General features: G+C 55.8%; 46 protein-coding genes (2 of these 46 cut by a window edge). 31 read left to right on the plus strand and 15 right to left on the minus strand.

Translation table 11 applies throughout. From position 1 onward, the window contains the following. The 4 genes from D9N13_RS05590 to phoR all read left to right on the plus strand — a co-directional run. A protein-coding gene (locus D9N13_RS05590) for a chorismate--pyruvate lyase family protein (protein WP_290587031.1) crosses the window boundary here: on the plus strand, nt 1–370 show its 3' portion. 215 nt of this gene lie to the left of the window's left edge; 370 of the gene's 585 nt are visible here — the last part of the coding sequence; its start codon lies off the left edge, out of view; it ends in the stop codon at nt 368–370. Between the two features lie 18 nt (nt 371–388). Beyond that, the gene (gene ubiA / locus D9N13_RS05595; protein ID WP_290587146.1) at nt 389–1,273 is read left to right on the plus strand and encodes a 4-hydroxybenzoate octaprenyltransferase; all 885 of its coding nucleotides are present in this window, start codon (nt 389–391) and stop codon (nt 1,271–1,273) included. A 76-nt stretch (nt 1,274–1,349) separates the two neighbouring features. Continuing rightward, nucleotides 1,350–2,039: a phosphate regulon transcriptional regulator PhoB gene (phoB, locus tag D9N13_RS05600; protein WP_290587033.1), complete on the plus strand. Its 690-nt coding sequence runs from the start codon at nt 1,350–1,352 to the stop codon at nt 2,037–2,039. Nucleotides 2,040–2,150: 111 nt separating this feature from the next. Next, the gene (phoR, locus tag D9N13_RS05605) at nt 2,151–3,464 is read left to right on the plus strand and encodes a phosphate regulon sensor histidine kinase PhoR (RefSeq protein ID WP_290587035.1); all 1,314 of its coding nucleotides are present in this window, start codon (nt 2,151–2,153) and stop codon (nt 3,462–3,464) included. A 9-nt stretch (nt 3,465–3,473) separates the two neighbouring features. On the opposite strand, the gene D9N13_RS05610 is transcribed toward phoR, so the two are convergent. Further along, nucleotides 3,474–3,956 (minus strand): YajQ family cyclic di-GMP-binding protein, encoded by a 483-nt coding sequence (locus D9N13_RS05610; protein ID WP_290587037.1) that lies wholly within the window; start codon nt 3,954–3,956, stop codon nt 3,474–3,476. Nucleotides 3,957–4,073: 117 nt separating this feature from the next. Between D9N13_RS05610 and D9N13_RS05615 the strand changes: the two genes are divergently transcribed. Further along, nucleotides 4,074–4,700, plus strand: a complete 627-nt coding sequence (locus tag D9N13_RS05615) for a hypothetical protein (protein ID WP_290587039.1) — start codon at nt 4,074–4,076, stop codon at nt 4,698–4,700. Nucleotides 4,701–4,790: 90 nt separating this feature from the next. Beyond that, nucleotides 4,791–6,137: a conjugal transfer protein TraF gene (gene traF, locus D9N13_RS05620; RefSeq protein ID WP_290587041.1), complete on the plus strand. Its 1,347-nt coding sequence runs from the start codon at nt 4,791–4,793 to the stop codon at nt 6,135–6,137. A gap of 81 nt (nt 6,138–6,218) precedes the next feature. Here traF and phoU read toward each other — a convergent pair whose 3' ends face one another. From phoU to D9N13_RS05645, 5 genes are all read right to left on the minus strand, one after another. Continuing rightward, nucleotides 6,219–6,950: a phosphate signaling complex protein PhoU gene (gene phoU / locus D9N13_RS05625; RefSeq protein ID WP_290587043.1), complete on the minus strand. Its 732-nt coding sequence runs from the start codon at nt 6,948–6,950 to the stop codon at nt 6,219–6,221. A 22-nt stretch (nt 6,951–6,972) separates the two neighbouring features. Continuing rightward, nucleotides 6,973–7,758, minus strand: a complete 786-nt coding sequence (pstB, locus tag D9N13_RS05630; protein ID WP_290587148.1) for a phosphate ABC transporter ATP-binding protein PstB — start codon at nt 7,756–7,758, stop codon at nt 6,973–6,975. A 94-nt stretch (nt 7,759–7,852) separates the two neighbouring features. Beyond that, a complete protein-coding gene (gene pstA / locus D9N13_RS05635) occupies nt 7,853–9,514 on the minus strand; it encodes a phosphate ABC transporter permease PstA (protein ID WP_290587045.1) in 1,662 nt (553 codons plus the stop codon). Between the two features lie 15 nt (nt 9,515–9,529). Next, entirely contained in the window at nt 9,530–11,797 is a 2,268-nt protein-coding gene (locus tag D9N13_RS05640) for an ABC transporter permease subunit (protein WP_290587047.1), read from the minus strand. A gap of 84 nt (nt 11,798–11,881) precedes the next feature. Further along, entirely contained in the window at nt 11,882–12,880 is a 999-nt protein-coding gene (locus D9N13_RS05645; RefSeq protein ID WP_290587049.1) for a PstS family phosphate ABC transporter substrate-binding protein, read from the minus strand. A 218-nt stretch (nt 12,881–13,098) separates the two neighbouring features. On the opposite strand from D9N13_RS05645, the gene D9N13_RS05650 reads away from it, so the two are divergent. From D9N13_RS05650 to D9N13_RS05660, 3 genes are read left to right on the plus strand one after another with little or no spacing between them, the layout of a single operon-like run. Beyond that, nucleotides 13,099–13,659 (plus strand): TRAP transporter small permease subunit, encoded by a 561-nt coding sequence (locus tag D9N13_RS05650; protein ID WP_290587050.1) that lies wholly within the window; start codon nt 13,099–13,101, stop codon nt 13,657–13,659. Next, entirely contained in the window at nt 13,656–15,026 is a 1,371-nt protein-coding gene (locus tag D9N13_RS05655; RefSeq protein ID WP_290587052.1) for a TRAP transporter large permease subunit, read from the plus strand. Before D9N13_RS05650 ends, D9N13_RS05655 begins: the two co-directional genes overlap by 4 nt. A 41-nt stretch (nt 15,027–15,067) precedes the next feature. Next, on the plus strand, nt 15,068–15,481 hold the full coding sequence (locus D9N13_RS05660) for an acyl-CoA thioesterase (protein WP_290587149.1): 414 nt from the start codon (nt 15,068–15,070) through the stop codon (nt 15,479–15,481). Between the two features lie 97 nt (nt 15,482–15,578). Here the strand turns inward: D9N13_RS05660 and D9N13_RS05665 are convergent, their stop codons facing one another. Together D9N13_RS05665 and uvrD are read right to left on the minus strand one after the other, a co-directional pair. Continuing rightward, nucleotides 15,579–16,682, minus strand: a complete 1,104-nt coding sequence (locus D9N13_RS05665; protein ID WP_290587054.1) for a TRAP transporter substrate-binding protein — start codon at nt 16,680–16,682, stop codon at nt 15,579–15,581. A 96-nt stretch (nt 16,683–16,778) separates the two neighbouring features. Beyond that, nucleotides 16,779–18,935, minus strand: a complete 2,157-nt coding sequence (gene uvrD / locus D9N13_RS05670) for a DNA helicase II (protein ID WP_290587056.1) — start codon at nt 18,933–18,935, stop codon at nt 16,779–16,781. 340 nt (nt 18,936–19,275) lie between these two features. Between uvrD and D9N13_RS05675 the strand changes: the two genes are divergently transcribed. From D9N13_RS05675 to D9N13_RS05690, 4 genes are all read left to right on the plus strand, one after another. Next, entirely contained in the window at nt 19,276–21,267 is a 1,992-nt protein-coding gene (locus D9N13_RS05675; protein ID WP_290587059.1) for a DUF1302 domain-containing protein, read from the plus strand. 21 nt (nt 21,268–21,288) lie between these two features. Beyond that, complete coding sequence (locus D9N13_RS05680; RefSeq protein WP_317622465.1) at nt 21,289–22,668, plus strand: DUF1329 domain-containing protein; 1,380 nt, start codon at nt 21,289–21,291, stop codon at nt 22,666–22,668. Nucleotides 22,669–23,066: 398 nt separating this feature from the next. Continuing rightward, nucleotides 23,067–24,548: a hypothetical protein gene (locus D9N13_RS05685; RefSeq protein ID WP_290587063.1), complete on the plus strand. Its 1,482-nt coding sequence runs from the start codon at nt 23,067–23,069 to the stop codon at nt 24,546–24,548. A gap of 17 nt (nt 24,549–24,565) precedes the next feature. Next, nucleotides 24,566–25,072, plus strand: coding sequence for a hypothetical protein (locus D9N13_RS05690; RefSeq protein ID WP_290587065.1), 507 nt, complete (start codon nt 24,566–24,568; stop codon nt 25,070–25,072). Between the two features lie 26 nt (nt 25,073–25,098). On the opposite strand, the gene D9N13_RS05695 is transcribed toward D9N13_RS05690, so the two are convergent. Further along, entirely contained in the window at nt 25,099–25,620 is a 522-nt protein-coding gene (locus tag D9N13_RS05695; protein WP_290587067.1) for a hypothetical protein, read from the minus strand. Between the two features lie 44 nt (nt 25,621–25,664). Further along, entirely contained in the window at nt 25,665–26,945 is a 1,281-nt protein-coding gene (locus tag D9N13_RS05700; protein ID WP_290587069.1) for a hypothetical protein, read from the minus strand. Nucleotides 26,946–27,098: 153 nt separating this feature from the next. On the opposite strand from D9N13_RS05700, the gene D9N13_RS05705 reads away from it, so the two are divergent. From D9N13_RS05705 to D9N13_RS05750, 10 genes are all read left to right on the plus strand, one after another. Further along, nucleotides 27,099–28,895 (plus strand): diguanylate cyclase, encoded by a 1,797-nt coding sequence (locus D9N13_RS05705; RefSeq protein WP_290587071.1) that lies wholly within the window; start codon nt 27,099–27,101, stop codon nt 28,893–28,895. A gap of 117 nt (nt 28,896–29,012) precedes the next feature. Then, on the plus strand, nt 29,013–30,629 hold the full coding sequence (locus D9N13_RS05710; protein WP_290587074.1) for a methyl-accepting chemotaxis protein: 1,617 nt from the start codon (nt 29,013–29,015) through the stop codon (nt 30,627–30,629). A 17-nt stretch (nt 30,630–30,646) separates the two neighbouring features. After that, nucleotides 30,647–31,699: a cytochrome-c peroxidase gene (locus D9N13_RS05715; RefSeq protein ID WP_290587076.1), complete on the plus strand. Its 1,053-nt coding sequence runs from the start codon at nt 30,647–30,649 to the stop codon at nt 31,697–31,699. Nucleotides 31,700–31,735: 36 nt separating this feature from the next. After that, on the plus strand, nt 31,736–32,053 hold the full coding sequence (locus D9N13_RS05720; protein WP_290587078.1) for a methylamine utilization protein: 318 nt from the start codon (nt 31,736–31,738) through the stop codon (nt 32,051–32,053). Nucleotides 32,054–32,057: 4 nt separating this feature from the next. After that, nucleotides 32,058–32,756 (plus strand): cytochrome c, encoded by a 699-nt coding sequence (locus D9N13_RS05725; protein ID WP_290587080.1) that lies wholly within the window; start codon nt 32,058–32,060, stop codon nt 32,754–32,756. A 2-nt stretch (nt 32,757–32,758) separates the two neighbouring features. Beyond that, nucleotides 32,759–33,697 carry a protein-methionine-sulfoxide reductase catalytic subunit MsrP gene (gene msrP / locus D9N13_RS05730; protein ID WP_290587082.1) on the plus strand — a complete coding sequence of 313 codons (939 nt, stop codon included), beginning with the start codon at nt 32,759–32,761 and terminating at the stop codon, nt 33,695–33,697. After that, nucleotides 33,697–34,386, plus strand: a complete 690-nt coding sequence (locus D9N13_RS05735) for a sulfite oxidase heme-binding subunit YedZ (protein ID WP_290587084.1) — start codon at nt 33,697–33,699, stop codon at nt 34,384–34,386. Before msrP ends, D9N13_RS05735 begins: the two co-directional genes overlap by 1 nt. Nucleotides 34,387–34,488: 102 nt before the next feature. Beyond that, nucleotides 34,489–35,652 (plus strand): iron-containing alcohol dehydrogenase, encoded by a 1,164-nt coding sequence (locus D9N13_RS05740; RefSeq protein WP_290587087.1) that lies wholly within the window; start codon nt 34,489–34,491, stop codon nt 35,650–35,652. A gap of 31 nt (nt 35,653–35,683) precedes the next feature. After that, a complete protein-coding gene (locus tag D9N13_RS05745; RefSeq protein ID WP_290587090.1) occupies nt 35,684–36,121 on the plus strand; it encodes an acyl-CoA thioesterase in 438 nt (145 codons plus the stop codon). A 22-nt stretch (nt 36,122–36,143) separates the two neighbouring features. After that, nucleotides 36,144–37,574: an aldehyde dehydrogenase family protein gene (locus D9N13_RS05750; protein WP_290587092.1), complete on the plus strand. Its 1,431-nt coding sequence runs from the start codon at nt 36,144–36,146 to the stop codon at nt 37,572–37,574. Between the two features lie 19 nt (nt 37,575–37,593). Here the strand turns inward: D9N13_RS05750 and D9N13_RS05755 are convergent, their stop codons facing one another. Further along, nucleotides 37,594–39,768: an ATP-binding protein gene (locus D9N13_RS05755; RefSeq protein WP_290587094.1), complete on the minus strand. Its 2,175-nt coding sequence runs from the start codon at nt 39,766–39,768 to the stop codon at nt 37,594–37,596. 80 nt (nt 39,769–39,848) lie between these two features. Between D9N13_RS05755 and D9N13_RS05760 the strand changes: the two genes are divergently transcribed. Then, nucleotides 39,849–42,521 carry a cation-translocating P-type ATPase gene (locus D9N13_RS05760; protein WP_290587096.1) on the plus strand — a complete coding sequence of 891 codons (2,673 nt, stop codon included), beginning with the start codon at nt 39,849–39,851 and terminating at the stop codon, nt 42,519–42,521. On the opposite strand, the gene D9N13_RS05765 is transcribed toward D9N13_RS05760, so the two are convergent. Beyond that, the gene (locus D9N13_RS05765; RefSeq protein ID WP_290587099.1) at nt 42,499–43,131 is read right to left on the minus strand and encodes a TetR family transcriptional regulator; all 633 of its coding nucleotides are present in this window, start codon (nt 43,129–43,131) and stop codon (nt 42,499–42,501) included. The genes D9N13_RS05760 and D9N13_RS05765 overlap by 23 nt on opposite strands. A gap of 138 nt (nt 43,132–43,269) precedes the next feature. Between D9N13_RS05765 and D9N13_RS05770 the strand changes: the two genes are divergently transcribed. From D9N13_RS05770 to D9N13_RS05790, 5 genes are all read left to right on the plus strand, one after another. Beyond that, nucleotides 43,270–44,418 (plus strand): efflux RND transporter periplasmic adaptor subunit, encoded by a 1,149-nt coding sequence (locus D9N13_RS05770; protein ID WP_290587101.1) that lies wholly within the window; start codon nt 43,270–43,272, stop codon nt 44,416–44,418. A gap of 2 nt (nt 44,419–44,420) precedes the next feature. Next, nucleotides 44,421–47,537, plus strand: coding sequence for an efflux RND transporter permease subunit (locus D9N13_RS05775; RefSeq protein ID WP_290587103.1), 3,117 nt, complete (start codon nt 44,421–44,423; stop codon nt 47,535–47,537). A gap of 89 nt (nt 47,538–47,626) precedes the next feature. Next, nucleotides 47,627–48,394, plus strand: a complete 768-nt coding sequence (locus D9N13_RS05780) for a dienelactone hydrolase family protein (RefSeq protein WP_290587105.1) — start codon at nt 47,627–47,629, stop codon at nt 48,392–48,394. Next, the gene (locus D9N13_RS05785) at nt 48,391–49,383 is read left to right on the plus strand and encodes a prenyltransferase (protein ID WP_290587107.1); all 993 of its coding nucleotides are present in this window, start codon (nt 48,391–48,393) and stop codon (nt 49,381–49,383) included. Before D9N13_RS05780 ends, D9N13_RS05785 begins: the two co-directional genes overlap by 4 nt. A 346-nt stretch (nt 49,384–49,729) precedes the next feature. Further along, nucleotides 49,730–50,668, plus strand: a complete 939-nt coding sequence (locus tag D9N13_RS05790; protein ID WP_290587151.1) for a helix-turn-helix domain-containing protein — start codon at nt 49,730–49,732, stop codon at nt 50,666–50,668. On the opposite strand, the gene D9N13_RS05795 is transcribed toward D9N13_RS05790, so the two are convergent. Continuing rightward, nucleotides 50,665–53,865, minus strand: coding sequence for an Ig-like domain-containing protein (locus D9N13_RS05795; protein ID WP_290587109.1), 3,201 nt, complete (start codon nt 53,863–53,865; stop codon nt 50,665–50,667). The two genes, D9N13_RS05790 and D9N13_RS05795, sit on opposite strands and share 4 nt — an antisense overlap. Before the next feature lie 267 nt (nt 53,866–54,132). Between D9N13_RS05795 and D9N13_RS05800 the strand changes: the two genes are divergently transcribed. Further along, on the plus strand, nt 54,133–54,678 hold the full coding sequence (locus D9N13_RS05800) for a nuclear transport factor 2 family protein (protein WP_290587112.1): 546 nt from the start codon (nt 54,133–54,135) through the stop codon (nt 54,676–54,678). Between the two features lie 11 nt (nt 54,679–54,689). Here D9N13_RS05800 and D9N13_RS05805 read toward each other — a convergent pair whose 3' ends face one another. Both D9N13_RS05805 and D9N13_RS05810 read right to left on the minus strand, forming a co-directional pair. Beyond that, nucleotides 54,690–55,829 (minus strand): CaiB/BaiF CoA transferase family protein, encoded by a 1,140-nt coding sequence (locus D9N13_RS05805; protein ID WP_290587114.1) that lies wholly within the window; start codon nt 55,827–55,829, stop codon nt 54,690–54,692. A 38-nt stretch (nt 55,830–55,867) separates the two neighbouring features. Continuing rightward, on the minus strand, nt 55,868–56,914 hold the full coding sequence (locus D9N13_RS05810; protein ID WP_290587116.1) for a helix-turn-helix transcriptional regulator: 1,047 nt from the start codon (nt 56,912–56,914) through the stop codon (nt 55,868–55,870). Between the two features lie 123 nt (nt 56,915–57,037). On the opposite strand from D9N13_RS05810, the gene D9N13_RS05815 reads away from it, so the two are divergent. After that, on the plus strand, nt 57,038–57,671 hold the 5' portion of the coding sequence (locus D9N13_RS05815; protein ID WP_290587118.1) for a metal-dependent hydrolase. The gene runs 251 nt beyond the window's last position; the window shows 634 of its 885 coding nt (coding positions 1–634); the start codon lies at nt 57,038–57,040; its stop codon lies off the right edge, out of view.

Genomic DNA, 57,671 nt, shown 5'->3' on the forward strand with positions numbered 1-57,671 from the left:
GGAGGCCCTGCAGCTGGAACAACGCAGCTGGCCGTTCCTGCGGGAAGTGGCCCTGCTGTGCCAGCGGCAACCCTGGGTGTTTGCCCGTACCGTGATTCCAACGGAAACCCTGCAGGGGCCGGCCCGCGCCCTGACCCGGCTTGGCAGCAAGCCCCTGGGTGCGGTACTGTTCAACCACCCCCACGTGCGGCGCGGCCCCATCGCGGTGTATCGTCTGAATGCGGCCCGTGTCAGCCGGGAGTTTGCCGGCCAGGGTATTATCTGGGGACGGCAATCGGTCTTCTATCTGTATGACAAACCATTGCTGGTGAGCGAGTACTTCCTGCACGCCTGCCCGATGTATTCGCACCCTGTATCCGGATCAGAATAAGGAATCACTGTGGCCACACTGAAAGAACTCCAGCTCTCCAACTCGCCGCTGCGACGCCTGCCCGATTTTATTGCCCTGGGGCGCCTGGACCGCCCCATTGGCATCTACCTATTGATGTGGCCCACCCTTTGGGCCCTGTGGATCGCCGCCGAGGGCGACCCCAGTTTCAAACTGATCTTTATCTTCATCGCCGGCGTGTTCCTGACCCGCACCGGCGGCTGCATCATCAACGACTTCGCCGACCGCGATTTTGACGGCCATGTAAGCCGTACCGCAAACCGCCCCCTTGCCACAGGAAGAGTAAGCGGTAAGGAAGCACTCACTCTTGCGGCGCTGATCGGGATCCTGGCATTCGTGCTGGTCCTGTTCACCAATACCTTCACCATTTTATTGTCGGTAGGGGGCCTGCTGCTGGCCTGCGCCTACCCTTATATGAAGCGTCACACCTATCTGCCGCAACTGGTGTTGGGCGCAGCGTTCGCCTGGGCAGTGCCCATGGCCTTCGGGGCCGTTGGGGAGACCGTGCCGGAACACGCCTGGCTGATCTACCTGGCCACCCTCTCCTGGACCATGGCCTACGACACCCTCTATGCCATGGTAGACCGGGAAGACGACCTTAAAGTCGGCATCAAATCCACCGCCATCCTGTTCGGTGATATGGATCTGGTGATGGTGGGGGTACTGGACGCCACCGCTCTGCTGGCCCTGGCCCTGCTGGGCAGCCGCCTGGAATTCAGCGGCTGGTACTACGCCGGCCTGGGTGCCGCCCTGTTGCTGTGGGCCTGGCAATTGTGGCAAAGCCGGCAGCGGGAGCGGGATGCCTGCTTCAAGGCGTTTCTACATAACCATTGGGTGGGAGCCGTGATCTTCGCCGGGATCTTTCTGCACTACAGTCTGAGCTGACCCAAAAGCGTCATTTTTCTGTAACATTAAGGCTCTTTAATGGGTGGCACTGAACTCGTAGTGAACAAGGTTGACCATGGCCGACGCAAACATACTGATCGTTGATGACGAAGAAGCCATTCGTGAGATGATCTCTGTCTCTCTGGAGCTGGCCGGTTTCCAATGGATGGAAGCGGAAAACGGGCAGCTGGCCCACAGCATGATTGTGGATGAACGCCCGGACCTGATTCTGCTGGACTGGATGCTGCCCGGTGTCAGCGGTATCGAACTGGCTCGGCGCCTGAAACGGGATGAAGCCACCAGCGAGATTCCGGTTATCATGCTCACCGCAAAAAGCGAAGAGGACAACAAGATCCAGGGGCTGGATGCCGGCGCCGACGACTACATAACCAAGCCGTTCTCCACCCGGGAGTTGATCTCCCGTATCAACGCCGTACTACGCCGCGTAAAAGGCGACCAGAACAAAGCCATCCTGGTGGAAGGCCTGGCGCTGGACCCGGTCAGCCATCGCATCACCGCGGACGAACGCCCGGTGGAGATGGGCCCCACGGAATACCGCCTGCTGGAGTTTTTCATGACCCATCAGGATCGGGCCTATTCCCGGGCCCAATTGCTGGATCAGGTGTGGGGCGGCAATGTGTATGTGGAAGACCGTACCGTGGATGTTCATATCCGCCGCCTGCGCAAGGCACTGGCCCCCCACAAATACGATCATCTGGTCCAGACAGTGCGCGGAACCGGCTATCGCTTCTCGACGAAATTCTAATTAAAATCAATAAGTTGCCCTGTTTCAAATAGAGTTATTGTCACAGCGCAACAGATTTGCTACTACAGTACGCTAGTATTCCCCCGAAATCGTTAAATCAGGGTGCAGCGCGTGTTTAAAGAATGGAACATCGAACTGAACCAGTTCATCATTCTGATCATCATTGGCGCCGTGGGCGGCTGGAGCCTGGGCTACCCCGGCATCGGTGTGGCCCTGGTCAGTGTGCCCTACTGCCTGTGGATGCTGTTTCGCACCCGGGATCTGGCCCGCTGGCTGGCGGGGGGCGACAAGTCCGACCCGCCGGAAAGCACCGGCCTGTGGGGGCAGATCTTCGATAACCTGTACCAGCAGAACAAAAGCTACAAAGGGCAGATCAGCAACCTGCAGAACATCATCATCCGCGCCCAGCAATCCACCAATGCCATCCGCGATGCGGTCATTGTGGTGGACGTGCACGGCAACCTGGAATGGTGGAACGACGCCGGCACCCGTCTGCTGGGTTTTCAGTTGAAAACCGATCGCGGACAAAACCTCACCAATCTGCTGCGCGATCCGCGCTTTATCCGCTATTTCGACACTGGCAACTACCAGCGTCCCCTGGAAATTCCCTCTTCCCATCAACCTGGGGTGGTGCTGCAGTTTCAGGTTACTGTATTCGGTGAAGGGGAGCGCCTGATCGTGGCCCGCGATGTGACCCGGGTACACAACCTGGAACAAATGCGGCAGGATTTTGTGGCCAATGTATCCCACGAACTGCGCACCCCGCTGACGGTGATCAAAGGCTATCTGGAAACCTTTATGGACAACCTGCAACAGGATCACCCCCAGCTCAGCCGTGGCCTTAGCCGAATGAATGAACAGGCCTTGCGTATGGAAGCACTGGTGAATGATCTGCTGTTGTTGTCCCGTCTGGAAACCGAACAAAACGAACGGGTGCTGAAGCCGGTGGGCATGGCGCGGTTATTGCGCCAGATCCACACTGACGCCCTGGCCATGAACGACAGCAAACAACACAATATCCAACTGGAAATCAGCAGTGACCTGGACATCAATGGTGATGAGGAAGAGTTGCGCAGCGCGTTTTCCAACCTGGTGATCAACGCCATCAAATACACCCCGCAACACAGCAATATCACGTTACGCTGGTACGATGACGATAACGGGTTATGCATGGAAGTGGAGGATGACGGCCAGGGTATCGATCCCCAGCACCTGCCCCGGCTCACTGAACGCTTTTACCGCGCCGATCAAAGCCGCCACAGCAAAACCGGAGGCACCGGGCTGGGCCTGGCCATCGTCAAGCATGTGCTGATACATCACAACGCCAAACTGGATGTTTACAGCGAACTGGGGGAAGGCAGCATCTTCACCTGCCGCTTTCCCCGCAAATGCGTGGTAAAAGACTCGCAGAAATCCGTCGCCTGAACAACAGTTTCAATCGCGAAAATTGTCGTATTGCAGGGGCATTTCGAATTTGGTCTCCCGCAGCAGGGCAATCACCTGCTGCAGATCATCCCGTTTCTTGCCACTGACCCGCACCTTATCCCCCTGAATGGAAGCCTGCACTTTCATCTTGCTGTCCTTGATCAGCTTCACCAGCTTTTTCGCCTGCTCAGAATTCAACCCCTGGCGCAGGGTGATTTTTTGCCGGGCCTCCGCCAGATTCACCTCCGGCTCCGCCGCATCCACACAACCAATGTCAATGCCGCGCTTGATCAGCTTGTTTTCCAGAATATCCAGCAGCTGGCGCAGGTGAAAATCCGCATCCCCCACCAGGGTAATGACATCCTTATCCTGCTCAAACGCGCACTTGGTGCCTTTGAAATCAAAACGATTGGTTACTTCCCGTTTGGCCTGATCCACGGCGTTATCCACTTCGTGCATATTCAATTCAGAAACAATATCGAACGTTGGCATGATTTTCCTCAAAACGTGCAATTTGGCACATAGTAATCTATCGTGAAGCCACTGTGTAGGCCACCAAAGTGGCTATACTGGATAAGACAGGCTCAACCGCAGGAGCGTGCCGGAGGCATGAAATTCGTCGTTAAACTCATCTTTTTTTTAATCGTATTCGCCCTGGCAGGCCCCTACCTGTTAATGGGCCCGGACGGCATGCAGAAACTGCTGCAAATAAAGGACATGTTGCCCGGCATGGATTTTTCACCACCCGATCTGGATGATGCGGTGAATCTGGTCAGCGCTGACGATGGTCAGCAATGGATCCAATGGTCCGATGACAATAACGCGTTTCAACCGGATCAGCTCACCCGGGAACAGTTGGCGGTGTTGGACATTCAACCCCAACCAAACATTTATTATCGCTGGCAGGATGAGGACGGTGTCTGGCAGTTCAGCGAGCTGCCCAATCGCAACACCCTGAATCTGGTGGTGCGGACCAACCCGGACGCCAACGTGCTGCTGGGCATGAGTGAAGAACAGATTGATGCGGCTTTTGGCCGTACACCGAAAAACACCAATTCCATCGTCGAAAACAATCCGTTGGCCAATGGTGAAGGTCTGGAGGACAGCCTGCCCGTCCCCACCACCATTCCGATTACTGAAATTCCCGAACTGATCGAACAGGCCAAGGATGTGCAACGCATCATGGATGAACGCATGCAGCGCATTGATATGACGTTGGGCATGCCAGCTGAATAATGCCGTACCTGATACGCCTGCCTGCACCGCTTTGCCGGCGGACAGGTGAGTGAGGTCAGGGTCAACCATCACCTACGGACGTATATTGCGATGATCAAACACAAAACGCTTCTGCTTCCTTCTCTGTTTATATCCGCATCCCTGTGGGCACAACCCTTTGCGCCAATGGATACCCGCTCCATGGCCATGGGTGATACCGGTGTGGGCTCCGCCAGGCCCGGTGCGGCCGGTTTGTTCAACCCGGCCCTGCTCAGCATTGGTGACGAAACCGATCACGTACATATTATTGTGCCCAACCTGGGCATTGGTGTGTTTGCCGATCCCGATGCCCTGGACGCCTACAATGATATCGAGGATGAAGAATATCTGGATGAAATTGACGATGCCATTGTGGCCATGGAAAACGCCCTCACTGATGCGCAGTTAGTCAGCGCCAAAAATGATTTCACCAACAATGCCCGGGGTCTGAACAACAGTTTGGGGGATCTCAGCGAGCAACCCTTTCGCATCAATGCCGCCGCCTTTGCAGCGATTAGTGCACCGCGCAAAAATCTGGGCTTATCCGCCTTTGCCAGCGCCAATGCCACCCTTGAAACCTCCCCCAGGGTTTCCCGGTGTGATGATGAACTGCTGGAGGACTACATACGGTTTTTCGAAGGCATCAACAGTCAGGCGGATTTGATCGCGGCGGAAGCATCACCCAATAATCAGGCCGGCTGCGATAATAATCCCATCATCACCCTGGGTGACATCAACGATCCCACTGACGATCTGACCTCGGACGTGTTGGTGGCCGGTGTCACCATCACCGAAGTGGGTGTTGCCCTGTCCAAGGAGATAAAACTGTTCGGCCGTACCGTGGCGATGGGCGTTACGCCAAAACTGCAGACCGTCACCAGCTACTACGCTGTGCCCAGCGTGCAGGATCTGGACAACGAAGATTACGATCTGGCAGACGAACTGGAAGACAGTGAAAAGGATGACAACGATGTCAATCTGGATCTGGGTATCGCCACCACCTTTCTGGACGACCGCATTACCGTGGGTCTGGTAGTGAAAAACCTCATCTCCAACCAATATGACACCAGCGAATCCGCCGCCGGAGAATCACTCAGCTATGATGTGGACACTCAGGCCCGCCTCGGTGTTGCCTGGGATGCACCGTTGGGTTTAACGGTGGCGGCAGACCTGGATCTGACCAAGAACCAGCCCTTTTTCCTGGGGGAGGACACACAGTTCCTGGGTGCCGGTGTGGAATGGGACGTTGCCAATCTGGTACGGCTGCGGGGCGGTGTGCGTTCCAACCTGGCCGACAGTGACGATCAGATGCTGACGGCCGGAGTGGGTTTCAACATCATTGCAGTGCATTTTGATCTGGCGGCCCAATTCAGCGACAACAATGTGGGCGGGGCGTTTCAACTGGGCGTGGATTTCTGAGAAGTGGATTTCTGAGAAACCGCTGCTGCAGGCCGCACCCATCAAGGTGCGGCCTGCACTTCATTGGCTTAACGCAAGGCGTTACACACCTTCACCATCGTTAACGAAATCCGAGTCTTCCAGTGACGACAACGGCAGATGGCGGATATCTTTTCCTTTCACCAGGAAAATAACCTGCTCGGCAATATTGCGGGCGTGATCACCGATCCGCTCCAATGCACGCAGGCTCCACATCACGTTCAGGGCCCGTTTGATATAGCGGGGATCTTCCATCATAAAGGTCACCAGCAAGCGCATGGCGGACTCGTATTCCACATCGACGGATTTATCTTCACGCACCACATCAATGGCCTGCTCCACATCAAAGCGGGCAAAGGCATCCAGGGACTGCCTGAGCATGGCATTCACATGATTTCCTATGTGGCGGATTTCGATATAGCCCCGGGGTATGGCGCCATCCTCTGACAGCCTGATGGCCATCTTGGCAATTTTGTTGGCTTCATCACCGATGCGTTCCAGGTCGGTATTCGCTTTGGTGGCCGCCACCAACAGGCGCAGGTCACTGGCAGCGGGCTGCCGCAGCGCAATGATGCGCGTGCATTCTTCATCAATGCGCCGCTCCATACCATTGACCTGTTTTTCATTGCTGATCACTTCCGTGGCCAGGCCGCTGTCACCTTCCACCAATGCCTGAACGGCGTCCACGACCTGCTTTTCAACCATGCCGCCCATCGCAAGAATGTGGCTTCTTACCTCTTCCAGGTCAGCATTAAACTGTTTGGAAATATGTTGGGTAAATTCTTCGCTACTCATCCACCTTCTTCCTCTGCGTGCATCAGCCGTAACGGCCGGTTATATAGTCTTCGGTTTGCTTCTGTTCCGGATTGGTAAACAGTGTATCGGTGTCCTTGTATTCGATCAGATCACCCAGGTACATAAACGCAGTATAGTCGGAAACCCGCGCTGCCTGCTGCATGTTATGGGTTACGATGACGATGGTGTAGCGGTTTTTCAGTTCACTGATCAACTCTTCCACTTTCAATGTGGAAATCGGATCCAGGGCAGAGCAGGGTTCATCCAACAACAAGACTTCCGGTTCCACCGCAATGGTTCGGGCAATCACCAGTCGCTGCTGCTGACCACCGGACAAACCCAATGCATTATCATGCAACCGGTCTTTCACTTCATCCCACAGTGCGGCCCCTTTCAGTGACCATTCAACCCGCTCATCGATGACACGTTTTTTATTAATACCCTGAATGCGCAAACCATAAGCGACGTTTTCGTAAATGGTTTTGGGGAACGGGTTTGGCTTCTGAAATACCATGCCCACCCGCCGCCGCAAGTCAGTCACATCCACCGTACGGTTAAATATATTCTTCTCATCAAAGAGTATTTCACCTTCGGTACGGCAGATATCCACCAGATCATTCATGCGGTTAAAGCTACGCAGCAGGGTGGATTTACCGCAACCACTGGGCCCGATGAAGGCCGTTACCCGCTTTTTCGGGATCGACATATTAATGCCGTGCAAGGCGCGCTTTTCACCATAGTACAAACGAAAATCCTTCACTTCGAGGCAGATCTCCTCGTCGCTCAGACTTTTGGGAACATGATCCATGTCCACCACTTTTTTACCCATTTTGGATCGGGGAGTTTCCGCTGCTGTCATGGTGCTGCCACCTTCCATTACATCTGAATTCAGTTCAGTCATCTTAATTCTCCAGAGCTCGATATTTTTCACGCAGGCGATTACGGATCATGATGGCGGTTAAATTCAACGCCACAATCACCACCACCAATAATGCCGCTGTGGCATACACCAGCGGCCGCGCCGCTTCCACATTGGGGCTCTGGAAGCCCACATCATAGATATGAAACCCTAAGTGCATGAATTTTCGTTCCAGATGCAGATAGGGAAAATTACCATCCAACGGCAACGTGGGTGCCAGTTTTACCACCCCGACCAACATCAGCGGTGCCACTTCACCGGCGGCGCGGGCGATGGCCAGAATCAAACCGGTCATCATGGCCGGACTGGACATGGGCAGAATGACCTTGGTAATGGTTTCAAATTTGGTTGCTCCCAATGCCAGGGAGCCTTCGCGCAGGGATTTTGGAATACGTGTCAGGCCTTCCTCCGTGGCCACGATCACCACCGGCAGCGTCAGCAACGCCAGGGTGATCGACGCCCACATCAAACCCGGCGTACCGAACACCGGCGCCGGTGCTGCTTCCGGATAGAACAGGGCATCCAGGTTACCACCCAGAAAATAGACGAAAAAGCCCAGACCAAACACACCGTAAACGATCGACGGCACACCCGCCAGATTGTTCACCGCAACACGTATGGTACGGGTCAGCGGGCCCTGCTTGGCATACTCCCGTAAATACACGGCCGCCACCACACCAAATGGCGTCACGATCACCGACATCAGAATCACCATCAAAACGGTGCCGAATATCGCCGGGAACACGCCACCCTCGGTATTGGCTTCCCGGGGGTCATCGGACAGGAACAACCACAACTGATGAAAGTAATCCGCTACCTTGCCAAAGAACGACATGGCATTGGGCTGCTTGAATTGCACCACCAGTTTCAACGGAATTTCTTTTTCCGCTCCATTCATGCTGCGGGCAACCATGCTGTCGCGGCCAATCTGCACATTCAGTTCATCCAGATGGGATTTTAACCCCTGGTATTGCGCATCCAGTGCCGCCCGCTCCTCCTGTAGCTCCAGCCGGGCTGCGTCGGTCAAGGCGTCATCCAGCTCCAGCCGGCGCTGTTTCAGTCGCAGGCGTTCAAGTTGATAGTTAATCGCCCCGATCTCGGCGTTTTCAATTTCATGAATCTCTTCGGTCAGGTCCAGAGCCCGCTCCAGGCGAGCTTCCAGTTCGGCTAATGCCGACTCCCCACTGGCCACCACGCGGCCGTTTTCTTTTACCGCAACCAGATAGCCGTAAAAATTACCCCACTCCCGGCGCTCCACCACCATCAGCTGTTCCGGTGTGGTCACGTTCTGCAGGTTTTCTGCGATCAACCAGCGGAAATCCAGGCCGGTAATATCCCGGTTGCCGGTTTTGATCAGCATGCGCTTAACCACCTTCACCTCTTCCGGAATCGCAACCCCGGTGCCGCGCACACGACTGGCAGCCACCCATTCTTCATCGGCCACTTCACCAATGATGGTATAAGATGAACCATCGGGTTCGGTGTAGACACCTTCAATGATGGTGTGGGGCCAGAAATGGGACAGCCCGCGCACGGCCACCAGCCCCAGCAAACCCACCACCATCACCACGCTGATGGCCACCGCGCCGGCATTCAACCAGACCCAGGGCTCACCCTTACGAAACCAAAGCTTCAATGAATCCATCTTCTATTCCCCCAATTAAAGCGAGCCGTATTTTTCACGCAGTCGCTGGCGCACCACTTCCGCGGTGGTGTTCACCAGGAACGTGAAAATAAACAACACAAGGCCGGATAAGAACAGTATGCGGAAGTGAGAACTGTCCACTTCCGCCTCCGGCATTTCCACGGCAATATTGGCAGACAGCGTACGCAAACCCTCAAAGATATTCATATCCATGATCGGCGTATTGCCGGTGGCCATCAGTACAATCATGGTTTCACCCACGGCCCGCCCCAGGCCGATCATCAAGGCGGAAAATATACCCGGGCTGGCGGTGGGCAGTACCACTCTCACCATGGTCTGCCAGGGGGTGGCTCCCAGGGCCAGCGAACCCTGAGTCAAGCCCTTGGGAACGGCAAAGATGGCATCTTCGGTGATGGAGAAAATGGTTGGGATCACCGCAAACCCCATGGCCAATCCCACCACCAGGGAATTGCGCTGGTCGAAGTCGATGCCCAGACTGTTGGTCAGCCATTCGCGCATGCTGCCACCAAAGAAAGTGGCCTCGATGGGATCACTGAGCCACATGGAGAGAGCTCCCGCGAAGACCACCACCGGAATCAGAATCACCGGCACATAGCCATCCGGCACACGGGTGCTGATATCACGCGGCAAACGTGACCACAACAACGCCGCCAGAATACAAAACAACGGTGTCAGCACCAGGATGGAGGTAATACCGGCAAGATTGGCCTCCACCAGGGGAGCCAGCCACAAGCCGGCCAGAAAACCGAGAATGACGGTGGGCATGGCTTCCATCAGTTCGATGGTGGGTTTGACCTTGGTGCGCAATGCCGGCGCCATAAAATACGCGGTATAGACGGCACCGCAGATGGCCAGGGGCACTGCCACCAACATGGCATAGAAGGCTGCTTTCATGGTGCCGAAAGTCAGCGGCATCAAACTGAACTTGGGCTCGAAATCATTGCTGGCCGATGAGCTTTGCCAGGTAAAACTGGGCTCGTCATAACGTTCATACCAGACCTGATGCCACATGGAAGACCAGGACACTTCTGGGTGCTCGTTATCCACATGATAATTGCGCGGCGCATCCCCTTCCGCCTTAAACACCATGGTATTGCCCCGGGGGGACATGGCGATCCAGTCAATGGCCGTCTGCGCCACTTGCTCATCCGCCACTTCACGATCCGCGGTGGTGTTGAACAAGCCGATATTGCCCTCAGCATCACCGGCAATGAACCCCTTGCGGCGGTGTTCCGTTTGCAGACTGGTGATGGCCACGCCCTCGACCAGGGTCAATGTGCGCACGTTGGCCAGATAGGGTTTGTTGTTGTCGTTATAGGCAATAAACCATTGGTTGATGCGACCGGAGTCATCCGCGATCAGCAGAGAGAAGCCACCTAACAGGAAATCGCTCACGGTTATGTGGGTTTCCGCGTCGGCCACATCCGCAATGTGCACCCGCATCTCGGATGCGGGATTGCGTAAATCCAGCACCTCGACCTTGCCTTTGTTCTCCACCAGGAACAACCAGCGCTGGTCCAGGCTCAACAATACGTTGGACAACTCGCCGGAGGGTGACGGCAGCTGCACCGTATCGATTTCTTCCAGCTCCACCTCGTCGGACAGAAAACTTTCGGTTTTGGCGAAATCCTTCATAAACAGCTGCCCGGCTGCATTGGCCGCAATGATGCGTACCTGGTCATCGGATTCGCGATAGGCCAGTTTGCTGATGGCTTCACCCTGAAGCACCTGAATCGGTTCTTGCCCCAGGGGATATTCAATGGCGGGGATTACGGTTTTATCCTGAGTGGTGGCACCGTATTCGATGGTGTACGCGGGCTTTTGTATCAGCACGGAACCATCCGCAAAGCCCAGGGCATAGGCTTTGGTGCCCGGCGCGTCCTTGGCAAACGCCGTGATGGCGCTGTCACTGGCCACACCGGGGGTGCTGATCACCGCGCCGCTGCGGGCATCAAAAAAAACCGGCCCCCGCTGGCGGTCTATGGTCAGTGCCACCTGGCCCTGCTCTTCCAGCACCGTGAAATACGGTTCCGATAATTCATAATTCACTAACGTGGAACGTTCTTCCATGGAGGCGGGCATAAACAGCGGTAATACTTCGTACAACAGATAGAAAAAAATCAGGCAAATGGCGAAAATAACGCTCACCCCACCGGCGCTGATGCCCACTGCTGCCACCTGGTCTTTCAACTTGCGATACCGCCGCATCTTGGTCAGACGCTGTTCGGACACCCCAAATAATGCTTCGCTTGTTGATTCCATGGAAACACAACTCACTTCTCAGTTATGACAAAACGGGGCCACAATCGCTGCAGCCCCGTTCGTTTTGTTTTCCCAAAGGGAAGTTTATTTCGCGGCAACTTCTGACTTGATACCCAGTTTGCCCAGTGTCTTGGCAACCATGCTTGCCGGCATGGGAATGTAGCCATCTTTTACCACGATTTCCTGACCCTGCTTGGACAGCACCAGCTTGATGAACTCACGCTCCAGCGGTGACAGATCCTTGCCCGGCGCCTTGTTCACATAAACATACAGAGCACGTGACAGAGGGTATGAACCATTCAAAGCCGCTTCAGGTGACGCCTCGACGTACTTGTCACCCTTCTTGGACAAAGGCAGGGCACGCACGCTGGAAGTCTTATAACCGATACCGGAATAACCGATCCCGTTCAGAGAGGTGGCCACTGACTGAACCACGGAGGCAGAACCGGGCTGCTCGTTTACGTTGCTCTTGAAGTCACCTTTGCACAACGCCACTTTCTTGAAGTACCCGTAGGTGCCGGATACTGAGTTACGGCCATACAGCTGAATGTCACGACTGCCCCAGTCACCGCTCAGGCCCAGATCACCCCATTTGGTGATGTCCTTGGCGGAACCACAGGTGCGGGTGGAGGAGAACACGGCGTCAACCTGCTCAATGCTCATGCCTTTGATGGGGTTGTCTTTGTTGACAAATACCGCCAGGGCGTCGATCGCCACGGGAATGGCGGTGGGCTTGTAGCCGAATTTCTTTTCGAAGGCTTCAATTTCCTTATCCTTCATCTTGCGGCTCATGGGGCCCAGATTGGAGGTGCCTTCTGTGAGGGCCGGCGGCGCAGTGGAGGAACCGGCGGCCTGAATCTGTACCGCAACATTGGGGTATTGCTTCTTGAATTCTTCTGCCCAAAACGTCATCAGGTTCGCCAGAGTATCAGAGCCAACACTGGAGATGTTACCGGATACACCACCGACTTTATTGTAGGCAGGCAGTTTTGGATCAACTTTGGTTTCGGCCTGAACGCCTGTCGCGATCAGAGCCGCACTGGCGGTCATTGCGACAGAAGCAACTAATTTCTTGAAATTCATGGATTTTCTCCGAGATTATGGGCTTATTTCGGGGTAACTCTGCTGCGTGTGCCCCCCATGACCTCGGAACTATAGGGGCAGCGTGTGACAATTATATTACAGATTGATTGCGATTAAATCCGCCGGTCGGATTTTTCCCGGCGCAGAGGCTTTGCCGCAGCCCCGCCGCACCCGCTATAATGCGCCGCTTGAAGTCCGGGGAACCCTATCACACCAACATGACATCTATACTTTCCGCTCTGGATAAAGCCAGCGACGCCCTGGGCCGGCTACTGGCCCTGGCCTCCATCGCCATCATGGCCATCACTTTTCTGGTGGTGGTGATGCGTTATGGCTTCAACGCCAGCGCACTGCGCCTGGGGGAGTACGGCATCAGCTCCATCGCCCTGCAGGAAAGCGTGCTTTACCTGCACGCCATTCTGTTCATGCTGGCCAGCGCCTATACTCTGAAGCACAACGGCCATGTGCGGGTGGACGTGTTTTATCGCACTTTCAGCCCCCGCACCAAAGCCTGGGTGGATCTGCTGGGCACCTTACTGCTGCTGTTTCCCATGTGCGGATTTATCCTCTACACCAGCCTGGATTATGTGGCCTTCTCCTGGCAGATACAGGAGCGCTCGGGGGAGGCCGAAGGTCTGCCCTACATCTATATACTGAAATCTCTGATTCCCGCCATGTGCGCACTGCTGCTGATACAGGGCCTGATCGAGATAGTGCGCAACGGGGCCATCATCAGCGGTCATCTGGCGCCTCAATCTGAGGAGTCTGAACCCCTATGATTCCTTTACTGATGTTTCTGGTGGTGTGCCTGGCGCTGATGCTGGGTTACCCGGTGGCGTTCACCCTGGGCGGTGTTGCGCTGGCGTTCGCCGGGGCCGGTGTGTTGATGAACGGATTCGATCCCACCCTGCTCAATGCCCTGCCCAACCGGCTTTACGGCATTATGGAGAACCAGACCCTGCTGGCGGTGCCCCTGTTTGTGCTGATGGGCGTCACCCTGGAAAAATCAAAAGTAGCGGAAAACCTGCTCAACACCATGGGCCGCCTGTTCGGGCGCTTTCCCGGCGGCCTGGGCCTGTCGGTTACCCTGGTGGGCATGCTGCTGGCCGCCAGTACCGGAATCGTCGGCGCCACGGTGGTGACCATGGGTCTGCTGGCATTACCAACGATGATCAAACGGGGCTATGACCCGGCGCTGGCCACAGGCGCCATCGCCGCCACCGGTACCCTGGGGCAGATCATTCCCCCCTCCATTGCCCTGGTCCTGCTGGGGGATGTATTGTCCAACGCCTATCAACAGGCGCAGCTGAATATGGGTGTGTTCAACGCCGACACGGTGTCGGTGGGCGACCTGTTTGTGGGCGCATTGGTACCGGGCCTCATCATGGTGGTGCTGTACATGGTCTACATTATGGCGCGCGCACTGCTCAATCCCGCCGTGGCCCCCGCCATCGAGACGGATGAGTTTGAGCAGCGCCCGTTACTGACCCAATGCCTGCAAGGTCTGTTGCCCCCGTTGCTGCTGATTACCGCAGTGCTGGGCTCCATTCTGGCAGGCCTTGCCACCCCCACTGAGGCGGCGGCGGTGGGTGCCGTGGGCGCCACCCTGCTGGCCCTGGTACAACGGCAATTAACCTGGAAGAACCTGCAGGAAATCGCCCTCTCCACCACCAAGGTCACCTGCATGGTGTTCGCCATCCTCATCGGCGCTACCCTGTTCTCCCTGGTGTTCCGCGGCTTCAACGGCGAAGAAATGATTCATGAATTCTTCCACAACATGCCCGGTGGCGTGTTCAGCGCCATGCTGCTGGTGATGGTGGTTATCTTTCTGCTGGGCTTTATTCTGGATTTTATCGAGATCACCTTTGTGGTGGTGCCCATTGTAGGCCCGGTGTTGCTGGCCATGGGCATCGATCCGGTGTGGTTCGGGGTGATGATAGCCGTCAATCTGCAGACCTCATTTCTGACACCCCCCTTTGGTTTTGCGCTGTTTTATCTGCGCGGCGTCACCCCGGACAGCATCCCCACACCCACCATTTACCGCGGTGTGGCGCCGTTTATTCTGATTCAGATTGTCACTTTGTCACTAATTGCAATTTGGCCTTCACTTGCAACATGGTTGCCGGATATAGTCTATAACTCTTAAAGACCGACCCATTTTTTCCAGACAGGAAGCTCATGAACGACATCGTGGAAATAGAAGAAGACGAAAACGACGATATTCCCACACCCCAGGGGGAACTGGCGCTGCAAACCATTGCCATGCCCGCCGATTCCAACGCCGACGGTGACATTTTTGGTGGCTGGCTGGTGTCCCAGATGGACCTGGCCGGTGCGGTTTGCGCCAATCGCCTGGCCCGTGGCCGGGTCGCCACCGTCGCCATCGACTCCATGGTGTTCCTGCGCCCGGTGGCGGTAGGCTCAGTGGTGAGTTGCTATGCCACGGTGAAAGACATCGGCCGCAGCTCCATGACCATCATCATGGAAGTGTGGGCCCAGCATCACAATGACGCTGAGTGCCGCAAGGTGACCGAAGGCCAGTTTACCTTTGTGGCCATAGACGAAAACCGCCGCACCCGGCCGGTGCCCCGCAGCGCCTGATCATACACCTGCCAAACACCAAAAAAGGCCGCACTCATCTGACTGCGGCCTTTGTATAACATCTGTATAACATCGGGCAGCGAAGCATTCGCGCCGCCTAGTCGTCGCCCCGAATCTCCAGAAAGGCCGCTTCCGAAATGGCAGTATAGGGCATCACATCCGCCCGGAAGGACTGGAACGATTCGTACACCTTCTTCGCCGTTTCATCCTCGGCAATGGTTTCCTGGATCACCTGCTTTGAGGCGATGCGCAATGCGTCCACCACATCATCGGGTAATTTGCGCAACTGCACGCCATGCTTATCCACCAGCTCTTTCAACGCAGAGTTGTTACGTGCGGTGTACTCATCCAGCATGTCCTGATTGATGGCGCGGGTGGCGTAGGTTACGATGGCCTGCAAATCCGGCGGCAGTGATTCCCAGGTATCCTTGTTGACAATAAACTCCAGCATGGCGCCGGGCTCATGCCAGCCGGGGTAATAGTAGTAGTCGGCCGCCTTGTAGAGGCCAAAGGTCAGATCATTGTAGGGGCCCACCCATTCCGTGGCATCGATGGAACCGGTCTGCAGAGCCGTGAACAATTCACCACCGGGCAAGGTTACCGGCACCCCGCCCAAACGCTGGAACACCTCTCCCGCCAAACCGGGGATACGCATTTTCAGCCCTTTCAAATCATCCACGCTGTTGATTTCTTTTTTAAACCAACCCGCCATTTGCACACCGGTACTGCCGCCGGCAAAGGGCACCAGGTTGAAGGGGGCATACACCTCGCGCCACAGTTCCATGCCGCCACCGTAGTGCAACCAACCGTTCATTTCCTGCACATTCATACCAAACGGCACCGCGGTAAAGAACTGTGCCGCCGGGCTCTTACCTTTCCAGTAATAGGCGGCACCGTGGCCCATCTGAACCGCACCGCGGGCCACTGCGTCAAACACACCCATGGCTGGCACCAGTTCTCCGGCGCCGTGCACCTTGACTTTCAGGCGCCCGCCACTCATGGCGTTCACCGCCTTGGCAAAGTTTTCCGGCGCCATGCCCAGGCCCGGATAATTGCGCGGCCAGGTGGTCACCATTTTCCATTCGAATACGTCCTGAGGTGCGGCCTGCGCCGTGGCCGCCGTGGGTTCTTCTTTGCCACACCCGTTTAACGTGAGTACAACCATAGCCAGACCGGCCAGGCTTGCGAGCATCCGCTTCATCTGTAGGCTCCTGAAGGTTTTTTTATTTTGCCTGCAAGGCTCGCCATTTCCCGTCGGGGAGTCAAGCGAATCCGCGTTTATTGCAGTGGTTCCTATCTACAACAATTCCAGGCGCGCATACTGGGCCACCAGCCACTTTTCACCGACCCCGGAAAAATTCACCCGTACCCGGGCGTTGGGCCCCTGCCCTTCGCACCCCATGATCACTCCGTCACCGAATTTGGGATGGCGCACGGACCGGCCCAAGCGGTACGGCGTGTCCGCGTCCTGAATGGCACGGCCCCGCGGCGCAGCGATGGGGCGGGTAATCTTGGCCGCCGCGCGCACTTCCTGCAGGCAATGCTGGGGAATCTCCCGAATAAAACGCGACGGTGCATGGAGGGCTTCCGAACCGTATATACGCCGGCTCTCGGCGTGGGTGATAAACAGCTTCTTCATGGCGCGGGTAATACCCACATAAGCCAGGCGCCGCTCCTCTTCCATACGGCTCAGGTCTTCTGTGGATTTCATGGAAGGAAACAGCCCTTCCTCCACACCACTCATGAACACCACCGGAAACTCCAGCCCTTTGGCGGAGTGCAATGTCATCATCTGGACACAGTCTTCATCCGCCTGCGCCTGATTATCACCTGCCTCCAGCGCCGCATGATCCAGAAACGCCGCCAGTGAGGCGCTGTCGCCTTCGCCATTGAGCTCAAACTCCCGCGCCGCGCTGATCAGCTCCTTGATGTTCTCCACCCGCGCCTCACCACGATCGCCCTTCTCATTCTGATGATAGGGAATCAGCCCGCTGGCTTCGATCACCCGTTCTGCCTGTTCCGACAAACCCAGCCCGCGCACTTCCTGATCCAGCAACTCGATCAACCCCAGAAACTCATGCAGGGATTTACCGGCCTTGGTGGCCAGCTCTTTGTGCTGCAGCACGGTCAGGCTGGCCTGCCAGAGGGGTTGCTTGAGCTCGCGGGCCGTACTGCGGATGCGCTCCAGGGATTTATCCCCCAGCCCACGGGGTGGGGTATTCACCACCCGCTCGAATGCGGCATCATCATCACGGTGGCAGATCAGGCGCAGGTAGGCCAGGGCGTTCTTGATCTCAAGGCGTTCAAAGAAGCGGTGGCCACCGTAAATCCGATAAGGGATGCCGGCCCGCAGCATGGCCTCTTCCAGTACCCGGGACTGGGCGTTGGAGCGATACAGAATGGCCATTTCACTGCGCCGCAACCCCTGCTGCAACCCTTGCTGAATACGCTCGGCAATAAAGCGCGCCTCATCCACCTCATTAAAGCCGGCGTACACCGAAATCGGCTCGCCTTCCTCGCCCGACGTCCACAACTCTTTGCCCAGCCGATCCCGGTTATGGGCAATGACCCCATTGGCGGCATTGAGAATCGTCGCCGTGGACCGATAATTCTGCTCCAGGCGCACCACCTCGGTTCGACCGAAGTCATCGCCGAAGGAGCGGATGTTCTCAATGCGGGCACCTCGCCAGCCATAGATGGACTGATCATCATCACCCACGATGGTAATAGGCACTTCGTTACCGGACAGCATCTGCAGCCAGGCGTACTGAATGCGATTGGTATCCTGGAACTCGTCCACCAGAATATGGCGGAAGCGTTGCCGGTAGTGAGCCAGCAACTGCGGCTGCTTGAGCCACAACTCATGACTGCGCAGCAGCAGTTCGGCAAAATCCAGCATGCCGCCCCGCTCGCAGGCCTCCTGGTACTGGCCATACACCGCAATCAGGGTTTTCTGGTAGACATCACCGTGATCATCAATGTGCTCGGGGCGCAGGCCTTCATCTTTATGGCTGTTGATAAAGGCCTGTGCCTGCCTGGGAGGCCAACGGGCATCGTCCAGCTCCAGCTGGCGCATGACCCGCTTCACCAGCCGCAACTGATCTTCGGAGTCCAGAATCTGAAAATTCTGCGGTAAACCGGCATCCTGCCAATGCATCCGCAGCAGACGATGGGCAATACCATGAAACGTGCCCACCCACATGGAACCGCTGGGGGCATGCAACAGGGATTCGATGCGGTGACGCATCTCGGCGGCGGCCTTGTTGGTGAAGGTGACCGCCAGAATGGCATGGGGGGAAAGGTGCTGCTCCTGGATCAACCAGGCAATGCGATGCACCAGCACCCGAGTTTTGCCGCTACCGGCACCGGCCAGCACCAAAAGACGATCCGCTTGGGAGGTAACTGCCTGTGCCTGGGCACTGTTAAGAGACTGTACTAGCGAGGAATGTTGCATCGCGGCATTTTACTGCATTTGTCCCAACAAGTGCCAAACATAATAAAAACCCGTCACCGCTACGCTTTTTATCCATAAAGGGGCCCGTCATTGACAAAAATCCATCAAATAACGGCCATTTTGTTAAAAATGTCGCTATAAAATTTCACGTATTGTGTTTTTACGTATATATTTTTTGCTAACCAAAGTGCGAAGGTGCGTCTATCGAATTGGTTCAACGATAACAATAAGAAAACCCAAATTTGCTGCCCAGATTCCTTATTGTTATCCCTCCTTATTCGATTCCTGCACGGTTTGGTCTTCCATATAAAAATACATACTTAAATGGAGTTCGACTCTAATGGCAATGAACAAGCGATTTAAGGTATCTGCTCTGGCCGCGGCGGTCGCTGCAGCCGGGTCAGTGGTACCGGCGTATGGCTTCGAGTACGTTAAAGATGATTTTCGAATGCAGGTTGATACCACGGTGTCCGTAGGTGCCTCCTGGCGGGCCGAGGACCGGGATTATCGGGGGGTTGGTACCGAGAATGCCAACGCAGCTGGTGAATCCGGTCATTTCGCCGGCACCAGCTCCCAGGATGGCGGCAACCTCATGTGGAAAAAAGGCTCTACCTTCTCAGAAGTCATCAAAGCCACCGTTGATGTTGAGTTGAACTATAAAAACTATGGCGCCTTTATACGGGGCAAGGCGTTCTACGACCACCGTATCGTCAACGGCGACGGGGCTACCGACCGGCCCGCCTTTTATCGCCAGGATGCCAATGGCAATCCCCTGGACCCATACCAAAGCGATGGCCGCAGTGCCGATATCCTGGATGCCTTTGTGTGGGGCGACTGGTGGCTTGGAGACAAGCCACTTAACGTTCGTTTAGGGCAACAGGTAATCAGCTGGGGTGAAGGCATTTTCTTCCCCAACGGCATCAACACCGTGAACCCGGTTGACGTCCAGGCGCTTCTCGCTCCCGGCTCGGAAGTAAAAGACGCCCTGATTCCCCTGAACTCCCTGTACGGCTCGTTGGGCCTGACCCAAAACCTGACCCTGGAAGCCTTTGTACTGTTCGACTGGGAAGAAACCAAGCTTCCCCCGTGTGGAACCTTCTTTTCCACCACCGACATTGTCGGCGATAACTGTTACGGTGGCTTCTACCCCGGCGGTAATGAGCCAGGCGTAGCAGGTGCTGAGAACACCGTACTGGCGCGAGGCGATAACGTGGAACCGGATGACAGCGGTCAATACGGTTTGGCGGCCCGTTACTTCGTGGAATCCATCGAAACAGAATTTGCCGTGTACTACATGAATTATCATTCACGACTGCCTGTCACCAGTGGCTATATGCCTGATCCGGCAGCATCGGCTTTGGCCTCAACATTTGGCTGGGATGAGAACACAACACTGGCACAAGCAAGAGCAACACTTCAGACCGTGGGAAGCCTCGGGACTTTATCTACCTTTGCACTGTTCCCCACCACTGAGTATTTTGTAGAGTACCCGGAAGACATTCAGCTGCTGGGGGTTAGTTTCAATACCGCGCTGGATATTGGGCTGCCCGGGGGAGCCACCTCCATTTCCGGTGAAATCAGCATGCGGAAAGATCAGCCATTTGCACAAGAGGACGGCAGCACTCTGGCAGGCCTGGCAGGGTTACCCAGCACCTCCTGCGGCAAGGAGAATGACTACGATTGCTACACGTCACTGGAAATAGGGGAGTACAGCCAGGGTTATGTCCAAGAAGATTACTACCAGGCAGAGTTGGCGTTTATTCACTTCTTTGACCGCATTTTGGGCGCATCACGCTGGACTGCCATTCTGGACATTGCAGGCTCATACACCGACATAGCTGGCCGCGATGAATACACGCTCAACAGCGGTTACAACGCTACCCTTAATATGACTGGTCGGGTACCGGACAATTTGGTTATTACTGGTGGTTTCTCAGCGGTGGTTGGCGGCGCTCCCCAGGCTCCATACGATTTGTTGCTCAATCAACTTGACGCGTTTGATGTCACCGAATCAGCCACTGCTGAAGACGACTACTTCCCGACCAAAGGTGCTTGGGGCTATAAACTTCGCTTCACTGGTGAATACAACAACGTGTTTGCCGGCATCAACCTGAAGCCTACCATCAGCTTCAGTCATGACGTGTACGGCACCACACCATCGCCCATCACCACCTTCCTGGAAGATCGTAAAGCTCTGGGCATGTCGCTGGAGGGTGTTTACCAGAACACCTATTCGGTGCAGGTGTCCTACACCGATTTCTACGGTGCCGAACCATATAACCAGCTCGCTGACCGCGATTACTATTCCATCAGCGCCCAAGCCTCGTTCTAAGTTGTGGGGGGAAACAAGGATATGAACATGAAATCAACGCACAAATTGAAACTCCTGGCCGGCGCAGTGCTGGCTTCCACGCTGGCGGCCGCACCGGCCTTCGCCAAGGTACCGCCGGCAGAAGCGGCAAAGCTCGGTAACGAACTGACCCCCAGCGGGGCAGAAGTGGCCGGAAACGCCGACGGCACCATTCCCAAGTGGGATGGGGGCATGAAAGGCAACCCGGATTGTTACAAGGGGGGGGAGTTCCTGTGCAACCCGTTCCCCAATGACAAGCCCAAGTTCACCATTACCGCTCAGAACCTGGATCAGTACAAAGACAAACTGAGCCCCGGTCAGATTGCCATGTTTGAGAAGTATCCCGATACCTATCGCATGCCGGTGTACGAAACCCGTCGCCCCTACGCCATGCCCGATCGTATTGTGGAGCTGACCAAAAAGAACGCCCTGGAAGCAGAGACCGTGGGGGCCACCGGCCTCAAGGGCCTGAACCTGCAGGGTTACCCCTTCCCCATTCCCCAGAATGGCCTGGAGGCGATCTGGAACCACATCGGCCGCTGGCGCGGTGATTCCCTGGAGCGCACCATCGGCCAGGTCACACCACAGGCCAACGGTAATTACAGTATGGTTATGTTCAATGACCAGCTGGCCGTAACCAATCAGCTCACCGACTACGTGCCCGGTGAAGATGACAACGTGATGTTCTACTTCAAGCAACAGGTCACAGCACCTGCCCGCCTGGCCGGTAACGTACTGCTGGTGCACGAAACCATCGACCAGGTGAAGGAGCCCCGCCGCGCGTGGATCTACAACGCCGGTCAGCGCCGTGTGCGGCGTGCCCCCCAGGTAGCCTATGATGGCCCGGGTACAGCATCCGACGGCATGCGGACCGCGGACAACTTCGACCTGTACAATGGCTCTCCCGACCGTTATGAGTGGACCCTGAAAGGCAAGAAGGAGATGTACGTTGCTTACAACTCCTACGAACTGGACAAGAAAGGCGTGCCCTATGACGACATGATCATGGCCGGCCACATTAATCAGGACATGGCCCGCTATGAGCTGCACCGGGTGTGGGAAGTGGAAGGCAACCTGCGTGCAGGTACCCGCCACATCTATGCCAAGCGTGTTTTCTTCCTGGACGAAGACACCTGGCTGGCCAGCGTTATCGATCACTACGATGGCCGCGGTAATCTGTGGCGTGTGGCGGAAGCACATCAGATGTTCTACTACAACGTGGACGTACAGGGCTATGCCATCGAAACCCTGTATGACTTGAATGCGGGCCGCTACCTGGCACTGGGTTTTGAGAACAACGAACCCCAGGGCACCAACTTTGAGGTGAAATTCTCCAAGCGGGAGTTCCAGCCTGCGGCATTGCGCCGTAGCGGTGTTCGTTAACCACGCGGATTGGGTATAATGAAGGGGTGCTCTAAGCACCCCTTTTTTTATGCCTGATTGTTTTTTGTACAAACATTTTACAGGGAATCCACAGTCTGTAACAGGCTGATATGGCACTATTAAAGAGTGGAAAGAGCGTCTCCGGCCCCGGTGCCGGACTTGCACAGGAACAGGAACCGTCTTATTCTGCATTGAGAACCTGATCACAGTTTGATGACACATATTCAGACCAGCCATATACACACGTCAGGCTCAAGCTGGAATAACAATAAGAACGGTCGGTCATTCAGGGACATAACTATAAGAAGTATCGAAACACCATGGCGAGCTTACATTTTCAAATTCTATCAATCGACTGCATGAGGCTATTCATTCGTGTCTGCGTGATACTGAGCTGCATGCTATGGGGCACCGCCCAGGCAGTCACCCAGGCCCAGATCAATACCAGTGCCTCCAAGGTCAAGCAGCTGAAACAGGACATCAGCAACACCGAATCCGCCATCAGCAACCTGGAAAAGAGCCTGTGGAGCCTGGACAAGCAGATTCTGGATCAGCGCAAGCTGATCCGCGAAGAACGTACGGAAGAACGCAAACTGGTCCATGAAGCCAAACGGGAACTGAAACGTCAGACATTCGAGATCGAGCGCATCGAAAAAGACATCTCGCTGGTGGATTTCGATATCGACATCGTACGCCGGGATATGGAGCGCGACCAGCAACGCCATGGGGCGCTGAATGTACTGAAACAGCGCCTGGCCCAGGGTGATTACGAAGCGCGCCAGCAAGAGTATCAGGCTCAGATCGTTGCCCTGGAGAAGAAAAAGCAGCCACTGCTGTCCGAACTGGCAACAGCCAAGGGCAAACTGACCGAATTGCAAAGCCAGCTTGATGCGCAAAAAGAAGACGTGGATGACAATTCACTGGACAAGGATCCCCGCATTGCCTCGTTGATCAGTCAACGGGACAACACCGCGCGCAAAGTGAATAATCTAAGGGCCGAGCTGAAAAACCAGCAAGCAAAACTGAATAAGGAAAACCAGGAATTCAACAGCCTGGTCACCCAATTCAAGCGCGAGCAGAGCAGCAAACAGCAATCCATTCAGGCGGAAACGGCGGTACCAAAGCCGGCCGGCAAATCGCCAGCGGCCGCTGAACTGAAACTGGATGGGGATCACGATGCCTATGTATTTGCGATTTCCGGCGAGCTGGAACCCAACATCGAAGATACCCTGCACCTGAAGAGCTGGGTGGAATCCTACGGCGCCAAATACATCCAAGCCAACTGGAACGGCTTTGACACAGGAGCGGGCCCGGCCAACAGCCTGGGATTTCAAGAGGCCTTTCGCGATTACATTCGCCAGATTCCCAAAGAAGCCAAACTGATTCTGATCGGCCACGGCTTGGGCGGCGGCGCCGCCATTGATGCCGCCACCCGCATTGCCTACTCGGAAAAACGTACCATTGATTTTCTGGCGGTGCTGGATCCCATTGGCCTGGAAGGTTTGCGGGCCAACATTGTTTATGACACCAAGGGTGCCTGCGTCAAACCGGATCCGGACAATACCATGACCAATGCCGAATACATTGCCTGTATCAAATCGGCGAAAAAGCGCTTGATTACGTCGAACATCAAATTCTTCTATAACCGCTGGCAGAAAGATGCGAAAGGCCCCCTGGATTACCAACGCCAGATCCCCAGCATTGATGCCAGAGGCAATGTAGTACGGGTACCCACCGCGTCTGGCCGGTTTAATATTGAGAACGGAACCGAAGCGGATCAGCGGCGAGTGTATTTTGCCGGTGATGAGGATGCTCACCGATTACTGTTGGCCGAAGAGGCCAAGGTGCTTCCCAAACTTCTGGTTCAGCACCTGCGTTAACCACCGGAGACGATGCTATGAAAACAATAACAACTGGACTGTGTGTGGCCGCAATGCTGGGTTCTGCCACTGCCCTGGCTGACAGCACCATCGTCAAAGTACCCAGAGAAAACGGCGCTGTGCATCAGGAATTCAAGAACCTGCTCAATGAGACCCTGAGCAAGTTCCGCTCCGGCGTCGGCCGGGTGGAACTGGTGGGCAAAGCCGGCGGCGATCAGACCTGCAATGCCAACTTTTACACCACGGGCGAAACCACGTTCGTCACTATGGCGGTGGAGGATGGAGACTTTTACAATGAGTTCTACATTGATCACCCCCATCAATCGTTCAAAAAGGTTCTGTTCCAGAACCTGATCATGAATGACGAAAACGTGGAGTTGAAGGTGGTACAGCGCGACGGCGGCTATTCCATCGTCACCGATGGCGAAAGCCTGAAACTGTCCAGCAAATCCCGCGGAGTGGAGAGCCCTACCTGCCAGTTTGCCCTGGCAAAGGCCACGCTCCATGAAGGTGAAACCGAGTAACGATCAGCTTTGAATAACCCATCGGCTTAGCGGATGTCGTTGGGATCACCGACAAAATAGTAAGTTTTCCACTCTGTCTTGAACACCGTGGGCGAGGATGCCGCCACCAGCGTCACCACGGTTTTCTCACCGGGCTTGCTGAATTCGGCTTTCACGCCTTCCCCATTATCCCGGGGGCCTTCCTGCAGGGCCCATTGCGGGCTCAAACATTCTCGGGTCTTGGCCTTGGCTTGATTGAAGTGCTCCATGGCAAGGTCCTGCCCGGGCTCGGTCAGTGTGCATACATAGCTGAACCGGGCAGCCCCCCAACCCCAGACCTGACAGGAATCCCCCACCAGGTGATAGCGGGCTTTCCACACATCCATGATCTTGGCACTGCTTTGAGTGGTACGCAGGTTGGGAAACCCGTGCTTGTGACCCTTGATCAGCGCATCGATCTTTTCGCAGGTGGTCAAGGCGGCAACTTTTGTGTCCAGCTCCGTTTCCCCGGTGGTGGTACAGCCCCACAGGGAAACCAGCAACATTGAACCAACCCATGTTTTCTTCATTCTTACGTTCCTATACATCCGACACATCCGACGATCACGGCCAATCAGAGCGCCCGAACTTCCAACTCGGGCAAGGTGCGGGCATAGGGTGCAAACACCTTGGGATCACCTTCATAGCCATCACTGACAAACAGGCTCACCACAAACCCGATGAATCCCGACATCGGGAATTCGTTAATACCATACCCAACATTGGGCATCTGCCCTGGAAACACTTCCGGCGGATCATCAAAATCCAGGCTGTCCTTATACAAAAGGGACATGGGTTCATTGAAATCCCCCAGGTAATCCACAAACGCCAGGATATCCAGATTCCGCTTGGAGGTCACCCAGATCCAGTTATCCGCCGGGTCCAGGCCGGCCTCAATCAAGGCCTTTTCATTGTCGTCCACCACACCGTCCACCAGGCCCGGCTCACCATCCCAGGCGGAGGTGTAGGTGTTGGCCCCCAACAGGCGGTTGGCATCCAGGGACATGGTCAGTGACGGATCCACCAGCAGCTTGCGCCGCAACTCGGGAATAATCCCGCGTACGTCATACATGATGGACTTGGGATAATGATGAATCTGCATACTGAGCTGCAAAATGGAAACCCCGAACAGGTACAAATTGAAATCCAACTGGGTGGTGGTACGAATCGGCCCGATTATCTCACCGGTGGGCAGGGCGATCATCTGGTCGTTGTTCAATTCGGTGTCGGTTACCGAGGTCAGAATCCCGGTATTCAGGCGCAGCTTCATGGAATCCAGCGGCCGCTCACCCACGTAATTGATATAACTGAAATCATCCCATTTCAGGTGGTTCTTCTTGTTGTAACGCAAACTGTAAAAATCCGTTTCTACCAAGCCAAGCTCGGCACTGTAGCGCACATACTGCTCTTCTGAGCGTAACCGGGAATGTCGCACCAGATAGACGAAACGTTCTACTCCGTTGCTATCGCGGGTGACGATTTCGGCCACCATTTCCCCATCATATGGCGCCCGCGGATCCCGCCTGGCACCGGCATCCTTGAACAGAAACAACAGCTTATCAGTGGTATCCATCAGATCAGGGGCGCCGGCCATGGGCACATGCCAGCCTTCAAAATAGATCGCGCCACCGGTATTGTACTGATCGATCTGGAAGGGAATGGGCTCCATCACGCCATCAACCATGGCTGCCAGTGACAATTCATCCAGCTTCCAACCCAGCACCCAGGGTATGTCCTCGCCTTCCAGGGAAATAACCTTAAAGGCATCGATCTGTTGCAGAGGGGGTAGGATGGCGTAACTTTGGGCTGAAAACACCAGGGTAAGCAGCAGAAGGGTATATTTCGCTAGATTCATACGAAAGGCCTGTTTAGTTGTTATTCTTATAACGCACCCTATTGTACACCCGTATCCGGCAAATTTAACCCCCACCAAGTATACAAATCATTCACTTTGTTCAGAGAGTGCTACGCTTTAAGAGACTCCTGACATTACTGGCAACCCCCGGATATGCACAGACACCTGATCGCATTTTTGCTCATCCTCATGACAACTCTGCAGGTAAGCGCTTCACCGCTGCTGCTGAGTGATGACGGCAACGGCATCAATCTCAATAATTCAGTGCAATACATTGAAGACGCCCAGCACCAGGTCAGTATTGCGGATATCATGGAAGGCAATCCACAGTGGATCGAAAACGGCAGTAAAACCTTCAACAAAAGTTACAACGAATCCAGCTGGTGGCTGAGAATTGAAATCGATAATCCCACGGAGAAGAAGCAGTCCCGCCTGCTGGAAATAAGTTACGCGGTACTGGACTATGTGGACGTCTATCTGGTTTCAGACGGCAGTGTATTCCAACAGTATGAACTGGGTGACAAATACCCCTACCACAAGCGCCCCTTTGATCACCGTAACTTTATCATCCCCATGCAGTGGGAAGCCCAACAGCACATAACGGTCTACCTGCGGGTGGAATCCAGCAGTGCGGTTCAGGTTCCGGTAACTTTATGGGATCAGGAAGCCTTTTTTGGCTTTGATACCACCCGCACCATTCTGCAGGGCATATTCTTCGGCACCATGATCGTCATAGCCGCGTACAATCTGCTGATCTTTTTTGTGCTGGGCGAACGCACCTATCTGCTGTATGTGGGCTATGTGCTCTGCATGCCCCTGTTTCTTGCCAGCCTGGGGGGCTACTCGTTCCGTTATCTGTGGCCGACCTTTACCCAGTGGAATGATCAATCCATTATCGTGTTTCTATCCGGCGTCGTGGTGTTCGGGGCTTCGTTCACCCGCAGCTTTCTCAATGTACGGGATTACTCCAGGTGGATTGATAAAACCCTGGTGGTGTTCTGGTACGGCGGCATCGCCCTGGCCATCAGCGCCTTCTTCGTTCCCTATCACTACAACATTACTGTATTGATCCTGTGGGCCGCAGGCGCCTGCGTAATGGCTTTGGCCTCTGGCTGTGTATGCTGGTATCGGGGCCAGGTGACCGCCAAATACTACACCATCGCCTGGACCGCCATGCTGTCCGGGGGCATTATTCTGGCATTGAACAAAGCGGGCATCCTGCCGACCAACCTGTTCACCGAATACGGCACCCACATCGGCTCATCCCTGGAAGTGGTGCTGCTGTCGTTTGCCCTGGCTGAGCGCATCAATGCCGAGCGCCGGTTGCGCTACGAAGCACAGGAACAGGCACTGATTGCCACCCAGCGGGCCAACGAGGAACTTGAAGGCCGCGTGCAGGAGCGCACCCAGGAACTGGAAAGCCTGACTCAACAATTACGCGACCTGAGTAATACCGATCAGTTGACAGGGCTACACAATCGACGTCATCTGGATACCGTGATGACCGAAGAGTGGGAACGGGGTAAACGCTACCAGCGCCCACTGGCCATCATCTTAATGGACATTGATCATTTTAAATCGGTCAACGATACCCACGGCCACCCGGTGGGTGATGATTGCCTGCAGGAAGTGGCCAACCGGGTAAAACACGGTGTGCGCTGGCCCACTGATTTTGCGGCCCGATACGGCGGAGAAGAGTTTTGCATCATTCTGCCGGAAACTGAAACCGAAGGTGCCATTACGGTGGCAGAACGAATTCGACTGCTCATCGAAGAAAGCCCGGTGGAAACCCGTAACGGCCCACTGGCAATCACCATCAGTGCCGGGGTTCATTCGGTTATTCCAAATGAAAAGAGCAGCTTGGAAAACCTTTTAGAACGTGCGGATAATGCATTGTATGCCGCCAAAAAAGAGGGCCGTAACCGGGTTTGCCGGCAACAGGCGGCCTGAACCGATCCTGCCTGACACCAGGCTGCTATCTATCTTGATAGTTTTTGCCAATATCCTTGATAGCCAGACCCCATTGTCTATTCTGAAGAGTAGTCTGAATGTTTTTGTATGGCTCTCATGTCCTGGCTTAATCGAGTTTCCTGGCGTTATAAACTGATTGCAATGTGCCTGCTACCGGCTTTGGTGGCGGTGGGTTGCGTACTGTTGGCGGGCACCACCCTGACCCAGCAGAATCAGGAACTGGCCAGCGCCATTGAACGTTCCCAAAGCCGACAACACCAGGCCAACAATACTCTAATGGCCATCATGCGCCTGCAGCGGGATCTACAAGCATTGATTGCCTCCAGCGCCCCGGCAGACATTCGCCAGAACGCCATCGCCACGATTAAGGCCTCCTCCAGTCTGGACGAGCAAATACAACTACTGGAAGAAGCCATTCCGGGCAACACTGCGGTCGCCACTCTGAAACAGGACCTTGAAGCCTTGCGCCCGTTGCAGATGAAAGTAATCGGATTTGGCAAAAAAAATCACGATGATGAAGCCAATGAAGCTTTTAAAACCATTGCTCCCCAAACCAAACGCATCATCGACATTGCCCAGAATATCCTGAGTAACGAGTTCGCTGAACTAAGCTCACTGACGGAAACCACTCAACAGCAAAGCCGTCAGGTTATCATGACACTGGCGTTATGGACCCTGGCCGGGCTCCTGCTGACGGGCGTGATCGCCTTTTTGCTGATAGCACGCCTGCTGTCTTCAATGCACCGCATTCAACGCTCCATGGGTCGGTTTGCCGAAGGTGACCTGAATATCAAACTCCAGGAGAGCGGTAGCGACGAGTTATCATTAACGTTTCAAGCCATCAGTCACGCCGTGCAATCCACCCGGGACATCGTCAACAAGATGCAGGTTCAGGCGGGCCAGCTGGACAACAGCGCCAACCAGGTAAACGGCAGTGCGCATCAGTCCGCAGAAAATGCCCGCCACGTCAACGACTACGTCCATTCCATCAATGCCAAAATTGCTGAACTGGTGAATGTAGCCAACGAAGTGAGCGATTTACTGCAGAGCAGTAATGATGATGCAGAAAGCACGGCCAACAGTTGCTCCGCCGCCAACCAGCAGATTACCCAATCAATCAAGCTGCAACAGGAATTTGAACGACAGGTGCACACCCTGTCAGACCAGATCAATACGCTGGCCCAATCTGCGAATTCCATCACCAGTATTGCAGAAACCATTCAAGGCGTATCCGAACAAACCAATCTGTTGGCGTTGAATGCCGCCATCGAGGCAGCTCGTGCCGGCGAGCAGGGCCGTGGATTTGCCGTGGTTGCCGACGAAGTGCGCTCGCTGGCCAACCGCAGCAGCGATGCCGTAAAAGAGATTTCTGATTTAGCCACCACCATGAGTACTCACTTCAGCCAGGTGACGGATTTGTTGTCATTGGTGAACAACGAATTGAAAAGCAACGCCGAACTGTTTGATAAAAGCGCCAGCGAAGTGAAGAACGCCAACGAGCATTCCGATCAATCCCGCAGTCGCATTGAATCCGCTTTGTCGATCAACCAGTCGCAGATGCAGGCTATTGAAGATATTCGGCATTTTATCGAACAGCTGCAACGTATTTGTCATTCCGCACAGGAGAGTGCATCCACCATGGATGATCTTTCCAACGATCTATCGGCGTCTTCCACTACGCTGAACAACATGGTATCGCATTTCACACAATGAAATAGTAAGGAGGCTATATGAAGACAGAATCCTGGATTACCCCGGTAATTTTAGTCCTTTGTTCGCTGCTGGCCACAACAGCAATCGGCGAGCAGGAATACACGTTCAAACCGGGCCACGCCAGCCTGCAGGAATGGTTGTTGCCGGCAGTGCCCTATCCGGCTGACAACAAGCCCAACGCTGAACGTATTGCACTGGGTAAAATGTTGTTCTTTGATCCCCGCTTGAGTGGTGACGGCAACATGTCCTGTGCCACCTGCCACAGCCCATTATTTGGCTGGTCAGACGGCCTGCCCACTGCGAAAGGGTTTCAAAGTAAAGTGTTGGGGCGGGCATCGCCTACGGTAACCAATTCCGCCTACAACCATCTGCAAATGTGGGATGGCCGCAAAAGCTCCCTGGAAGACCAGGCCTTGGGCCCGATGCTGTCCAGTGCCGAGATGAACGTCGATTTGAACAAAGCCATCAAGTTTTTGCAGGCCAACGCCACCTACGTGGGCGCATTTGCCAAAGCCTATCCGAAGCAGGGTATCACGGATGAATCACTGGCCAAGGCCATTGCCAGCTTCGAACGGACTGTGATCAGCAATAACTCCCCATTTGACCGCTGGATAAAGGGTGACAAAAAAGCCATGACCAAACAGCAGGTAAATGGCTTTAAGCTGTTCGTCGATCCCGACAAGGGTAACTGTGCCGTTTGTCATTCAGCTCCGAATTTTACCGATAACGGCTTTCACAATATCGGCCTGGAATCCTGGGGGCAGGAAAACCCGGACATGGGCCGCTATGCCATCAAGCCCATTGGTTTGATGAAGGGCGCCTTTAAAACACCCACTTTGCGTGACATCACCCTGACGGCACCGTACTTCCACGATGGTTCCGCCGCAACATTGATGGACGTTGTGAACCACTATGAAACCGGTGGCAGCGTCAAAACCAATCTGTCTCCCAACATGAAGGCGTTGCAGCTGACCCCGGCAGAAAAAAATGACCTGGTGGCGTTTATGAAAGCCCTGACAACGCCACCACAGGCCTTCACGTTACCGGTCATCCCGCCGAATAATTTCTGATCCAGACTCATGGGAATACTTTATCGGAGCACTATTATGACAATGAGAGTACTGATCCTGATATCAAGCCTGTTACTGGTCGGTATCGCCCAGGCCGACAGTTATGAAGTGGGCCAGAAAGACAAAAAGTTCACCAAGGACAGCCTGGAGATCAAAGTAGGTGATACCGTTCAGTTCATTAATAACGATCCGTTTTTTCACAACGTATTCAGCCTCAGTGACGCGGAGATGTTTGATCTGGGTTCCTATCCGCAAGGTGAATCCCGCGACGTCACCTTCACTACACCGGGTGAAGTGGAAGTGGAATGTGCCATTCATCCGGAAATGAGAATGACCATCAAGGTCCAGGAATAAGAGCATGGGCAGGCAAGGGATTGTTGTAATCGTGGGACTGGTGTTCATTGCCATCGGGCTGCCGTCATATGCCGCTGAAGACTATGAAGACCCGAGCCCCAGTCTGGAATTGGGGGCCGCGGTGTATGCCACACGCTGTGTGCTCTGTCATGGCAACAAAGGTATGGGTGAAGGCATTATGCCCATGCGCCTGAAAGAATACCCTGATACCTCGCTGCTGAAGCCCCGCGTTGCGCACAAGCGGAAGGAAGTGCTGGATACCACCGTACTGGGGGCGCTTTACAAAGACACGTCAGAGTACATGCCGCCGTTTGGCAAAGAACTGAGCTGGAGTGAACTGGAATCCGTTTCCGATTTCATTATGCTGCTGCGCGAAGATCAGGTCAGAGCGTACGCCCTGCTGGATTCCCTGGGCAATTCCGCACAGGCGGACCGCAAACTGGGGCAACAGGTATTTGCCACTCGATGTGTCCTCTGCCACGGACCATTTGGCGAAGGTGATGGCCGCATGTCGCGCCTATTGAAAACACCGCCGCCGGCCGATCTCACCGCCTCCCGTCTACCGGATGACTATCTGCGACAAATCATTGAAAAAGGCGGCGAGGCGATGGGACGCTCCAAGCACATGCCGCCCTGGGGTGACCAATTGACGGTGGCCGAATTGAATTCACTGATGCTGTACCTGAAATTCATTCGGGATTGATCATGGACACGCAGTACAGGCCGCCTCGCCCCTCCGAGATCACACCCTACTCGCTGTTTCAGCAGCGGCGCCGCTGGCTGCGCGGGTTACCCGTGGCGGCGTTGGGCCTGACGTTGAATCCAGGCGCATGGGCCGGGCCCGGCAGCCAGCCCGATGATTCGTGCCGTGCCCTCAAACTCCCGGACCCAGGTGACCAGATCACTCCTAAGAGGCACGCCACCAGCTACAACAACTATTACGAGTTCTCAACCGACAAAGAAGCTGTTCGTATTCTGGCACAGGCCCTCACCTTATCTCCTTGGACCCTGACCATATCAGGGGCGGTGGAGACCCCTGTCACGCTGGATATCGATGCCATCAACAAACTCTGTGTGGAGGAACGCATTTATCGTTTCCGCTGCGTGGAGGGTTGGTCCATGGTGGTGCCCTGGAGCGGCGTTATGCTGTCGCGCATCATCAAACTGGCGAAGCCCCTTTCCAGTGCGCGCTTTGTGCGCTTCAGCTCCATCGTAAACCCCCGGGAGATGATCGGGCAACGACGCCCGGTGTTGGACTGGCCCTATCGCGAAGCGTTGCGCCTGGATGAGGCCATGCACCCCCTGACATTGCTTGCCACGGGCATGTACGGCCAGGCGCTGCCACCGCAGAATGGCGCTCCGCTGCGTTTGGTAGTGCCCTGGAAATACGGTTTTAAAAGCATTAAGGCCCTGCAGCACATAGAACTGGTAGCCGAAAAGCCCACCACCACCTGGCAGCAGGCGGCGCCCGCCGAGTACGGATTCTACGGCAACGTCAATCCCGATGTGGCACACCCGCGCTGGAGTCAGCGCCGGGAAGTGCCCCTGGGTGAGACCCACAAAAAGCCCACACTGATGTTCAATGGCTACGCCGAGCAGGTCGCCGGGCTTTACACTCACCTGGATCTCAATCAGCACTTCTGATGCAACTGTTCCGCTGGTTTAATAGCCATGGCCACTGGTTTCGGTTGCTGGTGTTCATCACCAGCGGGTTACCGGCACTGGTGCTGCTGTGGAACATTCTGCGACACCAGCTGGGATACAACCCCTTTGAAACATTGATGGCCCGTACCGGCTTCTGGTCCATGGTTTTTCTGATCATCACCCTGGCCATCACCCCACTACGGCGCTGGCTGAGTTTTCTCTGTAAAATACTGCACCGGCGCTACGGCAAACGCCTGGCTGACTGGAATTTTCTGATTCGCTCCCGGCGTATGCTGGGTTTGTACAGCTTGTTCTACTTGAGCTGGCATGCCGCCATCTACCTGCACCTGGAGCTGAACTGGCAAGGGCAATGGTTGTGGCAGGATCTACAGGAGCGGCCCTTCCTGGTGGCAGGCCTCGCGGGCTGGTGCCTGTCGTTACTGCTGGGCGTGACCTCCCCCATGGTGCTGCGGCGCAAGCTGGGTAAACGCTGGCGGCAACTGCACCGTGCCATGTACGCTCTGAGTATTCTGGCCGTGATCCATGTGCTGCTCGAGGCCAAGCTGGGTGAGCGGGAGGCGCCGGTCTACGCTGCATTGGTGGGTGTATTGTTAATGCATCGAGTATTGGTAAACAGCATCAAGCGCTGGCAGCGCAGCGATGACAACGGTTTAGAGGCCAAACGTTGACCAATTGTCGGCCTGCGCAACGGTTTTTATGGCCCATCCACCCTAAATGAACGTGGTAGAATACGGAAATCCGTGTCACAACCATTCGAGGTGCCAAGCCCCATGCAGGCATTCACATTTTCCACCACACGTACCATCATCAACGAACCCGGCAGCGCCCGCCAACTGGGCGCGCTTTGCCAGCAACAAGGGGCCAGTGCCGTCTTGTTGGTAACCGATGCCGGCATTGTCCAGGCAGGCTTGCTTGAACAGGTGCTGCCCAGCTTCGACGCCGTGGGCGTTAAGGTTGAGGTATTCGATGCGGTTGAACCGGACCCCTCTGACAGCACGGTTATGCAGGCTGTGGCAGCCGCTCAGGCGCTGCAGGCTGAGCTGGTGGTGGGCTTTGGCGGCGGCAGTTCCATGGATGTGGCAAAACTGGTGGCCATCCTGAGTCACCCGCAATGCACACAGTCACTGGCGGATATGTATGGCGTGGGCAACACAAAAGAACCCCGCCTGCCATTGCTCCAGGTTCCCACCACTGCCGGTACCGGCTCCGAAGTCACCCCCATTGCCATCGTCACCACCGGCGAAACCACCAAAGCCGGTGTGGTGTCACCGGTGTTGCAACCGGACATTGCACTGCTGGATGCCGAGCTGACAATCGGGTTGCCACCCCATGTCACCGCCGCCACCGGCATCGATGCCATGGTGCACGCCATTGAAGCCTACACCTCTGTCCACAGGAAAAACCCGCTGTCTGACATGCTGGCGCGGGAAGCGTTGCGGCTGCTGGCGCGCAACATACTCACCGCCGTACGCATCGGCAGCGATGTGGAAGCCCGCAGCAATATGCTGTTGGGAGCCCTGTTGGCCGGGCAGGCCTTTGCCAACGCTCCGGTGGCCGCGGTCCATGCGCTGGCCTATCCGTTGGGCGGCCATTTCCATATTCCCCATGGTTTAAGCAACTCACTGGTGCTGCCCCACGTGATGCGCTTTAACGCACCCAGCGCCAAATCACTCTATGCGGAGTTGGCACCCATCATCATGGCTGAACAGTTTGTGGCTGGCAGTGATGAAGACGTTACCGATCGCCTGATCACCTGGATTGAAACACTGATTCAAAAAGTGTCGCTGCCCAATCGGCTGCGGGACTGCAAGGTGCCGGAAGATTTCATCGGCACGCTGGCCAGCGATGCCATGCAACAACAAAGGTTGCTGGTGAACAATCCGCGGGAAGTAACCGAGCCGGACGCACTCGCCATTTATCAGGCAGCCTGGTAAACCATTCAACATAGTGAAAGAAGTACACAGCATGAGCGACAGCAAACCCATTGCACGCAGTGACTACCGATTATTTTATCCCATTACCACCCGTTGGATGGATAATGATATCTACGGTCATGTCAATAACGTAACCTATTACTCCTATTTTGATTCTGCCGTAAATCGCTATCTGATTGAGGAAGGCGGGCTGGATATCCATGACGCTCCAGTGGTAGGGTATGTCGTGAATTCCAGTTGTAATTACTTATCTGCCATCGCCTACCCTGACCGGATCGAAGCCGGTTTGCGCGTGAACAAACTGGGCAACAGTTCCGTCACCTACGGTGTTGGCATTTTCAGAAAAGGCGAACCAACAGCCTGTGCATTCGGCGATTTTATTCACGTGTTTGTGAATCGCGCCGAAAACAAATCCGTTCCTATTCCGGCCGGGATTCGCAGCGCATTGGAAAAATTGCAGATCGACTAACTGATCATCGACAGGTAACCCCATGCTGAAACAAGAATACCCCTACTATCTGGCCAACGAAGCCGTCTACGCCAACACAGACCTGAAAGTTTACGACAAGTACAACGGCGAGTTGGCCACCGCCGTCCCCCTGGCCACACCCGAGGTACTGGACCAGGCCATTGCCGCCGCCTGTGATGCGGCCGATGCCATGGCCAAAATGCCCATGTATCAACGTCAGGCCATATTGGAACATTGCGTAAACCGGTTTCGCGAACGCTTTGATGAGTTGGCTTACGCCCTGTGTGTGGAAGCGGGCAAACCCATCAATGATGCCAAAGGTGAAGTGACCCGGCTGATCGACACCTTCAAAATCGCCGCTGAGGAAACCGCCCGCCAGTACGGTGAAACCATTCCGTTGGACATCAGTGCCCGCGCCAAAGGTTACAGCGGCATGACCAAACGCGTGCCCATTGGACCCTGCGCTTTCATCAGCCCGTTTAACTTTCCCCTGAACCTGGCGGCGCACAAAGTAGCGCCTGCCATTGCCGCCGGTTGCCCATTTGTTTTGAAGCCCGCCAGCCTCACGCCTATTGGTGCCTTGCTGATAGGCGAGATTCTGGCAGAAACCGATCTGCCCAAAGGCGCCTTCTCCATTCTGCCCTGCCGTCGTGACAGTGCGGATTTGCTCACCGAAGACGATCGCCTGAAGCTGCTGAGCTTTACCGGCTCACCGGATGTGGGTTGGCAATTGAAAGCCCGGGCCGGCAAAAAACCGGTGGTGCTGGAGCTGGGTGGCAACGCTGCCTGTGTGGTGGACAAGGATTGGGATTTGGACGATGCCGTCGCCCGCATTATTTTCGGTGCTTTCTACCAATCCGGCCAAAGCTGCATCGGCGTGCAGCGTATCTATATTCACCGCTCGGTGTACGCACCATTCAAAGAGAAGCTGGTGGCAAAAACCAAAGCCCTGAAAAGTGGTGATCCCAAAGATCCGGATACCTTTATCGGCCCTATGATCAGCGAAGGCGAGGCATCCCGTCTGCACGGCTGGATCAATGATGCGGTGGCAGCCGGGGCCACTTTGCTGTGCGGTGGTGATCGCGATGGCACCATGCTGCAGGCTACCCTGCTGGAGAACGTTGACCCTGCGCAAGCGGTGTGTGCCGAAGAAGCCTTCGGCCCGGTGGCCGTGCTGGCACCCTTCGACGACTTTGATGCCGTGTTGAAAGACATCAACAGCAGTCGCTTCGGCTTGCAGGCCGGCATCTTCACCCGCGATCTGTATCAGGCACAAAAAGCCTGGGATGAATTGGAAGTGGGTGGGGTGGTTATTGGTGACATTCCCTCCTGGCGGGTGGATCACATGCCCTACGGCGGCGTGAAAGACAGTGGGCTCGGCCGCGAAGGCATACGTTGGGCCATGGAGGACATGACCGAGCTGCGCCTGATGGTAATCCGCAACCCATTCTGATGATGAAAGCCCAGTGCAGTCAGGGTGAATCCGGCTGCACTGTGTTCACTACCCGCAATATTTTATCCCGCAACACACTCATTTCCACCGGCTTGGAAATATGATCATCCATGCCCGCGGCAACACAACTGTCGATGTGCTCTTTCATGGCATGGGCGGTCAGGGCGATGATGGGTTTTCGGGGCCAGCTGTTTTCCCGTTCCTGCTGGCGAATGCGGCGGGTGGCTTCCTCACCATCCAGCACCGGCATTTCACAATCCATCAGAATAACATCGTAGTCAGTGCGTGACTGGGCATAGTCGGAACAGGCCTGACGGCCATTATGGGCAACCTTGAAGGTTGCCCCCATTTTCTCCAGCATGCTGGTAATCACTTTCTGGTTGATGTCGTTGTCTTCCACCACCAACACAGAGCACCCTTTCAACTCCCGATCCAGCACCGCCAGACGGGCATTTTGTTCCGCTTCATCCTGTAAACCCAACGCCTGGGCCAGGGTGTGCTTAAACTGAAATGCACAGGCCGGTTTGGTGGTCACCCGGAAGCGATAGCGGGGATACTCTTCTGAAGACAGCACCATACACTGCACATGCCATGCCTTGCAGCCCGCCTCGAATTGCTCGATCAGCAATGGATCCAGATCGCTGTTGCTGTCCAGGTCCAGTAACGCACAGACATAACCTGTTTGGTGCTGCTCAATACGGCGCGTGGCCTCTGCTATGTTTCTTTCACTGTCCACCACTATGCCCCAAAAACGCAAATGGCGGCTCAACTCAATGCCATAGTGACTGGGTCTGCCCACCAACAATAATCGCATCCCGGAAACATTCAGGGCAGGTGGCCGCTCAACACGGTCAGCAAACTCATAGCAAATTGAATAAGTAAATGTGGAGCCCTGACGGGGAGCACTGTCCACGGAAATTTCCCCCCCCATCAATTCAATAAGGGATTTGGAAATACTCAAACCCAGGCCGGAACCACCGTATTCACGGGTAATGGAACTGTCTGCCTGCTGAAAGGGTTTGAACAACGTCGCCTGTTGCGCCTGTGAGATACCGATGCCGGTATCCAGTATGGTAAATTCGAGCTTGCCACCATCCAGCGTATCCTCACCACGCTCCAGCCTGAGTTCGACTCTTCCCACCCGGGTAAATTTGAACGCATTGCCGATCAGGTTCAACAACACCTGACGAATACGCGACGGATCGCCTTTGATCTGCGGTGGTATGGCAGGGTCCACACACACCACAAATTCGATACTGTTTTTATCCGCGGTGGATTTGAAAATCGTCGCGATTTCAGCACACAGGGCAAACACATCGAAATCGACTTTTTCCAAGGTCACCCGGCCCGCCTCGATCTTTGAGTAATCCAGAATATCGTTGATCACATTCAGCAACGACCGGCTTGAATAGCTGATCACTTCCACGAAATTTTTCTGTTCCTTGTCCAGGCGGGAGGTTTGCAGCATTTCCGCCATACCGATAATGCCATTCATCGGTGTGCGAATCTCATGGCTCATGGTGGCGATAAAGCGGCTTTTGGCCTGACTTTCCAGGTCCGCCTGTTGTACACGCAGGCGGGATTCGCGCTCGATGATTTTGGCGCTTCTCCAGGTTCGGTAACGATAGGTGTTCACCAGAAAAATAAAGAAGGCCACAATCATGGAAGCCACCACCAAATCGTTCAGGGTATAACGAATGCGCGACTGCCTCAGATCCACCTGCATCACATACACGGTAGCCAAAAAGCTGAGCAGACCGAAGGCCAGCAGGCCCACAGAGTACGGCACGCGCAAGGGCGCCATGGGCAGTAAACAGATGACCAGGACAAAACCGGCAACATAGGTTGGATCCACAAGGGTTAAGCCGGTGATCACACCGGAGGACCCCAACACCCAACCGCCCCATAGCAGCAACAGGTACTGATTGCGCTGGCGCAGAAACGGAATGCGTCGCAACAATAACACCACCACACTGAACACCACCAGCGACCAACGCAACGCAACAATCAGGGGTTGCTCCGGATGCAGTTCAGTGTCGAAGGGAATATAGGTCAGCCAGGTGAGCGACATGGTACAACTGAACAGCAATACCCAACCGGCATGATAATGCAGTTCATCATTGAAATTAGCGGCCAGGGTATCCCGCCCCATGCCAAACATTGCCGAGTTTTTAATTCGGTCCAACCATTCCATTGCGTGTTGCATCCTGAATTGACATGATTACTACGCGCTCAACAGCCATACCCTAAGCTTAGTCTCAGATTGGATTGTACATGCTGAATTTCCATTCGCACACATTGGATGAAAGTCTAACCCACCTTGCCAGTACCACCACCGGACTCTCCAGCGCGGAAGCCCAGCACCGGATGGGCCGCCACGGGCCCAACCGCCTGCCGGAGGCCAAACCCCGCTCCCCCTGGTTGCGTCTGTTGGCGCAGCTCAATAACGTACTGATTTTTGTACTCCTGATTAGCGGCAGCATCACACTGCTGCTGCAGCATTGGGTGGACGCCGCGGTAATTTTTGGAGTGGTGATCATCAACGCGGTGGTGGGCTTTATTCAGGAGGGGAAAGCCGAAGCGGCGCTGCGCGCCATTCGCAATCTGGTGAGAACCGATTGCAAAGTGTGGCGCGATCAAAATGTGATCAGCGTGGACAGCGAACAACTGGTCCCCGGGGACATTATCCTGCTGCAATCCGGCGACCGGGTGCCGGCGGATGTGCGCCTGTTCCAGATCCGGGATCTGCGCTGCGATGAAGCTGCTCTGACCGGAGAATCCCAGCCCGTCTCCAAGCAGGCCGGCGTACTGGCGCCCGACACCCCGCTGGCCGAGCGCAACAACATGGCCTTTATGGGGACCCTGGTCACCTATGGCAGTGCTCAGGGCCTGGTGGTGCAGACCGGAGTGCACACTGAAATGGGCACCATCGGCGAACTGGTGAAGCAGGCCGAGGTCCCCAAAACCCCCCTGGCCAGACGCATGGAGCAGTTTGCACGCCAGCTCACTTATCTGATTCTGGCACTGGCAGTGGCCGTCATCGCATTCGGTATCTTTGCTTATCAATACGATGCGATGACCATGTTCCAGGCGGCGGTGGGCATCGCGGTGGCAGCCATACCGGAAGGCTTGCCCGCCGTGGTGACCATCACCCTGGCGGTGGGGGTACAAAAGATGGCCCAGCATCGCGCCCTGGTACGCAAACTGCCCTCGGTGGAGGTATTGGGTTCGGTTTCCGTCATCTGTTCGGACAAAACCGGCACCCTCACCCGTAATGAGATGACCGCCACCCGCATCGTCAGTGCCGATGGGACCTTGCAGGTCAGCGGCCAGGGGTATGGTGATGAGGGCACCATCGACGGCGGCGGTGGCCCCCTACGCGCCGCTGATCACCCCCTGCTGGGGCGGTTGGGGCGCATCGCCCTGCTTTGCAATACCGCCTCCGTGATCAAGGATCAGGGGCAGTGGCGCCTGAGCGGCGACCCGACGGAAGGCGCACTGGTCAGCCTGGCCCTGAAAGCCGGGCTCAGCCCACAACAGGTGCAGCAGCAATGGCCACGCAGCGACATGCTGCCGTTTGAATCCGAACGCCGCTACATGGCGACCCTGCACCATGACCACCAGGGCAATCACGAGATTCTGGTGAAAGGCGGCCCGGATCGCCTGCTGCCGTTTTGCCATCAACAACACACGGCTGATGGCCTGCAACCGCTGAATACCCCATTCTGGAATCAAGCCATTGAATCCCTCGCCAAAGACGGCTTGCGGGTGATGGCCCTGGCTTACAAAGCGGTGCCGCAACAAAGTGAGCTGGGTTACACCGATGCGGAGCAGAACCTGATATTACTGGCCTTGGTGGGCATCACCGATCCTCCCAGAGCGGAGGCCATTGCGTCCATCACCCAGTGCCAGGGTGCCGGCATTCAAGTCAAAATGATCACCGGCGACAACCCCCACACGGCAACCGCCATTGCCCGCCAGCTGGGGCTGCGCACCACCCGCGTATACACCGGCGCCGAACTGGACGGCTTTGATCAGAAAAGGCTGCAAACCGAGGTGCAACAATGCGACGTCTATGCCCGCACCAGCCCGGCACACAAACTGCGTATTGTGGAAGCGCTGCAGCACAACGGGGAAGTGGTTGCCATGACCGGCGACGGCGTCAATGACGCACCGGCGTTGCAGAAGGCGGACATCGGTATTGCCATGGGCTGCAAAGGCACTGATGCCGCCAAGGATGCCAGCGATCTGGTGCTCACGGACGACAACTTTGCCACCATCGTGACCGCAGTACAGCAGGGGCGCACGGTGTACGACAACATCGTTAAAGCCATTCTGTTCATTCTGCCCACCAGCCTGGCTGAAGCCAGTGTCATCAGTATTGCCATACTGCTGGGCCTGGTGTTGCCGATTACCCCGGCCCAAATCCTCTGGGTCAATATGATCACCGCCATCACCCTGGCACTGGCGCTGAGTTTTGAAACCACCGAGCCCGGCACCATGCAACGCGCACCGCGGCCCCGGCAGCAGGGGCTGATCACCGCACATGTACTGCAACGGCTGCTGTTTGTGGGCGCCTTGGGCAGCGTACTGGTGTTTGGATTGTTCTACCTCGCCCTGCAGCGCGGTGACAGCGTTGAACAGGCCCGAACCCTGGCGGTGAACGCGTTGGTGTTCTATGAGATTTTTTATCTGTTCAATTGCCGCAGCCAGCAGCCCCTATGGCAACACCGACAGCCGGTGGGCGGGCCACCGGTGTGGATTGCCGTGGTCGCGGTGGTGTGCCTGCAGTTGATGTTCAACTACCTGCCGGGCCTGAAGGATGTGTTTCAGTCCCAGGGGCTGGATACCCGGGAATGGAGCTGGGTGCTGGGCGGCAGTGCATTGGTGCTGGTGATTGTGGAATTGGAAAAATGGTTGCGGTCTAATCGCGCAGGGCCGGGCTGACGGCCAACATATCAAAGTACGCTTCCACCATGCGCAGACCATCCCGGTACAGATCAAACGAGTCCGGCTCCAGTAACCAACTGCGCAGAATGCCCTTGGTATAGGAAACATAGGCGTTCACTGCCAATGGCACATTGGTGTTGGCGGGCACCTGCCCCAGGCGCACGGCATTATTGAAGATCGCTTCGAAACGCTGGCGGAACAACCTGCGTACCCGGGCATCGCGATCAATGATCGGCCCCAGCTGTTCGACGAATTCGCATTTGTTGAACAGAATATCGAACACCCGGTGGTGATGTTCATCGGTGGTCACCTTGTGGAACAGATAATCCACCGTCTTGCGCAGTTCACCCAGAGGATCGGTCACGTCGTCCCCGGCACCGGCCGCAATCAACGCTTCCATCGGCAGCCGCACCCGCTCACACATGGCATCAAACAGATCCGCCTTGTTTTTGAAATGCCAGTAAATGGCACCCCGCGTCACCCCTGCGGCCGTTGCAATATCGGCCAGGGTGGTGGCAGACACGCCCTTTTCGTTGAACACCCGCTCCGCCGTGTCCAACAGCATATTGCGGGTTTCCAACGCCTCTTCTTTGGTTTTTTTCACCATGATGTGTTTACTTTTGTCTATACTGTATTTTAATTATACATACATGAATGTATGATTAAAGCGTACTTCGTTCCAATACGCCAACCCATTTTCAACCTGAATTCCCAATAATTGAGGTTTATCAAGATGTTATCCTCTATGTTTACCCGTCGCACGGGCCTGCTGCTGGCCGCCACACTGACTCTGTGGGGCTGCAATGACTCCGGTTCCGGCACCCCGGGTGGAGCCAACGGCCTGCAAGTGCCACCCCAGGAAGTGCTGGTGGAAGTGGTTACACCCCGTCACCTGGTGCTCAAAACCACGCTGCCCGGCCGGGTGCAGGCGCTGCGCACGGCCGAAGTCCGTGCCCGGGTGGAGGGCATTATCCAGGAACGCCGCTTTACCGAAGGCACCGAAGTGGAGGCCGGCCAGTTGCTGTTCCAGATCGACCCCAGCACCCTACAAGCCGATTATGATGCTGCCAAAGCACACCTGGCCCGCGCCGAGGCCGATCTGACCCAGGCCACCCTGAAGCAAAAACGCTTTGCCAATCTGCTGAAACGCAAGGCGGTGAGCCAACAGGACTACGACGAAGCCTTTGCCATTGCCAAGCAGGCGGAAGCAGACGTGGCTGCTGCCAAAGCCGATCTGGCCCGGGCCCGCATCGATCTGGAGTACGCCAGCGTCCGCGCGCCCATCACCGGCCGCATCGGCCGCGCCCTGGTGACCGAAGGAGCCCTGGTGGGCAAAAGCGAAGCCACCCATCTGGCCACGGTAGAGCAACTGGATCCAATTTACGTGAATTTTACCCAGTCCAGCAATGAATTGCTGCGTTTACGTCGCGGTGGCGATGGTGAGGATCTGGCGGTGGCCGATCCCAAAGTGACCCTGCTGCTGGAAGACGGCAGTGAGTACAAGCATCCGGGCAAACTGTTGTTCTCGGAAATGGCGGTGGACCCGGGCACCGGCGAAATCCTGTTGCGGGCCGAACTGCCCAACCCGGACCGCATGCTGCTGCCGGGTATGTTTGTCCGCGTCAGCCTGGATCAGGCAGAATATAAGCAAGCACTTACTGTCTCGCAACAGGCGCTGATACGCTCCGCTCAGGGGGACATGGTGATGTCCGTGTTGCCCGACGGCAAAGTGGTTCCACTGCCGGTGAAGACCGATCGCGCCCAGGGCGACCGCTGGATTATCAAAAGTGGCTTACAGGGCGGTGAGCAGATCATCATCGAGGGGCTGCAAAAAGCCCGGCCCGGCGCCACCGTCAAGGCGCTCGTGGCAGAACCCACTGTCGAGGCACCGTAATCATGGCCCGCTTCTTCATCAACAGGCCCATTTTTGCCTGCGTGATCGCCCTGCTGATCATCCTGGGCGGTACCCTCACCGTGCTGGATATGCCCGTGGCGCAGTACCCCAATATCGCGCCACCTTCGGTGCGGGTTACCGCCACTTACCCCGGTGCCTCCGCCAACATTGTGGAGGAAACCGTTACCGCCGTGGTGGAACAGGAAATGAATGGCATCGAAGGGCTGCAATCCATCAATTCCGACAGCAGCTCCAGCGGCACCGCCAACATTACCATCACCTTTAAACCGGGTACTAATTTCGACATCGCCCAGGTGGAAGTGAACAACCGGGTGAAACGGGTGGAGGCGCGCTTGCCGGAGCCGGTGCGGCGCCAGGGGCTGCGGGTGGAGAAAGCCACCCGCAACTTCCTGATGATCCTGACCATCAGTTCCAGCAACGGCAGCATGGATTCCATCGCCCTGGGCAACTACGCCAACAGTTATCTGCTGGATGAACTGCGGCGCATCAAAGGCGTGGGCGAAGCACAGGTGTTCGGTACCGAATACGCCATGCGCATCTGGCTGGACCCCATTAAACTGACGGCGTTTTCCCTCACCCCATCGGACGTGGCCACGGCGATCCAGACCCAGAACGTACAGGTGGCTGCCGGCGAACTGGGGGGGCTGCCCGCCCAGGTTGGCCAGATGCTGAATGCCACTGTGGTGACCGACAGCCGGCTCAACACCCCGGAGCAGTTCGAACAGATCCTGCTGAAAGTAAACCCCAACGGCTCCAGTGTGTTGCTGAAAGACGTGGCACGGGTGGAGTTGGGTGGGGAAAACTATGCCTCCACCGCCTATGTGAATGGCCAGCCGGCCGCCGCCATTGCCATCAAACTGTCCCCCACCGGCAACGCCGTGGAAACCTCCGCCCTGGTGAAAGAACGCATGGCACAAATGTCGGCGTTTTTCCCCGGCGGCATGGAATGGGACAACCCCTATGACACCACGGATTTCGTTCGCATCTCCATACAGGAAGTGGTGCAAACACTGCTGGAAGCGGTACTGTTGGTGTTTCTGGTGATGTTTCTGTTTCTGCAGAACTGGCGCGCAACCCTGATCCCCACACTGGTGGTGCCGGTGGCGGTGATGGGAGCCTTTATCGGCATGGGCCTGTTTGGCTTTTCCATCAACGTCCTGACCCTGTTTGGCCTGGTGCTGGCCATCGGCATTCTGGTTGACGATGCCATCGTGGTGGTGGAAAACGTGGAGCGCATCATGCGCGAGGAAGGCCTGCCACCGCGGCAAGCCACCCGCAAAGCCATGGGGCAGATCACCGGGGCCATTGTGGGTATCACCGTGGTGCTGGTGGCGGTGTTCATTCCCATGGCCTTTTTCAGCGGCTCGGTGGGGGCCATCTATCGCCAGTTCTCCCTGGCTCTGATCACCTCCATCCTGTTTTCTGCCTTCCTGGCGCTGAGCCTGACACCGGCACTGTGCGCCACCCTGCTCAAGCACGATCACGAACAGCACAGTCGTGGCTTTTTCGCCTGGTTTAATCGGCTGTTCGACCGCAGCACCAACGGCTATGAAAAAGGCGTGGGTTATCTGCTGCGTCGCGCCGGCCGGGTTATGCTGGTTTACTTGATCCTGGTGGGTGGTGTCACCTTCTTCGCGTTTCGCCTTCCGACCTCGTTTCTGCCCCAGGAAGATCAGGGTTACTTCATTACCATTGTGCAACTGCCCGCCGGTGCCACCCAGGAACGCACCACCCGCGTATTGCGCACCATGGAAAACTATTTTCTGCAAAACGAACCCAACGTGGAAAAAATCGTCGCCATTGCCGGCTTCAGTTTCTTCGGCAGCGGTCAGAACGCCGGTATCGCTTTTGTGCGCCTGAAGGACTGGGATCAACGGCGGCAGCCGGATCAACACGTGGACGCCGTCATCGGCCGTGCCTGGGCTGCCCTGGCCGGGGTACGGGATGCGGTCATCTTCCCCTTGAACCCACCGTCCATCCCGGAACTGGGAACCGCCACCGGCTTTGAGTTTCAGCTCAAGGACATTGGCGGACAGGGACACGCCAAACTCACCGAGGCGCGGGACCTGCTGCTGGGTATGGCCATGCAGAACAACAAACTGCAGGGAGTACGCCCGGAAGGCATGGAAGACACCCCGCAGCTACGGGTGGACGTGGACCGGGAGAAGGCCCGCGCCCTGGGCATTGATATCAGCGAGATCAACAACACGTTGAGCATTGCCCTGGGCTCGGCCTACATCAACGACTTTGTGAATCAGGGACAGGTACAAAAGGTCATCCTGCAGGCGGATATTGCCGCGCGCATGCTGCCGCAAGACATCAAGCAATTGCGGGTACGCAATCAGGCCGGGGAGATGGTGCCGTTTTCCGCCTTCGCGGATCTGCAATGGACCATGGGTTCACCGCGCCTCACCCGCTTTAACGGCGTGCCCTCCATGAAGATCGGCGGCCAGGCTGCCGCCGGCGTCAGCTCCGGGGAAGCCATGCTGGAGATGGAGCAGCTGGCGGCCGAGCTGCCCACCGGCTTCAGCTACGAATGGTCGGGGGTGTCCTATGAGGAAATTCTCTCCGAAGCCCAGGCGCCGGCCCTGTTCCTGCTGTCGTTGTTGGTGGTGTATCTGTCACTGGCGGCACTGTACGAAAGCTGGAGCATTCCGGTTGCCGTGGTACTGGCGGTGCCCCTGGGTGTATTGGGTTCACTGGCTGCTGTCTATTTGCGTGGCATGCCCAACGATGTGTTCTTCAAAGTGGGCTTGATCACCATCATCGGGCTGGCCGCCAAAAACGCAATCCTGATTGTGGAATTTGCCAAGGATGAAGAAGGCAAAGGCGTCAACCTGATGACCGCCACCATCAATGCCTGCCGCATGCGTTTGCGCCCGATTCTGATGACCTCACTGGCCTTCACCTTTGGTGTCTTGCCACTGGCCATCAGCAGCGGTGCCGGCGCTGCCAGTCGTCAGGCCATCGGCACCGGTGTTATCGGTGGCATGATTGCCGCGACGGTGCTGGCGATAATCTTTGTGCCCGTATTCTATCAGGTGATACGGCGGCGCCTGTCGCGCAATCAACTGGCACCGGCATCGGCCGCTGACTAGACAAAGTGCAAACAGATGACGTTGCCCACTGGTAGCGTCATCTGAATTCAGTATCATGGGACTTCCATTGTGACTTCAGGACGATGACCATGGCCCGCGTTTCACGTTTTTCTTTGCCGTTCTTCAGCGCCGTACTGCGCTCTGTGTTTTTGCTCACGGTTGCCGGGTCGGCGCTCGCCCAACCGGTACTGTATGAAGTGGACGGCAAACCCTACGAGGGCTACTTTATCAGCCCGGCGCCCAAGGCACCGCTGGTGATTTTGCTGCACGACTGGGATGGGCTCACCGATTATGAAATCAAACGTGCACAAATGCTGCAGCAAGCCGGTTACGCGGTGTTTGCGGCGGATTTGTTCGGCCGGGGCGTGCGCCCCACCAAAGTGGAAGACAAACGCCAGCATACCGGTGAACTGTATCAGGATCGGGAGAAATTCCGGCGCCTGATCAGCGGCGCCGTGAACGCAGCCAAAGCCCAGGGCGGCAACCTCGATAATGCTGTGATGACGGGCTACTGTTTTGGCGGCGCCGCTGTACTGGAGCACGCACGCTCCGGTGCCAACATGAAAGGCTTTGTCACCTTTCACGGTGGCCTGAGCACGCCGCCGGGGCAGAGTTACGCCAACACCCGCGGCAGCATTCTGGTATTCCACGGCAGTGCCGACAACATGATTACCCTGCAGGATCTGGCACAACTGGGCACCGAGCTGGAAGCTCATCAGATTCCCCATGAGCTGATCAGTTTCGGCGGCGCGCCCCACGCCTTCACTGTGTTCGACTCTGACCGCTATCGCCAATCTGCTGATGCGCAATCCTGGGCCAGATTCCTGCGTTATCTGCAAACGACCCTCACTGAATGATTCATCTGTCAATCTGGGGCAAAGCGCTCACCGGTATGCCCCGGCTCAGTGACGAACAATGGCACCAGTTGGATTGGTTTGGGCGCTGGCTCATCAGTGTTCGCGCCTCGGTGCTGATCATGACATTCAGCTCATCAATTCTGGCCGGCTTGCTGGCTTGGTATTTCAGCACCCTGGACTGGGGCTTATGGTGCCTGGTCACACTGGGATTGTGTCTGGCCCATGCCACCAACAATCTCATTAACGATGCCACGGATTATTGGCGCGGAGTGGACGACGACCGTTACATGCGCAATCAATATGGCGTGCAGCCGCTGACCCGGGGCCTGATGTCCGGTGTTGATATGCTGTTGCAAATCGGCCTTACCGGAATGGCCGCATTGGGCATTGGCCTGCTACTGCTGTGGCTGCGCGGGGAGCTGGTTCTGCCGTTACTGGCAGCGGGCTGCTTTTTTGTTTTGTTTTACACCTGGCCATTGAAAAAATGGGGGCTGGGTGAGCCCGCGGTGCTGCTGGTATGGGGCCCGCTAATGGTGGGTGGTGGTTTTTACGTGGTGAGCGGCCAGTGGAGTTGGCTGGTGGCGGTTGTCTCCATTGCCTATGCCCTGGGACCCACCTCTGTTCTGTTCGGCAAACACCTGGACAAACGCGCAGCAGATGCCGCCAAAGGGGTACGTACTTTGCCGGTGATACTGGGGGAAGCCCGCGCCCGTAGCTGGGTGAAAGCCATGACACTGGCGCAATATTGTATTCCGTCGGTTTTGGTTTTCAGCGGACAGCTGCCCTGGCCGATACTGCTGATCGCCCTTGCCTTCAGATCCGCCTATGCCCTGTGGCGCGCCTGCTCCTACCCCTTGCCCGACCACAAGCCTGAACGCTTTCCCCAGCGCATTTGGCCTTTATGGTTTTCCGCCTTTGCTTTCGCCCATACCCGGGTATATGGCGCCTGGCTGTTCGCCGGATTGGGCATTGCATTGTTACTCCAATAAAACAGGCAAACCAACTGATGATCCTGAACATGGCTTGCTGTTGTCACTGTGCAACCGGCACCTGGGCTGCCATTGACTAACCGATAGAAATTAAAGCAACTGATTCAGTTTTTAGGGAACACCAAACCTACAATTCGATAACAAATTACTTGGACCCTTGGCCAATATTTACAAGTAGTAAAGTAATGCGAGTTATACAAATAAGGCATCTTTCCGGTCATCATCAGGCGCAGTCAATCTCATGGATCGTTTCAAGCCTTACATACACCCGCAGTACGTCATTGCATCACTGCAGTATCCTTTGGATAACGGCATTAAATAGCACGATATCGGTAAAGCCGCCGCCATCAATCTGGATAACCTGTACAGCCGCACAGAGTACTTCACCCTGGATGAAGTCATGCGCCTGATCAAAGTCATTAAAGCCACTTCCAACATCCCTCATTATGGACTGAAGAACGGCAACCACATTCAATTCGGCTGTCATGGAATAGCGGGCATCTCCATCTTGTATCAATCTACTTATGCGGAATGCCTGCAGGCGGGAAGTCGACTTGGCAACCTTCTGTTTCCGCCATTGGAACTGGAATACTTTGAAACACCCGATCACGTGGGCATGCGATTGTACGAGTGCGTTTCCCTGGCCCCCTACACCCGTTATTTTATGGAATGGATCATGATCCACTTCCGTAATATTTTTCAGTTCCTCTTGGGGCCGGATAAACAGCCCGCCTACATTGCCTTTCCTTACAGCAGGCCGGATTACAGCCAGTACTATGAAGAGATGCTGGCCTGCACACTGAAATTTGATGTGGAACATGCGGAGTTTGTTGTGGACAGAAAGCTGGCCGAACAGGAAATGCCGCTGGCCAACACCAGTATTTCTGCTCAGGCCGAAAGTAAGTTTCTCACCAGCATCGCGGATAAAGAACTTGATATCACCCGTGAAGTGCGGGCATTGCTGGCACGGCATCTGGATGCCGTGCCGAGCCTGGAAGACGTGGCCGAACTTTTACAGGTGAGCAGCCGCACCTTGCGTCGCAACCTGAAGAAGCAGGGCACCTCCTATGTGGAAATTGTGGAGGACCTGCGTCGGGAAACCGCCATATCCAAATTATTGAACAGCAACCAATCCATCACCGACATCGCCATCAGTCTGGATTTTTACGATACTTCATCTTTCAGCAAAGCCTTCAAACGCTGGACCGGACAATCTCCCCGCGCTTTTCGCGCGGCCATCAGCGAATGCAGTAGCACCGCATCCCTTGCACACAGCCTGTGTTAGAAGGCCCAGAAATCCTTGAAGCTGGGAAACACACCACGGCGTTTTTGGGATTCTTCCCGGCTGTAACCACCCTCTTCCGGCTCCACCACCACATCCTGCTCCGGTTCTGCGGCAGGATTCGCCGCTTGAACAGCGGTAGGTGCACGGCCCAATAACAGCCCGTCATGCCGATCCAGTACGGCATCCTCATCACGGTCCAGCGCCATACGATTGCCGCTCCCGGGTGGAACGCAGCTAAAGGTCAGGCGATTGCCCGGCGCCCCCGCCAATGCCCGCAACGCGGTATCCGACAGCGCAGCACCCACCCGGTCGGGATAGAACAAACCATCTTCCTGCAACCACCATCCTGATTGCTCACCGGCTATCACACCCTGGGCGATCAGTTCGCACTGCGGTTTATAGAAACCATCCCGCTGCAGATGCTGCAGAGCCTGATCCCGCATCAGATCCAGCCGTTGCTGATCCAGCACCGTGGCGGCGCTGTCCAGTGTTAACTGCTGGCCTACCATGGGTGCCAGCCCGGTGGGCATGGCCATCACAAAATCGATGGTCTGATCCAGGCGCTCATCGGGCACATGAAACACATTCAACGACAGGAAAGTCTTTAACGTATCCGCGGCCCCATCGTGGGAAAAACCGTACCCAGTGACCTGATCCCCCATAAATCGATTGGTGGGTGTGTCATAGCGAAAACGCTGGCCAAACATTCCCACGCGGGTATAGACGTTGCGCAGGTGCGCTACTTTCATATCCTGTGAGGTTTCCGTTCCTTCAAAGCTCATCAATGTACTGGTACCAAAACGCTCGATATCGGCATCCACTTCATGGCAATCGTTACAAGGTATCATTGCCACATCACCTCCCTTGGGTGCAGGGAAGCCGGTGGTTTTAACATTGAAGAAGGTATCTCTGCCCACACTCTGCTCTGGCGTCAGGGTGTCATCCAGATTGCGAATGGGGCTGGGCGGATAACGCAACTGCAATACAAAATCAGCAAACGCATTCATGTCTTCCTCCGGGGGAATCTCCGGCCGCCCCAGCAGGTCCGGGAATGCGCCTCTGAATTCCTTGAACGCCGCCCGCTCCAACGACTCGCCATTTACCCGATAGGCACCGGTGCGATCACCGCGCCAATGTTGCGGCCCCTGAAATTCCATGCCGCGCAGGGATTGCGTCAACATAGGGCCTTTCATAGGATGATGAATACGTAACGCATTCATGCGCGAAAAAAAGTTCACGTAATCCCGGGTATTGTAGGTCCAACTGGCATCCGGGTTACCCAGGTTCCAGGCAATGCCGTCCATATCGCCAAACAAATGGCAACTGCCACAGGCACTGTCACCACGGCCGGAGCTGTAACGGGCGTCGTACAGAAAGGGGCGGCCTTCAACGATAAAATCCGGTTCCGGGTTGTACATGGTGACATGCGCTTTCTCGGTTTGACTGCGGGTATCAATGACTGAAATGCCGTTGTCAAAACGGGTCAATACAAACAGGCGTTGATTGGCTTCATCCAGCACCAGGCCACTGGGGCCACCACCACTGAGCTCAATGTGGCTGCGCGGATTTGGGGTGAAGGTATTTTCCTCCAGCTCTGTAATGTCAAACACGCCCACCTTGGCGGAACCAAAGGCCGCCACATACAGTCTTTCTCCGGATTGGTTGACCTGCATCTGCAACGGCAGGGCCAGGCTGCGTGCATTCTGGTCCGGGCTACCGTCCGGATCGGCGTCCGTCAAATGGGGATTCAGATCCCGGGGCAGCACCTCGCCGTTCTTGATGACGGTAATGCGGTTCTGAATAAAGCGGCCACGCAAAGTCTGCACATCGCTGCGCTCTCCCTGGCCTTCAAATTTCAATTCATTACGGGCTTCCAGATTACTGACATACAGGGCACCGGTTTGGGGGTTCACGGCCAGATTAAACAGCGCATTACCCACGTGGGCATGTTGTGCGGCAACCGCCGGAGTGTCGGCCATGGCATCAATTTCAAAGACGTCGTAATCGGGCAGATCAAAATGAATAAAGCGGCTCCAGTTGGTGCCGTAATAATCACGCCAGCGATTACCATCGTAGCGCACAATCACTCCGGTGTTGGGTGCCCTCACACCGCTGGCATCATCCTTGGGCCCGGGTTTACCGTAGGCCGTACTGAGTTTGCCGAACAAGCGGTAATTATGCACAGCGATGGTGGACTGGTTACCGGATTTGTAGATTCCAGCGTATACCGTTGCGCCATCGGGGCTCACCGCCAGGCCACGGGGCGGCATACCAAACAGCGTCACGATATTGAGTGGCTGTGTGGGATTGGCCCCGTCAAACACCCACACATCCGCGCGCTCCAAACCGGGTGTCAGGGGTTCCAGTTCAGACGGTGAATTCTGTCCACGATGGGCCGTGGCCACAAACGCCCGTGAACGGGCCGGCCCCGCAAAGACAATATCCTGCGGCTCATCCCCCACCTGCAGGGTGCGCTTAACGTGAGGCACCGGGGCCGCCAGATCCACAATGCTGATGCTGTCGGACAAGGTATTCACCACCCAGGCTTCCTGGTCATTGCGCAGGGCCAGGGCCACCGGCTCCAGCCCCACCGGCACACTGTGCAGGTGAACCGGCTGGTGGCCGTTGATATCAAAAATTTCCAACCGTGCATCCGGTGTATTGAGCGCGTACAGCCGGCTGCTGTCCGCATTCAACGCCAACGGACGCACTTGCCCACTTTCAAATAACGTGTATGAACCCTGCACTTTGATCTGAATGGTGCCTTCACTGCTGCCGTGCACCCCGTCGGAGACTGCAAACACCAGCTCGTCGAATCCGGTGTAGTCTGGCGCCGGGGTATACACCAGATTGGGCGGCGCCCCTTCCAACGTGCCATGCAACGGAGGGCTGACGATCTCGAACTGCAACGGCAGCTCCACTTCATCGGGTTCAAGCCGGTGCTTGGCCTGCAACGTCAGGCTGATACTGCGATTACGAAAGGTGGTGAGGCCATGGGATTTGGCCTGCGGAATGTAAAATGGTGCTTCATTGGCAACCACGTTAATGCGCTCTGATACCGGCGGGATATTGAGCAGTATCTGCAGAAAGCCCTGCCACAGATCACCCCCCAATGCACCCGGCCCATTGGCATTGGCCCCATGAGCACCACTGACCATGCCTATCCCCAGCAGCAACGTCAGACACGCCTTTTTCATGCTATCGCCCTTTTTATTGTTGTTGTATACCTCATTGAAGCGGTGGGTCGCGGTAAAATCTTGCTGAAAACGGCCAACCCGATAAACCGCTGGCCCAATTCTTACAGTGGCAAGCAAAGCTCGCCAATTTGGCCTCTTTAACCCACCTGTTCTGCTGCCCTCGGCACGAACACACTCATTGCCGGATTGCAACACACAGATCGACTACGCACGATCCGGGATCGGTCACTATAGTGGTGAAACCACTACAGCAGGGCGATACGGGCCATGTCACCGGAACTGGAACTACAACTGAATGGGTTACTGGACAAACGGGCGATAGAAGAACTGATACACGCCTATTGCAATGCCGCCGATCGCCGTGACCAGGAAAAAATGCGCAGCCTGTACCACGCGGATGCCATTGACGATCACGGTGGCTTTTTCCAGGGGCCGGCCATGGATTTCATCGACAAGCTGCCGGAAATTCAGGCCCCGATGGAGATTCTGCATCACAACATCACCACCGTGAACATCAAGGTGGAGGGGAATTACGCAGAAGGTGAGGTGTATGTGCTGGCCTTTCATAAGGTGAAAACCGAGGCTGAACCCTTTGATCTGCTGATTGGCGGGCGCTACTTCGACAAGTATGAAAAGCGTGATGGGGTGTGGAAGTTTTCCCACCGCGCGGTGGTGGCGGACTGGGTTAATGTACATAACCCCTCCATCGTTGACTTGCAGAACCCGATAATAGAGGGATCACGGCTGGGGGCTGCCGGTGCAGACGATCCCTCTTACGATTTTTATTCCCTGTTCAAGCGGGGTCAACGCTAACGGGATCAATGCTAAAGCTGGGCCACCGCTCCCTGCTCAATGAGCGCGTCCACTTCCGCATCATTAAACCCAAATCTCAACAGGGTCTCCCGTGTGTGGGTACCGGGTGTTTGCATGGCTTGCGGTGTGGCACTGGGCGTACGGGAAAACCGTGGTGTGGGGGCATGCTGTTTCACACCGCCAACCTCAACAAAACTGCCACGGGCCACATTGTGCGGGTGATCCGGTGCCTCCCCCAACCCCAGCACCGGGGCAAAGCACACATCACTGCCTTCCATGATCTCACACCATTCATCCCGGGTTTTGGCTTTGAACACCGCTTCCAGTTTCTGTTTCTGCTGCGGCCAAAGGGCGGGGTTCATCTGCACATCGAAATCATCCGCCGGTAATTGGGCTTTCTGTTTCAGCAGGTCATAAAACTGGGGCTCAATGGAGCCGATGGAGATGAACTTGCCATCTTTGGTTTCGTACACATCATAAAAATGCGCGCCGCTATCCAGCATATGTGTGCCACGGTTATCACTGAACAGGCCGTTGGCTTGCAAGCCATAAAACATGGCCATCAGTGCCGCAGAACCTTCGTGCATGGAACAATCAATCACCTGGCCTTTACCGGATTTTTGTGTTTCCAACAGCGCACAAACCAGACCAAAGGCCAGCATCATGCCGCCGCCACCAAAATCACCGAACAGGTTCAGCGGCGGTACTGGTTTTTCGCCGGCGCGCCCCACCGCATGCAGGGCTCCGGAAATCGAAATGTAATTAATGTCATGGCCGGCACTTGTGGCCAACGGCCCATCCTGACCCCAACCGGTCATACGGCCGTACACCAGTTTTTCGTTGCGGGCCATACAGGATTCCGGCCCCACGCCCAAACGTTCCGCCACACCGGGGCGATATCCCTCAAACACGGCATCGGCCTGCTCACATAACTTAAGGATGGTTTCCACTCCGGCGGGGCTTTTCAAATTCACGGCAATGCTTTTGCGGCTGCGAAACAAAATGTCATGCCCCCCGGCCGCCGATGGATTACCGCCGGGGCGATCCACCCGAATCACTTCCGCCCCCATATCCGCCAACATCATGCCGCAGAACGGACCCGGTCCGATGCCGGCCAGTTCGATGATTTTAAATCCCTGCAGTGGTCCCATAATTTACCCTCTGTCGTTATTCATGTTCATGTGGTTCATCAGCCTTGGCAAGACTGCCGAAACGCTCGCGGGGTGATCCCGGTCCAGCGTTTGAACGCCGTGGAAAATGTTCCTACGTCGCGGTAGCCCAGTTGATAGGCAATCCCGGAAACATCCAGATCTGTGTCCTGCAGTAGTTGCTTGGCCCTCAGGGTCTGCTCCTGCTCCAGCAGTTCGCGAAAGCTGGTTGCATCCTCCTGCAAACGCCGCTTCAGGGTGCGGGAGGACAGATGAAACCGTCGTGCGACCTCTTCCTGGGTGGGCAGCGCTTTGCCCTTGGGTGAGTTCTGCAGGTGGCGCCTGATTTTATCGGCAAAGGATTCCTGTTGCGGGAACAACTGCTGGTATTCCAGCTCGCACTGTTGGCGGGCCAACTCTGCGGCGGCGGGGTCCGCCAGTTGCGGCACCGCATGAAACAATGCAATGGGTGCCCGTACACAGCAGCGGGCACACTCATACAGCACGGGCACCGGCAGGCGATCCCGGAAACGGGAATAGTAGGGTGGTTCCGACCCGGTCATTTCGACCCGGGTCTGTTGCAGCGAGCGCCCCAGCAACTGCTCCGACATGATGGTAACCCCGATCAGAATGGCTTCGGTCATAAACGTGCGGATGGGGGCCTCCATCTCCAGGGTGGGATTCAACGACACCATCATCTCCTGAGCATCGGTTTCAAACGCCGCTTTGAAGAAGGGTGCCCGCAAGGCGATAAAGCGCGACATGGCCTCCAGGGCGGCACCGATGGTGGGGCTGGTCATGGCCACCAGGCCCACGGAGCCATGCAGGGTTACCTTGAGTGCCTGCGCGTAAGCCATGCCCAAGCCCAGATCCCCCGCCAGCGCGGTGGCACGCTGGGAGGCCAGATGGCCCATTTTCATGGTGATGCGGCTGTCGGGCTGGAGCAGGTCGCTGCGCGACACCCCCATATCAAACAGGATGTCTTGCTCGTTCAACCCGAATTGCTTGATCACATCGCACAGCAGCAGCAAATAGATTCCCGGAATACCCTGAAACAGGCCCCCGGTTTTATCGTGGCCTAAAGTCAAAGTTATTTGGCCCTCCCACAAAAGACAGAATTGAATTTCTGTACGAGTATTAGACCATAGTAATTTTATTTGCTTGTGTCACCCATTTTTGAATTTGGGCCAACATCCATCAGAGGCAGTACCATGTGGAAGCGCATCCGATCCCTGAAATCCTCCATCAAACCCACCCCCGGGAATGTTTCGATCATTCCCCAACGCATGAACTTCGATTTCAAGGGGCTCAGCAAACACTGGTTTGATAACGAACCGGTGCAGACCCACCTGCTGAACGCCCTGTCGCTGACATTCCCCGACGGAGAACGTTTTTTTGTGGATTCCGTGCGCACCTTTCGCCACCTGGCCCAAAGCAAAGCCCAGCAAAAAGAAATTTCCGGCTTCATCGGACAGGAGGCCATGCACTCACTGGAACACGACACTTTCAACAAGATGCTGGCGGCCATGGGCTATCAGCAAGAAGCGGAAGGGGGTCAGGCACTGGCACAACGATTCATTGCCGGTGGCCACAAGCATTTAAGTGATGTGGAACAACTGGCCACCACCGCCGCCCTGGAGCACATCACCGCCATCATGGCCCAATGGCTGCTTTCCAAGCACAATGTAATCGACAAAATCGACCCTTCCGTGCGCCAATTGTGGCTATGGCATGCCATCGAGGAAACCGAACACAAAGCGGTAGCCTTTGATCTGCTGCAACAGGTGACCGATGGTGACTATTTGATGCGGGTGAAAGTCATGGCACCGGCCACCTGGTTCCTGC

The organism is Ketobacter sp. GenoA1 (genome assembly GCF_003671475.1).
In the GTDB taxonomy this organism is placed as follows: Bacteria; Pseudomonadota; Gammaproteobacteria; order Pseudomonadales; family Ketobacteraceae; genus Ketobacter.

Coding starts and splice junctions, on each gene's coding strand:
- D9N13_RS05725 (WP_290587080.1), top strand. CDS start 32,058: ATGGGCAGGCAAGGGATTGTTGTAATCGTGGGACTGGTGTTCATTGCC.
- pstB (WP_290587148.1), bottom strand. CDS start 7,758: ATGGATCATGTTCCCAAAAGTCTGAGCGACGAGGAGATCTGCCTCGAA.
- D9N13_RS05690 (WP_290587065.1), top strand. CDS start 24,566: ATGAAAACAATAACAACTGGACTGTGTGTGGCCGCAATGCTGGGTTCT.
- D9N13_RS05650 (WP_290587050.1), top strand. CDS start 13,099: ATGACATCTATACTTTCCGCTCTGGATAAAGCCAGCGACGCCCTGGGC.
- D9N13_RS05685 (WP_290587063.1), top strand. CDS start 23,067: ATGCTATGGGGCACCGCCCAGGCAGTCACCCAGGCCCAGATCAATACC.
- D9N13_RS05700 (WP_290587069.1), bottom strand. CDS start 26,945: ATGAATCTAGCGAAATATACCCTTCTGCTGCTTACCCTGGTGTTTTCA.
- D9N13_RS05785 (WP_290587107.1), top strand. CDS start 48,391: ATGATTCATCTGTCAATCTGGGGCAAAGCGCTCACCGGTATGCCCCGG.
- D9N13_RS05795 (WP_290587109.1), bottom strand. CDS start 53,865: ATGAAAAAGGCGTGTCTGACGTTGCTGCTGGGGATAGGCATGGTCAGT.
- phoU (WP_290587043.1), bottom strand. CDS start 6,950: ATGAGTAGCGAAGAATTTACCCAACATATTTCCAAACAGTTTAATGCT.
- pstA (WP_290587045.1), bottom strand. CDS start 9,514: ATGGATTCATTGAAGCTTTGGTTTCGTAAGGGTGAGCCCTGGGTCTGG.
- D9N13_RS05705 (WP_290587071.1), top strand. CDS start 27,099: ATGCACAGACACCTGATCGCATTTTTGCTCATCCTCATGACAACTCTG.
- D9N13_RS05755 (WP_290587094.1), bottom strand. CDS start 39,768: ATGGAATGGTTGGACCGAATTAAAAACTCGGCAATGTTTGGCATGGGG.
- D9N13_RS05775 (WP_290587103.1), top strand. CDS start 44,421: ATGGCCCGCTTCTTCATCAACAGGCCCATTTTTGCCTGCGTGATCGCC.
- uvrD (WP_290587056.1), bottom strand. CDS start 18,935: ATGCAACATTCCTCGCTAGTACAGTCTCTTAACAGTGCCCAGGCACAG.
- traF (WP_290587041.1), top strand. CDS start 4,791: ATGATCAAACACAAAACGCTTCTGCTTCCTTCTCTGTTTATATCCGCA.
- D9N13_RS05645 (WP_290587049.1), bottom strand. CDS start 12,880: ATGAATTTCAAGAAATTAGTTGCTTCTGTCGCAATGACCGCCAGTGCG.
- msrP (WP_290587082.1), top strand. CDS start 32,759: ATGGACACGCAGTACAGGCCGCCTCGCCCCTCCGAGATCACACCCTAC.
- D9N13_RS05780 (WP_290587105.1), top strand. CDS start 47,627: ATGGCCCGCGTTTCACGTTTTTCTTTGCCGTTCTTCAGCGCCGTACTG.
- D9N13_RS05655 (WP_290587052.1), top strand. CDS start 13,656: ATGATTCCTTTACTGATGTTTCTGGTGGTGTGCCTGGCGCTGATGCTG.
- D9N13_RS05760 (WP_290587096.1), top strand. CDS start 39,849: ATGCTGAATTTCCATTCGCACACATTGGATGAAAGTCTAACCCACCTT.
- D9N13_RS05745 (WP_290587090.1), top strand. CDS start 35,684: ATGAGCGACAGCAAACCCATTGCACGCAGTGACTACCGATTATTTTAT.
- D9N13_RS05800 (WP_290587112.1), top strand. CDS start 54,133: ATGTCACCGGAACTGGAACTACAACTGAATGGGTTACTGGACAAACGG.
- D9N13_RS05615 (WP_290587039.1), top strand. CDS start 4,074: ATGAAATTCGTCGTTAAACTCATCTTTTTTTTAATCGTATTCGCCCTG.
- D9N13_RS05735 (WP_290587084.1), top strand. CDS start 33,697: ATGCAACTGTTCCGCTGGTTTAATAGCCATGGCCACTGGTTTCGGTTG.
- D9N13_RS05680 (WP_317622465.1), top strand. CDS start 21,289: ATGAACATGAAATCAACGCACAAATTGAAACTCCTGGCCGGCGCAGTG.
- D9N13_RS05765 (WP_290587099.1), bottom strand. CDS start 43,131: ATGGTGAAAAAAACCAAAGAAGAGGCGTTGGAAACCCGCAATATGCTG.
- D9N13_RS05610 (WP_290587037.1), bottom strand. CDS start 3,956: ATGCCAACGTTCGATATTGTTTCTGAATTGAATATGCACGAAGTGGAT.
- phoB (WP_290587033.1), top strand. CDS start 1,350: ATGGCCGACGCAAACATACTGATCGTTGATGACGAAGAAGCCATTCGT.
- D9N13_RS05805 (WP_290587114.1), bottom strand. CDS start 55,829: ATGGGACCACTGCAGGGATTTAAAATCATCGAACTGGCCGGCATCGGA.
- D9N13_RS05750 (WP_290587092.1), top strand. CDS start 36,144: ATGCTGAAACAAGAATACCCCTACTATCTGGCCAACGAAGCCGTCTAC.
- D9N13_RS05715 (WP_290587076.1), top strand. CDS start 30,647: ATGAAGACAGAATCCTGGATTACCCCGGTAATTTTAGTCCTTTGTTCG.
- D9N13_RS05675 (WP_290587059.1), top strand. CDS start 19,276: ATGGCAATGAACAAGCGATTTAAGGTATCTGCTCTGGCCGCGGCGGTC.
- D9N13_RS05640 (WP_290587047.1), bottom strand. CDS start 11,797: ATGGAATCAACAAGCGAAGCATTATTTGGGGTGTCCGAACAGCGTCTG.
- D9N13_RS05695 (WP_290587067.1), bottom strand. CDS start 25,620: ATGAAGAAAACATGGGTTGGTTCAATGTTGCTGGTTTCCCTGTGGGGC.
- D9N13_RS05665 (WP_290587054.1), bottom strand. CDS start 16,682: ATGAAGCGGATGCTCGCAAGCCTGGCCGGTCTGGCTATGGTTGTACTC.
- D9N13_RS05720 (WP_290587078.1), top strand. CDS start 31,736: ATGACAATGAGAGTACTGATCCTGATATCAAGCCTGTTACTGGTCGGT.
- D9N13_RS05740 (WP_290587087.1), top strand. CDS start 34,489: ATGCAGGCATTCACATTTTCCACCACACGTACCATCATCAACGAACCC.
- D9N13_RS05710 (WP_290587074.1), top strand. CDS start 29,013: ATGTCCTGGCTTAATCGAGTTTCCTGGCGTTATAAACTGATTGCAATG.
- D9N13_RS05770 (WP_290587101.1), top strand. CDS start 43,270: ATGTTTACCCGTCGCACGGGCCTGCTGCTGGCCGCCACACTGACTCTG.